Below are 49,267 nucleotides of genomic sequence, written 5' to 3'. Positions count from 1 at the left end.
GCGCAAATACCAGCATCCGACGACCTAACCACAGGTACGTCAGCGAGGACATTGGGTACGTTGTTTGGTGAGTGGGGCCCAATCCACGACGAGTCAACTTACTCACCCATACCATGGTGGCGTAACTACGCCAACGATAGGTGGGTGTGGTCCGCTAGTGACGATTTCCAACCCAAGGCGGTATCAACGTACGACGGACATTGGGAACACAATCCATCGGTATACGGATTTGTTCAGGGAACGTGCGTGAATTAATGTAGTGATATGATGAATACGCGGGTGAAAGTCTTCTTGGTACTGGTTCTTCCACTTGAACAGTAGGCAGGGTTGAATGCCGTGTAAACGGGTAGCATGGGACACGGCATTCCCGCTTCCATCAACTGCTGAATAATGGCGATCTTTTCCTGAGGTGTTTTACACCGTCGGATTTCTTGCCCCAACAATCTTCCATTGTCTGAAAATTAGCACTAGTGTTAGACATATATGCAAGCCTATCTCTTAAGTTAAAAAACTTCTATTGTCTGGTTTTACGTGGGGGCGAGCTCACATTAAGTAAACCTATTCTAAGAAGGATCTATCAAAGGAATATACCACCTGTATTAAGTCTCTAATGTCACGACAAAAGTCTCAGACACATGCTTTATTTCCTTTTGAAGAAACTACATCTTTTTTGACTAAAAAAAATTATCATTTTTCGCCAAAGATTTTAAACGTGAATCTAGATTCACGTTTAGCTAGGGTCCGAGGATAATAACGATCAGAATAACACTGTCTCTCACGGGAAATACAATGTATACCATTACTTAGCGTGTACTCATCCAAGTTAACATTTGCACTGTCACCGAGTACCTTGAGTAGTTTCTCCCGAGCTTGACTACCTAAGTATTGGGTTGTTAAATCTATGGATATCCCCTGAGTATCAGCACAAAAATTGGATTCTTTATCGCATATTACTCCATTAGCAGGGAAAAATATTGGCATTGCAAATGTAGGGGGACATAAGCTTAGCAAAAAAGACATGACAATAATTTTTTTCATTGGATATCCTTTTTTGAGGGTGAAATAGGCCTGATCACACATCAAGTTCTTCTCCTATTTATTATAGTACCTTCTTTTTGATTTTTTTTCACCATTAGTGGCTAGGTGTTTTCATACTATGAGCGTTATGATTTTTGTTGTTGTAACTATGATCGAAGTATTTGATGTGAGGTCAAAAGTGCCGAACTTCAATTACATAATCCTCCTAGTACCGCTAAATGAGCACACCTTAATTACCTTCACGATCGGAGTGAATATAGCTCGTGATCTTTTCTATATGTTGATTACTTTTTAACGAATAAAGATATTCTTTCATAAATACAGGTTGAACTGGTGCATCAAAATATTTCAACTTGGCTGGGTTCACTAGTTTATAGGCAAACTGAGGAACCATTTTCAGAAACTTCCCCTGCTCGACAGCACTAATTTTTGAAATGAAACTGTAAGGTCGATATATAATATTAGGATTCACTCCAATAGAACGAAAATAAGCATCTAAAATAGTCTCATAATTTGCGAAATTTTGGCATTGCATTTGCGGCCAGGGAAATGTATTGAGTAGCTCAAATGGTTGAATATCTTCAAAGCGCCGAGAAACGAGAAATCCGAATCGTAATGAAGACAGTTCGGTCACCTGTAAACTTTGGGTATAACTAATTTTTTTTTGATGCTTGCTGCAGTGATATAATAAAGTCAAAACGCCTATCACGTAAATCATCTATCACACTTTTTTCACTGAATTCGAAAGGTTGAACAGAAATACCTTTATATTTATCACTAAGACTGAATAACTGATCAAAAATGATAGTTGGGTAAGTGTTATCTATACCAATAGCTATACTATTTCTCCTATGTGATGAAGCCGAAATAGTATCATCAATAGATGAAAGTCTTTGATAAATAGGAAATAATTTACGATATAATTCTTGACCTGCTTTGCTAAGACTAATGGTCTTGTCGCTGCGGACAAATAGCGAATAACCCAGAATATCTTCAAGTGAGGCAATACTTTTTCCAAATGGTGAGGCCGTCATATGTAATTTTCTTGCCGCTCCTACTAGACTGTTTGTTTGGGCTAATATAATAAAGTTACGCATTTTTTTTGATATAAAAATATTCATTGTTCTACATTTTTTAGAAAGTGAAGCAAGCTACAGTATAGACTGAACTGGTAATAAATATTGTGATAATGTAGTATCTACGATGTAATCATATTATATGCATTTAATAATGATATATTCGTACCGTTACCAATCACGATTTTGAAGAACGAGGATTGAATAACGAAAAGTAAAAGTATATACGTTTGCCAAAATGGCTGAGATTGCTGTAAAAATTATAGATACTTTAGTACTTAGGTTATTATTGTTAGTTAGGGATAAATCAGCTTCAAGCTCCACCTACAGTTTTTTTATGGTTTCATTTTCTATCTTGATTTTACCATTAATATACATTTCGCAAAATTCCCGGTACGATTTAATTCCAATTTTAGCCAAAGCACTTTTTCTTACCTGGTAGAGGCTATGATCACTTACGTTCATGCAGTGTGCCATTTCACTAATTGTTTCACCACTAAGCGGGACAACTAAAGAGAGCCATTCCTTCAATGAAAATCCATATTTTGTATCTCTATATCTTGCCACTGTTCTCATTGGACGAAACGTAGAACCTCGAATCCATGAATGAAAATTATGTACAAACAATCCATTATAGAGGTTGTGAGCATTGAAAAAAGTAACTTTCCCATGAAGTTTTCTAGAGATATAATATGTTAAATAAGCATTTAGTCGACTAACTATGACGCCTATTCTTTTCTTACAATTAATACCCATGAGAAAATTAATTGAATTTTTCAATTGCCTCAACGAGGCACTACTTGAAACATCGAGAACAAGTACAATGTTTAGAGGCTTACTATAGTCAATAACTATTGAATCCACAGCGTTCAAAAAAAATAGTTGATGAGAAAATTCGCCAGCGATTCCGTGGAGTCCGTTACTGAAGTAACTGCAATTTGTTATGACGTATACCGGTGTGGCGATACTCATAAATTATACTCCCAATGTATTGGCTTAACTAATAATATGGCAATATAAATCATATTCGTCAAGGATTGTATAATTAACAATATGTGTGATCATTAGGTAAATATAATGTCAAATTATATGATTTTCTTCTGGAAATCTTTAAGTTTTCTAACTCAAATGAAGGCGTAAGGCTTAATATTAATAATTAATCGATGAGGAGAGCGGTTATTTTACTCTTAAATGCCCAATAAAATAGATTTTTATACTATTTTCCCCACAAAAACATAATGAGATAGTATTACTATTATTTAAATATATCTATATCATTCAGTATGATAGCGTCATTTAAATTTAATTAACCAATTAATTCATTGGGTTTCAAATCACATAACTTTCTCTTATCATTAGCAGAGTGTATTTATAATACTTTAAGTACAGAGCTGTATGTAGATAGACTAGAACTTAATGTTTGTGAGATAACTAACTTAGGAAACAATAATGCTTAAGATTTTGTTGTGTTAGCGGAATGACAATTTCGGACTTTGAAATGACTAATTTTTAGGTAACTACTGTCTCGATAGAGTCTGCCTGTGGCAATCTCTATCTATTTAAGTATTGGGATTTTTATGTGCAAATCATACTCAATGTCAATTAAAATAATTTACTCTTGCCAACTCAATTTTAATAAAATCATTAGATACAATCGTTGCTTCTGATTTTTATAAATAGTATTAATCAGATTATTTCAGTGTTATTTTGGTTACCGTGTATTTTTTATAACTTCTTATATTATAAGTTGGCTAATCTGTTTAATTAACACTATTACGTTGTTAATTGTCACTACATTCTATCTCAAAACGTCTGGTTATTACAGAAGTCATTGTTAGCAATAGTAACTTAGCCAGTTAGACACGTGTGTTTATATTAGCATTGGTTTATATATTTCTTATTAGTTGGCTGACTGAATATTTATTTCAATAAAAACATTGCTAAAAGCCATCTACTTTAATAACCATTAAGTTCTTTATAAAGAGTGTTAACGGCAAGATTGCACTCAACCATTTGTTATTCAAGATTTTATATATTCTTAATGTCATAAGCAGGGGGGTATGAATAAAAAAGTCATTATATAAGTAAACGAGTACGATAAAGATAATTAGCACACTATTTATTATGGAACCACACTAGAAGGATATTAACATGACAGTTTGCATTATCAATGTAAATGATTATTTTTTGTACATGAGCATTAAAAAAATAATTGAAAATATATTTAATAAAATCACTCTTAATAGGGAATTAAAAACATATCAAGTATGTAAATCTAGTTATGATATTATTTTCATTGAACCTGAAAATATGACTATTTCCGCCTTTGTGGCAATTTTGAAATCAATACAGTTGGGCATTGCTGTTTTTATTATCTCTTCTCATAAATTAAATGATGAGTTTATAAATTTAGCGAAAAAATACAATGCTACAATTTTATTAGAAGAGGATCCAAGTGAAATTGTTAAATATAAAATTGAAAAAGGGATTAAAACTATCTTAGGGGATAAATTAAATCCTGCAATAGGCTTGTCATTTCTTAGTCTTAAGAAGTTTATACATCATAAAAAATGCAACATTTATCCTATAAATAGTAACGTTACAAAAAGATCATCACTACCATGTTTCCATGAAGATATTTGATATCTAAAAAAAACAAAATAATAAGATTTGTATATACAAGTCAAATAGTCTACAGTTACTGATAAATAGCATATTCCCAATATGGAACCAGGGCCATATTGTCATTTCTAACAGAAAATTGTTGTATTAATTATTTTATTGATTGAGATATGACTGGATCCTATATATTTATTAAGTATATCTTATAGTTACTTCTAATTTATTGAGTGGAAGCATGTGAATTTCGTCCCGTATTACTTCTGGGTATTTTAAAAAGATTCATATTGTTAATGTGAAAATGTACAGCCTACATAGTACTTGCGTAGTATATGGGTAAATATTTTCCTTTGGTTTCGAAATGTTCTTATCCAACAGATATATCGGAATAGAAGAGAATGAGGGTGGAGGTCACAAGTCTTTTACAATTTATTAAACTTAGATTTTATGGAAAAAAAAATAGGTTTTATCTGAATTCGTTACTTATAATTTATGAAGAGTAAATTTATTTACACTCATATACCTAAGGTAGAAAAATGAAGAACTTTCCCAAAATTAATCAACTCAAGAATTTAAGGTCAGTCATTCATGCCGGAAGCATCAGTTCTGCTGCGTCTGCAACTCATCAAACACAATCTTCCGTAACTCGTAGCATTCAAGAATTAGAAAACACACTACGAGTCCCGTTACTCAAAAGAGGTGTTAATGGAATTCAATTGACAGAGTTTGGTGAGTTTTTTAAGCCCTATATGGACAAGGTACTCAATGAACTTGAAAGGGCACTGGATGACCTAGATGAAATGATTTATGAATCTCAGGGTACAATCAAGTTTGGATGCTCTCATTTACCGGCTTACAGGATTATGCCTGCGGTAATAAAAAAATTTCAACAAAAGTATCCACAGGCAGAACTTACTGTTATTGAGGGACAATTCTCCGAATTGGCTCCACTTATTCGGAGTGGAAGACTGAATTTTTACGTTGGTATTACAATGCCGGATATTGCTTTAGATGAATTTCATGTTGAACATCTCAACGAGTCTAAATTCTATGTGTTTTCCAGAAAAAATCACCCGTTAGTTAATAGTCATTCCTTGGCAGAATTGAAAAATGAAAAATGGTATCTTCCTGGTGGAGGGGTAAACATTTTCAACTCCATTGAAGATATAATATTCCCTTATGGAAGAGGTCTTTCTAGTTCTGTTTTATATGGTGACTCGGTGTCGATTGGGGAACAATTGATATTGGATGATGATTATATATCTATAGGACCTAAAGAGATGCTGAATAGTTTTTATATCAAAGATAAACTATCAATAATTGATATTAAGGAAGAACTTCCTATTGGTTGCTATACTATTATACATGGAATGAAAAGGACACCTTTGCCGATGACTAAATGGTTCCTTGATGAAATTCGATATAATTTTATGTTAATCAAAGAAGATAATTGATTTTCTGTACTAAATTTGTCACTCGAAAAATAAAATCTTCTGCCTATTGTCTTCTGTTTTTTAACGAATTTTGTATAAGCTCGACATAAATAGAACGATTAATATCATAGCAATAATTATTATGAAAAAATGTATTTAATAGTTTTTTAGATAAGTTGAGATAAATACTGTAATGCATTGATTTTAATGGTGATTAGTGTATTGTGGATTGTCAATCAAAAGGTACAGTTTAAAACTGTACCTTTCCCACTTTCATTTTTATATTTCATTTTGACCTTGTTTATTCAAAAAAACATTAATAAGTTCTTGATTGGTTGTAATACCTAATTTTTCCATGGCATTCCTTTTTTGATTGCTAACTGTCTTCTCACTTTTATTAAGAATTTTGGCAATCATTTTACCAGAAAGACCACTGATGTATTTTGTGATTATATCTCGCTCACTTTTTGATAAAATATCTTTTTTACAATTTGTAGTTAGTTTCTCATTAAGATTTAAAACTACCTTCCCACTTATGGGATTAAATGCTTTGCTGATTTCTCCAATTAAATTTAATATATTGCGATCAATGTTTACAAAAGAAACCGAACCATCTACTGATTTTTTCTTGGTTAAGAAATAACTATTTGTTTTTTTCTTTCCTAGTAAAAAAACATTTATATTGTCAGAGGTTAATGTTGCACCTTTATTTTTATTAATATCATCGATATAATCAGCATCAATAAATAATAAATCTACTGGTGTAGATATTTCGTTTAATTCCCCTCCTGATTTTGATGGGGTATTTTTTATATGTCGATACTTTTTTAATAAACTCCTAATGATTTCAACTATTCCTCTTTTAAGAACATTGTTCTTTGATAAAATTTTTATTCCAAGCATGTTGGCTCCAGTGCGGGTGCAGGTTGGTTATTAAAACTTATAATACTATACGGATGGTTATTATTAATCTCTATAAAAATCATATGACTATTGTTTTTTAAATAAATATTTACTTCCTTAGTTTTAGTTGTACCTACTAATCAACTGGAGATTAGTATAAATAAAATGAACTCCAAAGAATAATGGTATTTATTCATCCCTCATGCAAAAATTGCATATTTAATAAAATAAGCGGCGTTGTTGAATAAATCGAACTTTTGGCCGTAGTTAGGATCAGATCACCACACTCCTGATCCTGCAGCGATATCACGTGGCAAAACAAAAGTTCAAAATCACCAACTGGGCCACCTACAAGGGGTCCGCTTGGAAAACGGAAATTATCCTACGTTAAGCGTTTTGAGTTTAACGGGTGATTTCGTTCCATTGAGCGAAACCCCCTGACCGTAAGGGATGTACGGAACGATCTAACTGTCCGTTAATAGTTTTGCTTACTTTCGTACATGTTATTGGGATGGTGTACGCAATCGTTCGGTTTCGGACACAGAAACGCCGTAGCCCCGCCGTTCGGACAACAACCAAGAGCGCTTTGGTTAAAAAGTAGTCTTAGCGTGGTTTATTTTCCGTTTTCCAAGCGGACCCCGATAAGAACGGTATCTTTCTCTGAGGATGACTATGAATTCATTAGTTTAATGGCTGAGGGTATTGGCTCGTTAATCGAGATGAACTTATTAATCAGTGAAAATGAAACGGTTATTTCAGCGTTACGAAAAAACAATGACATTCTCGAAGGCATTTTTAAAAACTCAACCATCGGGATGGCACTGGTAGCGCCTTCGGGCCTATGGATGAAAGTTAACAGCTCATTGACACGCATGCTGGGATATACTGAAAGTCATCTGCTCTCCATCAACTTTCAAAACATCACTCATCCCGATGATTTAACCACGGATTTAAAACAATTAGAGGCTCTTTCTCAAGGGGATATTCCTTTCTACCAATTGGAAAAAAGATACCTGACGGCGTCAGGCCATTATATCTGGATCCTTCTGAGTGTCTCTCTGGTGCGTGAGGATAACGGTGATGTAAAATATTATATTGCTCAGATCCAGAGTATTGATGAGCGTAAAACGATGGAAATTGAGCTCAAAAATCAAAAAGAGGCGTTGCATAAGGTCAATATTATTCTGGAGCGCATAGCCACGGAAGACAGTCTGACGGAGATTGCTAATCGCCGAAAGTTCATGCTCTGGTTTGATTGTGAAATGACCAAAATGGCGCGGTATCCAGTCTCTGTATCACTTGCCATTGCCGATATCGATTTTTTTAAATCGTATAACGATGACTATGGTCACCAGGAAGGAGACTTTGCCCTAAAAAATATTGCCAGAGAACTCAGCCATATCCTACGAAGCCAGGATAAAATCGCGCGGTTTGGCGGGGAGGAATTTATCATGTTTTTCACTGAAACGGATGAAAAGGGCTGTCTTTTGGCTTGCGAAAGATTACGAAAAAGCGTTGAAAACCTGACCTCGCTCAGAAGAACGGTCACGATCAGTATTGGTGCAGTGACATGCCATCCGAAAGAAGGAGAGCTTGTTCACTTTGATGATTTATTGAAAGTGGCAGACTCAAAACTTTATGAAGCGAAAAGGTCTGGGCGAAATCAGGTGAAAGTGGCCAACTTAGAAGACCATCAGGACTAATCTCTTTTCTATCTCAATTCGAATCAGGTAAAAACCTTTAGGTGGCAGTCGAGCCTGACAGTTTTCTTTACCATAAAATTTCAATACAAACAATGAATTATCTCCTTTGCGTGGTTTTTTACATCATTGGCCTTCAAACCCCTAGTCCTCCTAAAATCTGCACTGGACCTATATAGTTCGATAGGAAAAGTTTCCAGACTGGACTATAAACGCTGTATTTTTGACGAGATATACATTATCTGTTTTAATATATATACAATGATAATCTTAATTGTATTTAATCTCGTTTGTCATAGATTATGTCACTTGGTATTTTTCATTACTTCATTACTTCATTACTTCATTACTTCATTACTTCATTACTTCATTACTTCATTATTGAAACGCTCTCCTCTATCCGTTTATGCTAACGCCCTGTAGGACTTTTTTATAAAGTTATCTATAAAAATGTCATTTATTGTATAGTGTGTGAATTATTGTCAACTCCAGCTATCAATAACACCTTTATTTCATTTGTTAATTATAAAGATAGAAAAATTATCTTTCCGATTTTAATAAGCACATGGAGATGTATTTAACCTAAAGATGATTTTTTCAAACGGAATGTGACTCTTATAAAGATAGTTATAAAAATAAGTCGCAGAATTTTTTCTTTTAAAGAAATTTTTTTCATTTTAATTCATGCAATTAAATCTAGTAAATGTCATTCCATTGCGTTTTTTTGTTGTTTTTTTGAAGTGATGTCAAAATTTCAACCATGTCTGATAATATTGTGTGCGTGGATGTGTGTTGATTTTATTAGGGGTGGTTGTATGCATTTTTGTTAAAAAACCATCCAAAAAATAATAATAATAATAATAAAGAATATTCCTACAAAACTCCTCTATTGTTTTAATTAAAAACTGTTACTGTGCATCTTAATTACTGTTGACAATATTTATTGATGATGGGCTTTCCTTAATGGATTTAAGTTTTAATCGTTAAATTCGATATTTGTTAATTCATTGTTTTGTGATTTATATAAGGGTTAGTAACAATGAGATGCAAAAAAAAATTAACTTTGGGTGTGTGCTTAATGTCGATAGGGACAGTGAATGCCGCACCAGCCACCAACACGGTTAATGATGTTAATACATTAACTCTTCATGAAGGGTTGGTTAATGTAGATAATAAACTTGGTATTTCAGCAGTAAACAATAATGCATTTACCTATATGGGGGATGTAAGTATTACTAACAACTTAACTAAGACGTTAATTATTCCCCCTTCCTCGTTAAGTGTTTTTAACAGTATTGTCCAGTTTGGCAAAACAGATATCGTGATGAATATAGATCCAGGGGTTACGGGTGATTATGTTTCTGGGCTTAGGATGCAAACGGGTAGTGCTCCTACCCCTGAGCTGGCGGCGACAGTGACTGCCAAACTCGGTGCCGGTTCAACCATTACCCTGAATGGCAATGATGATATCACGTTATACGGGGTTAACCTTGAAGGAGGACTATCTTCCAATAGTGTGTTAGGTCCAGGGATGCGAGCTTATCTTAATGAGAATACTACTGTGACGCTGAATAATGCTGGAAATTATTCTAGTGGTATAGATGCTTATTTGGCAGGAACTGAGATTAATACTCAAGACGGACTCATAGTCAATGTGAATGCAGGAAACCATGCAACAGTTTATGGTATTAGTACCCAAGGCCTAGCAGAAGAGGCCCCATACGGGGGTAGCGTAGTACTCAACGGGACATCGACCATTAATATTGTTAATGGGGGCGGCGGATCAACTGGTATTCGAGCTAACTCAACGGGGTCCAGTGTCACGGCATTAAAAGAAGTTACGGTGAATAACACTACCACAGACAGCACAGCCACACTCTATGGTGTGAGGTCAAATGGGGGGGTTATTGATTTTAATGGGTCAACCACAGTCACTGTCGGAGGGGGAAGTAGTTCATCTGCCGCGATGACGGCTACAAATGGTGGGCTATTGTCATTAAACGGGGGAACGATAAATGCAGCCGATGCCAGAGCTTTTTATGCAACGGGGCAAAACAGCGTTATCACTGGAAATGCAGCCCAATATGATATTACCGGAACATTATTATCGGCGTCAGGCGGAGTTTTGGATTTATCCCTAACCGAAGGCTCTACGTTTACCGGGAGCTCTCTGCTAGGCAGTGTCCCCGGCACCACAAATCTGAGTCTGGCCGGAATGAGCAGCCTCTGGTACATGACCGGTGATTCTGCACTGACGTCGCTCAGTTTATCGGATAGCGCGGGTGTCAATTATGTTCATGATAGTGACAATAGGACCTTTAAAACACTGACTGTTGCAGGTAACTACCACAGCGACGGGGGCTATCTCTATTTTAATGCGGCACTCAATGATGATGCCTCTGAGACCGACAAACTGGTGATTGAGGGCAACACATCAGGGACGACTAATGTCAGGGTTACGAATGTCGGCGGGAGTGGTGCACAGACACTTAACGGGATTGAACTTGTTCAGGTTAAGGGCAATTCTGAAGGGGAGTTTATACAGGCAGGGCGGATTGTGGCTGGGGCCTATGATTACACCCTCGGGCGTGGTGCTGGTAGCCAGTCTGGAAACTGGTACCTGAACAGCGGTATTTCGCCAAGTAATCCTGCGTTGCCGAGTCATCCCGGTGAAGGAATAGCGTTACCAGGGGGGCCACAGGAACCGGCAATACCTACTAACCCGACATCGCCTACTGGGACAACATCTCCCACGGCTTCAACCATGCCGGTAGAGCGTCCGGAGGCTGGAGGATACAGTGCCAACCTAGTGGCCGCCAATACCCTGTTTGTCTCCAGCCTACACGACCGGTTGGGAGAGACGCAGTACATTGATGCGCTGACCGGCGAAGACAAGGTCACCAGTCTGTGGTGGCGAAGTACAGGGGGCCATACTCGGGTGACGGATAGCCATGACCAGTTGGATACCCGGAGCAACCGCTATACCTTACAAGTGGGCAGTGATGTGGCTCAATGGAGTACCGATAATCTTGACCGTTTCCATCTGGGGGTGATGGTCGGTTACGGCAACAGCCAGAGCACAACGGACTCGCGGGTTTCGGGTTACCGAGCCCAGGCGTCAGTGGATGGTTACAACTTGGGTTTGTACGGTACCTGGTATGCCAATGAGGCAGATAAAACCGGTCTGTATGTAGACAGTTGGGCTCAGTACAGTTGGTTCAACAACACCGTTGACGGACAGGATTTGGAGACAGAGAAGTATAAATCCAAAGGGATGACAACGTCGGTAGAAAGTGGTTATACCTTCAAGGTGGGTGAAAAAGCGGCGAAGGGTACCGCTTATTTTATCCAGCCGAAAGCGCAGGCGACCTGGATGGGGGTGAAAGCGGACGAGCATAAGGAAGCCAATGGCACGAAGGTTACGGGTAAAGGTGACGGCAATGTGCAGACTCGGGTGGGGGTAAAGGCCTTCATGAACAACAGCAAACAGGAGAAAGACAAGGTGCAGGGCTTCCAGCCGTTTGTGGAAGCAAACTGGTTGCACAACACGCAAGATTTTGGGACGCAGATGGATGGTGTCACGGTGAACCGTGCAGGTACGCGAGATGTGGCAGAATTGAAGGCGGGGGTGGAAGGGCAACTAACCAAGAGTTTGAATGTGTGGGGCAATGTAAGCCAACAGGTTGGTGACAAGGGTTACAGTGATAGTGCAGTGATGCTGGGAGTTAAGTTAAATTTCTAGGCATTCTTTTTGAAAGAGGCTGGGATGCTTCTTTTATGGCTCAAACTATCTTTAGTGGTTATTTTAATAGTTTTTTATATCGTAATAAAGTGATTTTACAGTTAGGAATTTTTGTGGTCGACATGATTATCTGTTTGTATTACATGTGTTTTTATCTGTTTTTTAGGGGGATTCTTAATGTTGTGGAGTGTATTCGTCTTACATTGGAATACACTCCACAGAATTTGACTGTAGGTCAACATTAAGTACTGTCGGTAAAGTAAGATCGGACATTGTATTTAATTGACGGGTCGAACTAGTAATATAAATAAAATGAGTGTTAAAGAGTTTATATTTTTTAGTGGCCTTCCATCAAAAAAACATATTCATGATATGCCACATGAAAAAGTGGTTACCTATTTATAATTTTAACCATCTCTTTGTCTATGGTGGCATATTTTGCTTCCCTATGTAAGTTATGCAATTAAAGGTTTTTATTTACTTTCCATTTTCCCATAGCGTAAGGGGAAAGTAATATATTCTTGAGGAAGAAAAATGAAGTATTCAAAGAATACATTGAGTAGTGCAATAGAACGAAATGAGTTTATTCCATTTTATCAGCCAATTGTTGATCCTGTAACGCATAAAATTGTGGGTTGTGAAATGTTAGCACGCTGGCTTAAACCTAATCGAGGATTAGTCTGTGCGAGTGATTTTATTCTAGATATTGAAGAACATGGCCTTTTAGAACTACTGACCCGTAAGTTGTTACGAAGTATGATGATGGAGTTGGAGAGAACTAGTGGTTCCTTTCCTTCGGGATTTAGAGTAAATCTGAATGTAAATATCAGTTTGCTAAATAAATCTAATTTTTTTACTTACTTGATTATTGTTAATGAAGAGTTACTCAGATTAAACTTTTCGTTGATCGCAGAGATAACTGAACGGGAAGATATCTCCAGGTTTCCTGAGGCTAAAGAAATTTTTAACCATATGGCTGGACAGGGAATAAATTTTGCCATAGATGATTTTGGAACAAAGTTCGCTAATTTTAAGTTGGTTGATGTAGTAAAAGCCAAGACGTTGAAGCTGGATAAACTATTTGCCAATAACATCGGTGATGAAGATTTGGAGCGGTTAATGATCAAGGCAATCATCACCGCTCATGCACTTGGTGCTAGGGTTATCGCTGAGGGGATAGAAACTTCGGAGCAAAATGAATATTTTAAGAAGATGAACGTGGATTTTGTTCAGGGCTATTTCCACGGTTCCCCCATGCCGTTTGAGCTTTTCCATTATCGGTTATCGCACCCAACGAAAAGAAATAATCAATACAGGAGTGTATCTGATTATGAGCACACTTATGGATAGGGTTGTGTTTTTTGGTTACAAGTGGGTGGTTTTTTGTGGAGTAATAAAATGTTGAATATTTCTATTATGAATAGTAATGGATACCTCAGAAGGGGAGTATATGAAGTAATAAAAGAAATACTGGAAGGTATTAAAGTAAGTTATAGGATCGGGATAACTGCCACTCCTTATAAAGACAGTCATGTTTTATTTATTGACGCTTCGCAAATGAGTGGCAATTTTGAATTGAAAATAAATCAGTTAAAAAATGAGTTTATTGATTTATTTGTTGTGTTGCCGTATAAAAATTACGTTTTATCTCATGATCAATTAATGTATAAAAAAATAAACACCATTACCTGTATTTGTCTTGATGACACACTTTTCTTTCTCAGGAAGAAAATAATGTCAGAACTAAAATACATTATTATCAATAAAAAGGCAAAAAGAAAGCCAACACAGAAAAATGTATGGGTTTCACGTTAAATAAAAGTCTTACGAAAGAGGAGTGTGTGATTATGCAATATTTTAAAGAAGGATTTACAGGTGGATATATTGCCAAGATTTTAAACAAAAGTGAAAAAACAGTTAGTTGTCAAAAACGATCGGCGATGAAGAAAATGGGGGTAAGAAATAATATCGAGTTGATTCACAAAATTCTAAGTATGCATTGTATTAATTGATTAATTTTAAAGCCGTGAGATGGTTGAGTGTTTCAAACTTACATCTCCATTATTATCCATCAAAAATACATTTAGGGTGCACAGTAAAATAAGGTGCTATCAAATTCCAATGGTCGGGGATGTACTTATTAACTTTCTGGTCATCCCGTTCAATGATGGCGTGCTTTTTATTTTACTCTCGCTTATTGGAGAGTGTGCTTTTGATGAAAACTAAAATATTCAAAATAATAACGAGCCAACCAGGAAAAATTAATTCCTTATTTCACGTTGTTATTCACTACCTTAATTAAAGAAAACACGCCCCAGGTGTGTTGGGTCAGGACACTTTTATGAAAATTTTTCAACACCAGGACCGCATTCAGCACCCCGATAACGCTCCGGGTGTCACATCATTCAAAAAAATTGTGTGGGCGAATATTGCCATTCAGGCCATTTTTCCGCTGTCTGTCTCATTTGCACCCGCCATGGCGGCCATGACTGCGCCAACCCTGGCCCCGGTAAAATCGACCTCTGTCACAAAAACTGTGGCTTACCGCCTCAAACGCGGCGAGTCCGCCTACACCGTTGCCACCCGATATGGCCTGTCTTTCTCTGCCCTGGCCCAACTCAACCAAAACCGTACCTTCGCCAAAGGGTTTCATACCGTGGGGGAAGGCGATGAAATCTTCATCCCGACGCAGGCACTGACTGACGCCGAAAACACCGCGCAGACACTGGCAGGGCCGGGAGTATCTCGACCATCGTCACAGCTAGGCACGGTGTTAAAATGAGCCGTTGGCTCGCCGGCAAGCTGATGAAAGAGCTGGACATTGCCAGTTGCCAGATACCCGCCCACAAATACAAGCGAGGAGCAACGAACACGTTGATATACCCAATCTTCTCGATCGCCAGTTCGCAGTTACAGCGCCAAACCAGGTCTGGTGTAACGACGTGACCTATAGTGTGCCCGGAGTTCAGGGCGAGCACGGATGCTCAAATGAACCACGAGTCTGTCTGGAATATTGAGCCGGTAACTCATGACGAGAAGCCCAACAATCCCACCGGGTGTGACGGTGGAGAACCTGAGCGGCAGTGACCTGCGGCATGCCTGCAGGGTGATATAACCCGCTGACAACGGAGATTGAGGCGAAATCACTAAGCCAAGATGATCCTTAAGGTTGAGTACTGAAAGGTTGAAGAACATGAACCCGTTAATCCGCCTCTGTGGGTTGAAAACGTCACCACGGCCTACGTGATCTGACCGGCCGTGCAGAAGGAACTGACAGTGATACGTATGCACTGTCAGTCAAAGGTGTTTTGACATGTATGCGAAACACCGCGACAGCAGCGCTCATCACGCTCGCGTTGTTGACTTCTGCCAACTTGCGGCAAGCAAGGATAAAGAGTGCGACGGGCAGCCTCCTCAGTATATCTGAGTCCAGGCAGGTGAACCGGGGAAGGTCAGTGACGGAGATGTTAAGGGGGCATGGCCCCAATGACGCACTGGCTGGCGAAGCGTATCCAGCAGTTTCTGGCGCGTTACTTTTTTGTTCTAGGCAACAGAGCCATCAACCATCCAGACACAGACCTGAAAAAAAGATTTGGCAATATCAATACCTACAACTCTGATCGTGTTCATGTGATGTTACTCCCGGGTTAATGCAGTCAGTAAAAGTATGGCACTGACTGCTTTAGGAGGGGCGTCCATCACATCACTACAGTCAGTCTGTGCCCTGGAAAATTGACGCTAATACGGGAAGGTATTTCTCTTTGAATAAAGTCACTGCCTAACAGTGTCTTAGCTCCCGCCGCAGGTGGGCTACGTTCTCCCTCGTCGGCTAAACAACCCTCAACACAGGGACAGAAAAAAACGTCTCCCAACTTCTCTGCTGGATTTAAATAAAATATTGTTGGTCAGAGCCTGTGTGGTTCACATTCTCACCAGACCGTAAGGGGTTATATCCGCAAATGCATTTATCTAATGAGAATTATAATCCAAATTATTTACGGATACGTAATGCATCGTGTTATATCAACTAATTGATATTAAATAATAAAAAAACAGATAGCTTTGTTTTTAGTCAATGATAAACGTAAAGTGGCTAACAGATTACTGAGCCTATAAACAGTCGGAAGGGTAATCATAAGGGACAATAGTCTGATGGTAGATACGTTTAAAAGGCACTAGCAAATGAACCCAGAAATACTTGCCATTCTGAAACAACGTGGTATCAAGTCAAACTCTACTGCATATTCCACCGACGAAGAAAATAGCGATAAAGACAATTCACATCCCCGAGCCAAGGCCCTAAGGGGTATCTATTTCAAGACGCTTTCATCAGTCGATACTGAATTCCCTTACTGGTACACCCGTAAGTGGGATGAGTTGATGGATGATGTCACTATTGTTCGCAGAGCAGAGGCACTGAAATGTGCATTCTCTCATTTAACGCCGACTATTTTCCCTGGTGAAAAACTGGTAATGCAAAAAACTGCATATTACCGGGGTTCTTTTCCAATGCCGTGGCTTTCAGAAAGTTTCTTCCTCGCCAATGCGGATGAACTGACCGCTAGACCAGATACCGGCAGCGAGAGTGCTGGGAAACTATCCCATTTTGGTAGTGGTGGAGGTAACGTCACACAAAGTCTTGGCAATGTTGTATCTATTGCCGGTAAGTTTGGTATTCGTGCAGAAGAAACTACACCACTGATTACGCTAGCCAGAGCTTGGGCAGGGCGTTCGGTTGAAGCTCTCGGACATAAGTATGAAATGCTTATCCCTGATTATCAGACCAAAGAAAATATCATGAAATCGGTTATTTGCATGTTCGATTCAGGCTATACCATTCCGCAAGGCCGGGAAGTCGTTAATTATTATTATCCTCTTCAGTATGGCCTAAACGGTATTTTAGATATTGCCATGGAACAACGAACACGGGTCGCAGGAAATGCTAATGGAGACGGTATTACCGGCATGGATCGCCTCTATTACTATGATTCAGTCCGGATCATCATCGAAGGATTGCAAAACTGGATCCATCATTATGAGATACATGCTCTTGATTTAGCCAGACACAGTAAAGACCCACAACAGTGTCAGGAATACAATGATATCGCCGAATGCCTTGCATGGATCGCACACCATCAGCCACGCACTTTTCGCGAGGCCCTGCAACTGAGTTATACCCTTCATTTGGCGATGCTCAATGAAGATGCTGCATCTGGTATGTCCCCCGGTCGCTTGGGGCAGATCCTGTGGCCATGGTTTGAACAGGACATTGCCGCTGGTCGACTGACTGAAGAAGAGACCCTTGAGTTACTCCAACTCTATCGTGTCAAACTGACCTGTATTGATTGCTTCGCCTCAACGGGTGTTGTAGGTGGTGTATTATCCGGTAACACCTTTAATAATGTAGTACTTGGTGGCCTGAAAAAAGACGGTTTATCGGCAGCTAATCGACTTGAAGAATTAATCCTTGAAGCTGGTATTCGTTGTCAAACAACGCAGCCCACGCTGAGTGTGTTATATGATGAAAAGTTGCCAGAATCTTTTCTGCTTAACGCCATTAAGTGCACGAAAACGGGGGCGGGCTATCCTGCATGGCTCAACAATCAGGTCGGGATGCAATTTTTGTTAAGCCAGTACTCACAAGAAGGAATGAGTGTTCAAGAAGCGCGCGCCATTGCTATAGGGGGCTGTTTGGAAACGTCACCGGGATCTTACTTGCCATTGATCCTCAACGATAAACATTATGATATTCCTGGTGGATCTGGGCAAACCGCAGCTACGGGCGTTCACTTCCTGGCTAATCCGAAAATTCTGGAACTGGTGCTCACTAATGGGCAAGACAAACGAACCAACATTCAAGTTTATGCCCCTCATAATCAGACACTAGATATGGGGCACTCTGCAGAAGCCGATTCTGAGATTGCAATGTTAGCGCTGTCACTCCGCATATCTGATTTTTTACCCAGCATTTAAATCATTACATGTGGTTTTTTCTCCATTTACGGATGTGTACAATTGGATTATTAGGCCATTACACATAAATTTCCCAGATGCCCAGCCCCATCTATCAGTATCTACAACCTAAAATGCGGCCCATTCTCTAACAAGAGTAACCGATTGATTTTTAGACTGCTCAAATGAAGATATTCAGTTGGATACTTTTCTGCAAAAATTTATTCGACATCAAGATCGACCACTTTCACGTAGCAATTACCGCAAATCATGTTCAATGAGGATTTTCCCATGAACGAATCCCCACACTCTGGGCACATCCATTTATGCCGAGTTTTAGCTTTAGCCGATCTAGTAATGGCCAGATTCACGGCGCCAAATGTGCTTACTGGTGCAACGAGAGCCATAGAAAGCAAGCTTTCTGTTACTTCTACTTCACTTTCAGCTTCGTTGGCACATTGATTTGTCTGTGCCAACGTGTCACGCCACTCTTCAATTGCGGCGCTGAAAGTGTAGACTGGAGCTACCTCAGCAGGAAAGCGGGCATACCAACTGCTCACAAAACCAGACTTGAACAATTCAAGTGTATAACGCTGGAAAAGCCCGTTTGGGATTGGATAACCCGCAATTTTTTGTCCGGTCTTGGCTCCGCCTACCGTACCGGTAGAAGAGGGCATTAAGCCGATAGACTCCATTTTTCCCGCCCACTCAACATTGTGGTACGTTCTGCGTGATGGAGTGCCGTAATGGTACTGCCACATGTGACACATTTCATGTACTAATGTTTGCATGACCTCAACCAACGGGTACGAGGGTAAGTATTCGGGTTTGATAGCTATTTCATCTTTTATCATTGCGCCATTTTTGGGAGACACAAACCGTTGGCAACTGAAATATCCCATTGTCTTAGAGTTGCGCTGGAATGTGATCAAGCATTGTGCCAACTGGTTATCAAATAGATGTTGGTTGTAGTAGTTATATGCAGTCTGTAGCTCTACATAGGCTTCTTCTGTCAGTTTGTTACTCATGTTATTCGATATTCCTGTAAGCACCGGAAAGGTAAAAATAATGCTGGATCAAATTTAGTAATAGCGATGTGTGGCTGTTCACTTCTTTCGACTTCAGCAACCCCTTAGGTATATTTTCAAAAACCTCGTTTTTCTCATCGTTAAAACTTTCAGCCTCAACCTATTCAGGGCGCTAAGTTAATAGCGCCCAATTTTGATTACTCCAATACACCAAGTTTTGTTCCCAAAGCCTCGGCAGTTTCTAACTTTTGTTCCATTTCCTCAATCAGCTGCAGCGTTAGCTTGACCAGATCTAGAGTCAGCTGTTCCGCTGCCGTAAAATTCAATTTGAGAATATTGAGCTGCCCTTTAGTTAACTGGCTCTGTATCTGTGCTTTTTCAAAACCATCACGTTGCCTATTATCTTTAATAATTTGTGTAATGCGGCGCAGGATAACCTTATCAATACCAGGGTACTTTGGATTATCAAATATATGGGGATGGCTTTTTATAAAAGGCTCCCAGGAGAAGAGAATGTCATACCTGTGCGCATAAGTATGTTGTTTAGGTCGATAATGCCACACCCCAATAAAAGGGATATTCTCATTTAAGCACCGCTGGAAATGTTGCTGTAAATCCTGAGCTACAGCCCGTCCCTCATACAGTAGATAGTAATCCGAAGGCCTTAGGGATGGCACTGTAATGCGCGGCGGTGAGGCAGTCAAAACAGTATGAGTAGTCTTACCCAGCCACATGTCCCGTATTTGATCACGAACAGGAGGTATTGTTATACAGAACCAGTAAAGCGGGATGTAGACCGCTATTGGAGGATCGAGCTCATTTCCATTTTCTGGAATATGAGGTAAAAAAGTATCTAGGATTTCATTAATACGTGGGTTATCTCTAAACTTTTCAAGCCAGCTAAGAAAGGGCCGTGTAACTACCTGGCATAAACATCCCCAGCTTGTACCATATTTGTACAATGACCAACCAGGCTCTCTCGCATAGTGTAATTGCACGTATGCAACCAGGCATTGTACTAATGCATCATGCGTGCGGGTTTTTATCGTAAATCTTTTACGCGGTTTGATTAGTAAATCAATAAACAACGTGGACATAGAAACCTGGCAATCTGAATTCATGGCTAAACCCATAATCCTACGTCATTTTTTTTGGAATAGCACTTTGCCTGCCTGTAAAACCAGTGTTAAACCCGATCCATCGTTCATTATTGATCGAATACTGATCAATACGGCTATGCCGTATGCAGGCGACAACAATGTAAAAGATAAACGCTATTGGTAAGGGTCGCCGGTGACCCGCGTAGCGGTTCCAGGCTTTCATAATCCCGTAACCTCCCCCATCCTGCTAGACCTATCTTTTTGAGGCTTGAGCTGTGCGAGAGCCGTTTAACCAATCTTACAGCAATGAATTAGTTTAACGGTCGGAGACAAAAGAAATAACTAGCGACTGAAACTGATCGGTAGGATTAATCCTAGTTAATAACTTATGGTTATGCGAAGTCCTTTTGCCCGGCTTTAGCCGGGAGCTACTTATTATTGTTTTTTTCTATATTGCCAATGTGTAATTTGCCCTGAGCGAAGCGAGGGGAGCTACTTTAGAGAGCTGGCTTTAGCCGCTCGAAAAGCACTCCTCTATTTAGAGGCTTCTTTTGTTCAGTAATAACGTTCGAAATTAATGATATTTATAAGAAAAGTTACGAAACTAAGCACATCAACTCGAAGTTAACAGTACAACTACCCAGCATTGTCTGAATTGCGTCACTCTCAGTCGTAAATTAGGGAGAATAATGCTAAATGAAGAGTCGGCAGGTGGTTAAATAACACTCTGTTTTAGTCTTTTGGCCAACACAAAAACCGCGCCAGGCACGGTAAGCTTCAGAATGTGGGGATATTGGGGCTAGATTATGCCTGCCCGCTCAAGCAACAGTCTGTAATAGGTTTCAGGGTCACTGTGTTTGAGTCCAGGCTGTTCTTTCTGCAACGCCTGTTCTTGCATCACGACTTCATGCGTCATGACGGCCCCACTTGTTGACCATTTAACATACGCCTGATAATACGGGTTTTGCCGTTTATGCTTCGCTTTGGCCAGACTGCGTATATTTTGCTGTGTCTGATCCAGGATAAGATCGAGGCGCGGGGTATTATCACTGTCTATTTCAGCCAGTCGCCCTTCTAAAAGAGCCACTTTCTCTTGTTTCTCTTTTGCCAGGTCAGGACTAACAACCCAACGCTTGATTTGTTTCAAGCGATTTCTCAGAGAGGGTTTGTCATTCAGATCAATACCAATCCGCTCAACACGCAACAGGTGCCGTTCATATTTCTTACGCAGACTTTCAGTCAACCCGTTTTTTATCGCCCACGTTTTGAACTGGCCAAGCCAATGACGGATCTCTTCAACGGCAATCCCCCGTGAAATGAAGAATTTCTCGGTCAGCCACAGTCGCAGCGGCTTGTTATGGCCACTGTCAGTATCTTTACCGTGAAGCGCTATCACATAGCCCAGTTGTTCTTGCACGGATAACGCATGCAAAGGACTGTCGTAAGCTTTGCGACCATTATCATAAACATGCAACATCCCCATCGAGGCCGCAATTTGCTCAAACGGGGCCATGATTTCGAACGGGTAATCACTGTCAGGGTTATAATCGCAATTGGCAGCCAGTGCCATTGACAACGCTGTCAGTGCTTCACAGCTTTCAGAACGTGCCGAGATACGCATTGCCTTTGGCGTAAAGTAAGGGTCATTACGCTTGGTGTATGACACATAACCTTCCCGCCGCAGTTCAATGAGATCATGATTGCGGTGCCAATTATGGCTTTGCATACGCGCCACAACTTTAGCCGCCATGCCTCGAGGCACAGAGCAACACAACTGGGGTGTATAACGCCGATGAACTTTAGATTGTCCACGTCGCAAAGCGTTCGATTCGCCGCGCCGTGTACGTTTTAGAGGATCAGGATGTACCTGAATTGCCTGTTGGCTTTGACTATTCACCCCATCCTACACAGATGGCGGATGGGTATTGTTTTCTAAATTGCATGAGTTATAATCTCTCACAGGCCAGCGCCTGCTTTGTGACCCCCTGATATCTGTCTCTTCCGCCAAGTTGAAACCAGATTTCGGGGGGTTTTTGCATTTAAGGCCCGTTGTTCTGGAACCTTTTACCCCGGACATTTAAGGATATGCCCCATCCTGCAACAGAGCGACATAAAAAAACATCGCTCTTTCTCATCCATTTGTACCTGTTCAGATACTTATTCTGCTAAGAAACCCCAGCAAAAACATGCGTAAATACTACCGGATTTTGGCCGGCTTGCAACAATTGGATCTCTGGTGATCTCTTTTTGTGCCGAATGCCACCATTTACGTATCCTATCTCACCGCACGATTATTTTGTATCCCCCCCAGTAACACAACCAACAAAATCCGCAAAAAAAAACCATTCCTCAAACATAGTTAGCCTGGAAAGAAAACAAGAACATTCCGATTACTCAATTTTTTAGCCCGTTATCGATCAATATTTAACCACTCAGCAAAGTAACTATGAGAGTCAAATATTCTGATTATTTAGTTTTAAAGATCAATTGATCTGCAAAAAGGATCTTTCCCAGATCTTTTGATCAAAAAGTAGGGGTAACTAGTTATTTATCACTGTTTGATACATATATGTCAGGATATATGATCGTTAAAAAGTAATTTACAACAGATTGGATTGAAAATACCATTCAACCCCATACTTAAGTACAGGTTCAAACGGTTTGCAAGTCCGCCAACTTACACCCGCCAAAAACCCGTATATTTGCTTTAGCCCGGACTGTGCCTGGTAGCTTCCTACCGGCACCTCTCTGCCCTTGGTTGTCGGGTACAGTCCAGGCTAAAGCGCATGTTAGGAGAGCCGCGATGCAAGTTTTCACTATCGCTCGTCTTTGTCAGTTGAATCCACTGGGTTCGATTTTGGCGGAGCTTACTCATTACATTGCGCTTTTTCATTATTCTTCCGCTCATCACCGGGGAACATCATGGAACGCTGGTATCTCGCTTGCCATAAAGCAGGAAAAGATAACGTCTTCAAAGCCCAGATGACCCTGGAGCGCATTAATGTCATGGCTTTTAGTCCAATAATGCGCACTTATCGTCCTCGGGCCGACCGTCCGGGCCAAAACCGACAAGTCATTGAGCAGTTATTTCCTGGTTATATCTTTATTTGTTTCGATCCCGAAATTCATCACTCATCTAAAATCGAAACCTCCCCAGGCATCAGCCATCTGGTACGTTTTGCGGGCGAAATCGCGCCTATCCGCGAAACAGTCGTGGACAGTGTGATGCGGTTGCCGGTTTGTGTGCAGGCATTTGCCAGCATTCATCCCGGAAAACGTCAGTGGGATAAGAATCAGATTCCACTCAATAACGTGCAACGCCAGCAGATCCAGTCGTTGGTTGATGAAAAGGATGGCGAAGTCCGCAGCGCACTCTTCTTCGCTTTTATCGAGGCAATCCGCTAGCTACTAATGAGTTTGTTGTATTTGATTTCAGTATTTCTCTGCTTAATCGGAGGATAGATGTCAAAGCAAGTCCAAGATGTTCCCCCTGTCATTGAATGGCAATCTGATGATTTTGTTCTACAAGCTTTTACCTTAGAAAATGATGTTCGTAGTTCGGGTAACAAAACACACGACACCGGTAAAGATTATCTCCCACAATATATTTCCCATTTGAACTCTTGTAGGCCACGCCGGCATTCCTACCCCCAGTAGCATCCTCAGTCTCCACTGACCTCTTGACCACCCGTAATGTCGGGTGGTCTTTTTTTTCCTGCAAACGCCACCGCGTAACCGAGGTGACTTGAATGTCTCTACGCAAAACATATTCCCTGGGTGTTCAGCATGACCAAATGCTGACAGAACAGGCCGTAAACTTGACCGGAAGACTCGACCGGCCCATTGCTTGTCGCCATGTCCTTTACGCCATTCTGGACCTGGCTTACCAAATCGACAGCGCTGAACTGGCTCAGAAAGTCCTCGATATAGCCAACGAACCCCGTCGAACACGCGGCTCCAGGAATAAACGCCAATGAAAATGCTCATCCCCATGGCATTAGCGCCGATGGTGTTGAGCGGCTGTGCCCTGACGAATCACAAGCCCCCTGCAACTCCGGCACAACAATTTGTTACCACGCTGATACAAGAACAGCGTCCTCTTATTCAGCAAGCTCAGGCTGAACTGGCGTTAGTCAGCAATGTCCGATTAAAACCTAAGAATCCGTTGCCGGTTGTGCCACAAAAAGCAAACAAACCGGTATTAAATGCGGCCAATAAATCACAATCATCTATGCTGTCGGGCCAGAAGATTGCTGGATTACACGCTGTTAGTTTTACTGATGGACGACCGGGCACTCCAGCGCTGGCGGGCGCGGGTCAAGCTCAGACACTGAGGCAGGCAGTTACACGAATAGCGCCAGTAGGTTGGCAACAAAGTTATGGCCTAGGTATTAGGCCCGATGTGCGGCGACCACTAGAGTGGCGCGGTAATGATCAGTGGCCGTATGTCCTGAATAAGCTCTTACTGCAAGAAAATTTGAAAGCCACCATAGATGGGTCTACACAACGTATAGTCATATCAAATCAATTTGCAGGTAGCACCGCGACACCTGCAAACTCTGCTGTGCCGGTTAAACCAATTAAACTATCAGGCAATCCAGTCCTATCTGAATCTAAACCAGTTTCGGCTTCACAGGTCATGATTAAGAATCCGTTTGGCCAGAAATCACCTCCTGTAGTTCCGGTGAAAAATTCGGCTACAGTAGTTATGCCAAAAACAGTAGTGAGTCCTAAAGTCTGGCGGATCGAAGCGGGAAGTACACTTAAGGACACGTTGTTTAATTGGTCAGCAACAGAGAAATGCTCAACCCCTGGTGTTTCCCATTGGACTGTAGCCTGGCTGACACCTGTCAACTATCGTATTGATGCACCATTGCAATTTGAAGGTAGTTACCGCGAAGCACTGAACAATTTATTTACTCTCTATGGCTCAGCGAAAGTTCCTCTGTATGCAGGGATACGTAGTAACCAATGTGTGATTTCTGTGGACGATAAGGAGATCAACTAATGTACTGGCTGCTCTCAATTTTTTTAAGTTTCATGTTATGGGCAAACACCACACCGCAAAATCAAACTAACGCGCAGTTACAAGACAGCGTTCTAAATCAACAGGCCATTCATACGGTGCTTTATATTAATGAGATCAATGATTGGCGCTACAAAAATCCATTGCAAAAAGAAGGTGTTATCACCGATAGGCAGTTAGGCTGGAAACCGGTGCCAGGATTACATCATGTTTTGCAGGCTGATCGTGTCTACGTCTATCAACTTGACCAACCTGGACTAATGGCTGCTCTGCTTGAGCAAACTCGCCATTCAGCATTGATTGGCCGAGTAGTACAACGCCGCCTGATCGACAGTCTTGGAAATGATATGCAAGTTAATGTTCCTACCAGCATTACTGATGGCAGCTTGGTATACCTCAATTAAATCCCCCATCTAAATAAGGTTCTCCATGAATATACAGCTTCCCTTAACAGGGCTGGCGGCAGCCCTGTGCTTGCTACTCGCTGGTTGTGCACCACTTGAACGTATTGACAAAACAGACACCCAGATTTTAAAAAATGAAAAGCAAGCTGACCGACACTTAAATGCCATAAAAAATGGTGCGGTTGTCCGTGATTTATCCTCGCAATGGATTAACCCTAATCCACTAAACGCAGCTCCTGGGAGTAACATTCTATTACCTCCTTGCGCTGTAGCAATTAACAGGCCTGGCAGTATTACCTTGGCTGAGGTCAGTGCCTTTATAAGTAAACGTTGCCGCTTACCTGTAGTCGTCACACCTGATGCACAAGCTGTGCTAGCACCAACAGGGGGAGGGAAAACAGAACAACTTAGTGGTCCTGTTCCTACTCCTGATCCTACTGGAATGCTCCCACTAGCAGCTCTAGGCGGTGAGTCAGCAAGACCTGTGCAATCGATAACGAGTAATACCGCGTTAAGAGGCGTGTTTTGGGAAGGTGAACTTGGTGGGTTACTGGATAACGTTACCACTCGTCTTGGATTATCTTGGCGGTACGAAGAGGGTCGGATCGCCATTTTTTATCTGGACACCCGTACTTTCCCAGTGAATTTTATGGATAGTAAAGCAGGGTTTGCATCGAAGACTGTCAGCGGTACTACATCATCAATGGGTACATCTGGAGGTAGTGGCGGTGGAGGTGGGTTAAGCGGGGATTCTAACACCTCTCAATCGACTGAAATGGAAATCAAATCAAACCTATATGAAGACGTATCCAATACCATAAAATCCATGTTAACGCCCGGTGTGGGTAGAATGAATCTTTCCGCTGGAGTCCTCGTAGTCACTGATACTCCCCGCGTACTTGAGCAAATTGGTCGCTATATAAACGACCGCAATAAAGAACTGAATCGTCAGGTTGTGCTCAATGTACAAGTCTATAGCGTTGAGAAACGCACCCAAGATCAACTTGGCTTAGATTGGAATGCAGTATTCAATAGTGGCAGTGTTGGTTTGTCATTAACAAATGCTTTTACTGGTGCTGCCTCAAATGCCCTTAGTGGTGGGGTATCTATCCTTGACGGGAAAGGTGAAGGCTCCAAGGCCTTTATTAAAGCGCTGTCAGAGCAAGCTAATGTCAGTGTAATGACAGAAGCCTCTAGCTTGACTAGTAACCTGTCTGCAGTGCCTATTCAAGTAGCTCTCCAACAAGATTATGCATCAAACGTCACGACAGAAAACACAGCCAATGTAGGTTCATCTAGCAGCATCACAAAATCCACCATCACCACCGGATTCAATATGACGGTGCTACCGTTCCTGGTGCCTCAGTCACCTAAATTGCAGTTACAGTTTTCCATCAATATGTCTGACGACCCGACCAAACGCACCTTTGTCAGTAACAACACTTCCGTAGAGTTGATGAAAACACGCCTTAAGACTTTTACTCAGCGCGTCATTATGCAATCTGGGCAAACTCTGGTTTTAAGCGGTTACCAATCTCTGGGAAATACCTCGGATCGAGAAGGTGTAGGTAGTTCCAGACTCTTTGCTTTTGGCGGTGGAGCCAATGGTGAAAATAGCAAAACGATGCTGGTTATTTTAATCACTCCGGTCATTTTGGGATAGCCCATAGTCAGTTAGCCTCAGTCACTATTAGCCACGCATGCCTCTCATCTAATTATTTACAAGGTCTACCATGAAAAGACAATTTTTCCGGTTTGTATTAACTGCATTGCTCTCGTTGCCCCTCGTCTCAGCAGCGCAGACTTCCCCCTCTATCCCAAACAATGGGATAAATGAGATGGACCGACAGGTGGCTATCCATATAAAGGTTATATCTGTTGAAACTCCACGTAATAACAAAAAAATAGACTGGAGTGCGGTCGTCAAGTCTCCCTTTACTGACACCACCTCTAATGATTTCAGTGGTGTTGCTATCGTGGACGAAAAGACAGGTACAAAGGGGTTCATCAACGCGTTGTCGAAGCAAGCAACCGTTAGTGTCATCACACAGTCCACAAGTTTAACCACCAATCAATCAGTGGTTCCCTTCCAGTATCTAACAGAGTCAGACCGTAATAAGGAAGGGTTTAACATGACGGTATTACCGTTATTGACGCCCTCTTCGTTAAAAATGCAACTGCAACTGGCTCTCAGTGTATATGACACCAAAATCCAAACCTTTTCCCAGTACATCAACATTCAGTCTGGGCAAACATTGGTATTGGGTGGCAATCAAGGGGAGAGAAATAAAACCTTCATTCTTATCACACCGGTTATTGTGGAATAAATTATGACTCTACAAACCCTTCCTGGGTATTACTCCCTGCAGACAGATCAAGCCTGGTTGATTGCAGGATTACGTTGGCAATACCTCAGACTTCGTGGGCGTCGCAATATGCGATTGCGAGCTCGTGAAGCAAATGCTAATCGCTGGATAGCCTTACCAACTGGTGACGGTCAAGCTCAAGGGTCACTGTTAGGTACCGTGAATGTGTCAGAAAAACGCGCACTTAAACAAAGGCGAAACCACCTTGCTTCGATGGCCCTGACAGTCCTTCCATCATTACCCTCGGCTTGCTATGCCGTATTCAGTTTACCAGATGGCCAATTTTGGTTTGTCGCAGTCAGTGACGGGATGCTATCTCCTTTTGGAGATATCGTCGGTGATGAAACAGCCATGAACACAGCTGTAAATAACTTCCTGCAGATTTCACCGACACCTCAGGAAGGGTGGACTGTTTATGCTCCGGCCGGTTTTTTTTCAGACAGAGAAGCTACAGAACGCGATCTGTTACCCCTGCTTGATAATAAAATAGCGGTAAGACGTGCCCTACTTTCTAAAACGCATAACCAACAGGTCAAATGGATATGGGGAGCCGCAATCGTAGTTGTTATAGGCGGATATGTTGGGTATTCCTCTTGGCAAACACATTTACAAAATGAACGCATTGAAATTGCACAAGCAGAACTGAAAGCTCGAAATAAGCTTAATGGACAGGCGCCGGCTGATAGCCTCAAGCCCTGGGCTGCACAACCAAACTTTCCATCGATGCTTGATGCCTGCAATGGGATATGGAAGGAATCTCGTATCTCATTGGCAGGTTTATTCAAAACCGCAATATGTGACGCCAGCGGTAAAATCACGTTTCATTACACCCTACCAATGGGAGTCACCGTTGGTGATTTTGCGGCACGCGTATTGGAGATGTACGGAACAGAGATTAAACCCGTTTTCAATATACCTGGAGCCGCCGATGACGGTTCCTTTTCACTCCCAGTTATTTTACCTCCGCCCAAACATCCTGAAGCCCTTTTATCCGGTGACCTACAGATTCAGCGCCTAACCAGCTACGCCCAACGCATCAATGCCAACATGCGGTTGAGCGAAATGGCCACAGCAACTCAGTTGACCCAAGGTGAGGTGAAAAATCTACCGTGGCGCACTCTTAGCTTTACATTCGTGACAGATATTCCACCTGACCGCCTATTCGCTCCGACACGGTTCGACAGCAGTGGGATCAGGGCATCAAGTATTACTACCACGCTTAAAAATAACCGCCTGGTGTATACCATTGAAGGAGTTTTATATGCCAACCGCTAAATATCAGCTTCCTACTTGGGCACTATGCTTCACAATGTTTGTACCAAGTGTATTCGCTGCACCTGTTACTGACTTGCCCACAGCGCCAACTTCAACAACTGAAAAAGCTCCGCCAATATCTGGTGATTCTCTACCAAGTACTACGTTTACTCGATCCGAAGCTGCCAGAGCCCTAAACCTGGGACAACTTGAAGCCATTCAAGCGGAAACCGTGCTGTTTGAAGCACAGTTAGCGCGTGCTAAAGCCCTAAACGAGCTGAATAAAAATGGTTATGACCGCTCAGTTGATCAACCCTTTAATCCCGCGCCTCCCTCACAAGACAACACAAAACATGAGGTAAAAGGGGCCGCTCAAGAAGCCATCCCACCACAGGTAATAGAAATATCCGGTGATAGTAAAGGATTCTCAGCATTACTGGCTCTTAGCAATGGCAATCAGGTCAGCGTTCAAACAGGAAGCCGGATACCAGGTACGGACTTTGTCGTCAAACGGATAACCCTCAATGAAGTTGTAGTTTCCATGTCAAACCAATCCTTAATTTCGCTTTCATTTTCAGGATAACCACTATGGCTTATGACAAGCGACGTTCCGAGTACCTACATTTAGATTTACTCAAAAAAGAGCAACCAATTCTGTACATCTCCGAGGCCCATGGCAACCGGTTAGAAGTGCAGTCTGAAATAGCTAACATCTTTAAAGAACACCCAAATTTACGCATCGAACGTGTCCAACTCGATTTCCTCAAGGAGAAGCAAAAAAGTCAGGGCCGTCCTGGTCTGGATAATGAGTTCTCAAACCAACAACAAAAAGTCATCAAGTACTTTAGCCAAGCTAAAGAGAAAGGAGCCAGTGATATCCATTTATTGATTGGTTTAAACGATGTCACCGTAGTTCAATTCCGCGTTCATGGTGACCTTGAAACCATTGATAAATTAGATTATTCAGAAGGTATGTCATTGGCCTCTACCATCGTGTTGTCAATGTGTGACGTCGTTGAGCCCAGCTTTAACCCCAACCGCGAACAAGGCAGTCGAATACGTAAGGAATTCTTACAGGGACTTAAGTTATTTGGCGCTCGCTATGCACATATTCCCGCAGAGTTTGGTCTATATGTCGTAATGCGTATTTTGCCAGATGAAGGAACGGCACCTCCTACGTTGGATGACCTAGGGTTTCTCGCTGAACAACAAGTTTTAATCCGACGGATGCTTGCTCGCCCGGAAGGAGTCATCATCTTGTCCGGCCCAACGGGGTCGGGTAAAAGTACGACTCTGCGAACTTTCAGTGAAATGTATCTGGCATTTACTGGGCACCGTAAACGTCTACTGACATTAGAAGATCCTCCAGAAGGCCTAATACGCGGTGCTGTTCAGACTCCAATCATTGCTGATAAGAACGACCCCGAGGCTGTTAGCCTGGCTTGGGTAAGGTCTATATCTGCAGCTTTACGACTTGACCCTGATGCAATGATTATTGGTGAAATTCGAGATACTAATTCTGTCAAATCTGGTCTAACCGCCGCCAAGTCCGGACATCTAGTTATCACCACCTTGCATGCTAATGATGCTGTTGGTATTGCCGACCGTTTGACCGACACACTCGGTATACCAATGGGGCAGGTTGCTGACCCTCAAGTCATGATTGGCCTGATAGCCCAGCGTTTGGTGCAGCTTTTATGTCCAAAGTGCAAAAAAACTTGGAATGAAGTTAAAAGTGAGTTGGACGATGAGAAAAAAGAGTTGCTGGAGCGCTTTTGCGAAACTGACAAACTGGCTTTCCGTCATAAAGCAGGATGTAGCGACTGTTACAAAGGCGTCACAGGCCGACGGGTGATTTCAGAGGTTATCCGCCCCGATGCAAAATTCATGGCTTTATTCCGTCACGAAGGAAAACTGGCAGCACGCAGCTATTGGGTAAATGAATTGAATGGAATTACTCGTGGGCAACATTTGCTACGTTATCTCCACGAAGGACTGGTTGACCCTATCGATGCCGATTATATCAGCCCACTTGATGAAGATAGTTTGACACTTCTTCCGAAAGAGGGGGGCCTATGACATTACGTTTCATAACACTCCGTCAAAGTCTTTCAGACTTTCGCAATAAAGCGCCGTCGCCCACAGTTCTCCGAGACTATATTGGTCGCTGGCTTGCTCAAAAAACATTTACCACAGCGGACCGCCTAACATTTTATGAGGATTTAGCCTTTCTATTAGATAACGATATTAAGGTGGAAAAAGCGTTAACTGTAATGCTCGAAAGTGTTGGTAAGGGGAATACCCCGATGGCGTATTGCCTTAAAGACACTCTGATTGCATTACGCGAAGGAAAATCAGTAGACGAAGGTTTGGCAACATGGATACCTCGCCAAGAAGCGGCCATTCTTAGCGCGGGAAGTCAAGACGGTAACCTGGCTGCAGCATTGTATCGGGCTATTACCGTAGTACAAGGCATGGCTGAAATGAAGTCCTCGATTATATCCACCATGGCCTATCCAACGTTGTTGCTCGGTACCACCTTCGGGATGATGAAGATGGTTTCTATCTATTTTCTTCCACGCTTGTCCTCACTAGCTTCCAAAGATCATTGGTCGGGCGCACTTTGGTGGCTAAGCGCTATATCTGAGTTCTTTGTGGATAACGCAATCCTGCTCAGTATTCTACTGATTATATTGAGTATTATTATCACTTGGTCAATGTCCAATCTAACTGGCAAAACACGCCAATATGTATTGGACCACCTGATGCCCTGGAGTATTTATCGCAATATTGCGGGGGTAGCGTTCTTACTTAACTTCAGTGCATTGATGCGCGGCCAGATAAAAACAGAAGATGCACTGGAAATACTCAGCCGCTATGCACCACCTTGGTTGTATGAGCGATTATCCGCAACACAGCGTCAAGTTAGTCGCGGAGACCATTTAGGTCTGGCATTAAGAAATGCTGGTTATGGTTTCCCATCTCCCCGAGCCATTGACAAACTCGTGCTCCTAACTGATGGGGATAATGCTGAAATTATCATAGAGAATTTTGCAAAAGCCTGGCTAACCCAAACAGTCAAGCAAATAAAGAAGACAGCCTCACGATTATCCCTTCTCGCGTTATGTATCAATGCTGGCTATATGATTTTAATAATCATGGCCACTCAAAACCTCAACGATCTGGTGGGAACTCGTTAACCCACTATTAACCATCAAAAACCTAAGGACATAGAATGGAACTTACACGTATCCCAATCCGCTCAACTATTAACAAAGGTGCTATTACCTTATTTGAAGCCGCTATATATCTAGTAATAGCGTTGGTTGTGTTAGCCGTCGCCATGACTCAGGGGGGCGGACTCTTTAACCGTAATGATGCCAGTACCGAGTTTGCTAATGCAGGCGAGTTAGTCAACAGCACCCGCTCTATGATGAAAACTGCAGGTACATATAATTTTGCTTCTGCCGATGCAATGACCGGAGCTCTCGTCCAGTTTGGGGGGGCCACATCAACATCCCTGACAGTTGTAGGTGATAAAGCGTCAGGTTCGGCCAAACTACAAAATACCTGGGGGGGAGCAGTGACCGTAGAACCCGTTTCTTCTTCTGGTGGGCAAAAATCGTCATTTTCATTAACCTATGCCGCTGTCCCACAAGAAGCCTGTATCACGTTGGCCACCAAACTTAGTGCGGTACCCAGCATAGTCACCACAAAAGTGAATGGTACTACCAACACAGGACAAATTGCAGCTAGTAGCATCGGTGCGCAATGTACAGCTGACAATGGTTCTGTCGGTCAAAACACCCTCATTTTCACCAGCAATACCTGATGCCCTTACCACCGGCAACATCCCGTTGCCGGTCTTTAATTGGAGCGCATTATTATGCTGTGTGCTTTTTTACGCACTCTGGCCAGTTTAATACTGGCTGGAATTATGCTGTTTTCCCTACCAGGGCATGCATTCTGTTTCAATGAAGCAGGTGCTCGCTATAAAGTAGACCCGCAGTTGCTTCGTTCTATGGCCACCGTCGAGAGTAGCCTCAACCCTCAGGCCATTGGGAAAAACCGCGATAAACAGGGCAAGATTACCAGCCGAGACTATGGGCTGATGCAAATCAACGACCGACATATTCCACAGCTGCAAGCTCTAGGTATTATCCACAACGAGCAAGACCTCCTTAATAATACCTGTCTGAATGTCCAGATTGGCGCATGGATACTGGCTAAACACTTGAAACAATGCGGTGTGAATTGGCAGTGTCTTGGCTCTTATAACGCTGGATTTGCTGATAACAACAGTGCTCGGCGTATGATTTATGCCCGTAAAGTCTACAACATGTATCTTAAATTGCAGGGGGGCGCTGTTTGATGTCAACGTTCTTCTTGATCTTCAATCTTACACTGCTGTTACTGTTGATATCCCTTCCACTGGTGAAACAGGCGCAACAGTTTTTACTGGTACATGAGGAATCACCACTTCGACTCCCGCAGATAATCAGCGTTATCGCTGCGTTCATACTTGCAGGGACCTCGCTGATCCTGACAAGCCTTGAATTTGGTTTTAGCCCAATTAGCACTGCCAAATGCTTAGTTTTATTAGCTTGGGGTATTCCGATGGTATTACTGGACTTGCACAAATTATGGTTACCTCAGTGTTTCACTACTGGCTTCTGGCTAACAGGCTTACTGTTTACCTTCTTACCGGGTAGTTCACTGCTCTGGTGGCAAGCTCTCACCAGTAGTGGTGTCATGTTTACCTTGCTGTATTTATTTCATCTTGCTTCAAAACATTTGATCGGAGAGGAAGGATTCGGGTTAGGTGATGTTCACCTAATCGCAGCGCTTTGTGCCTGGCTCCCTTGGCAACTAGCAAGCGTACTCAGTGGAACCGGATTTTTACTGTTTATCACTGGAGCAATAGTCACTCGACAATATGTACAACCCTACGCCCCTTGGCTATTTATCCTATTGGCGGGTCTGGCTACGGGCTTTCCTCAATTAACTCTACAGGGTGTCTTATGACAGCAAAAACAGCTATACCCCGCGTCAATCGGGGGTTTTCATTTCTGCAACTTGCCATAGTACTCGGCATAGTTATGCTAGCAGCGCCACTAGGAATGGAACGCTACTCTAATTATCTTGAAGAACAATCTTGGATGGTGACGGCGGAACATTTGAGCAATGTGAGCCAAGGAGCTCGTCGCTACATCAAGGACAATTACAACACACTACAAAGCCAGGTAAAAAACGGAACACCAATAACTATCACAGGGCAGACGTTGCGCGACCAAGGCTATTTACCTAATGGTTTTGCTCTGACTAACAATACCTCCCAAACCTATGTACTGGCGGTGGCCCGTAATCCCACACAAACCGATAAAATGGTAGCATTTATACTGACATCTGGTGGTCAAGAAATTGCTTTTAAGGGGCAACGTTTTATCTCACAGAATATTGCTGGCTTAGGTGGCTACGTTTTCCCAAACAATATCGCCAACGGGGCCAGTGGTGGCTGGCAAGTGAATCTCGCTGATTTTGGACTTAGTGGCCAAACTGGTCATTTAGCCGCCTACCTTTCTTCTGAAATTTTAGGTACAGATGTAGAAGAAAGCGACCGTTTATACCGTTTTCAAGTAAACGGAAAACCAGATTTGAACCGTATGCATACGGCTATCGATATGAATAGCAATGATATTAACAATGCAAAAACTGTAAATGCTGCAACGGGCAATTTCAGTGATTCTGTTAATGCAGAAGGAAATATTAAAAGTAAAACCGGTTGGTTGGTTACGCAAAGTGGCAAGGGTTGGTTAAACGAAACTCATGGTGGCGGTTTTTACATGAGTGACAATGATTGGATTAGATCTGTTAATAACAAAGGCATTTATACTGCTGGCCAAGTAAGAGCTGGGACTGTTAGAGCTGATGATACGTTAAATGCGGGAGGAACACTGCAACTGGATCAAGTTAGTACTCCCGGGACAAGTTGTCCTCAAATTGGGCGACAGAGCAGAGATGGTACTGGCGCCCCCCTGTATTGCATTAATGGCGTGTGGAAAAAATCGGGTGGGGGTATAGACTTCGACCATGCAGTATATCAATACGTTGGAGATGGTGGTCGGTGTCCAGCTAATCACGTTGCTGTTGGTGTTGGTGGTTTCTATGCAACATATACAGCAGGTTACATCTGGTGTGCTCCTGCCCAGTGATTTTATTTTTTACTGGAAAGTATGATGAATTTTTCATTCCAATCCCCCTGTTCTCAATAAGTATTTCTCACTAACAAGTAAACACCATTCAAGTTATTTAAATTCTCTTCGTATTTATCCGTTATTCGTAATACAGGAATTAACCATATGAAACCATCGTATCTGGCCACGCTTGGCCTTTTCCTGCTATCCGGTTGCCAGGCACAACAGGCAAAACATCCGATACCTACTCCACAGCCGATATCTATTAATACCGAGCAAATCTCCCCCTCGTTACAGGATCTCGCCTTAAACGGAGTACTAAATCAGAAAGTACATTTCGTACCCGGCAGTATTCGAGCAAACAGCCAACGACTTTCAGTGACATGGGATGGCGATGCTATTGAGCTCCTGGCCGAATTAGCACGACAACGCGGCTTATCATTCGCTTATACCGGTGTCAGATTGCCACTTCCTGTCACTATTCATGTTCAAGACGTTACCTTTGAAACCCTACTTCGAATTATCCGTACTCAAACCGACTGGCGAGCTCAGCTAGATCAGCAGTCCAGAGAGCTTCGCGTCTACTTTATGTTGCCCCTAAAACAAGGAGCTTTAGCATGATACGAAAAGCCCTGGCTCTCTGTCTGGCCCTCATCGCCGTGCCAGTTATCGGAGCGAGCATCGATACGCCTCCACCCCCGGATATCAATGCTTACCTATCGCCAAAGGCCGCTGATAAACACGGTCTGAACGACACATTGTGGCAACTACTTAATGATGCAGGGCAAACCGTTGGTTTTCGGGGAGGAAAAGCACAGCGAGCCTGGGAACTGCAACAAGCGCTGAGTATTCAGAATGATGACTTAAATAGACTCTATACCTTTGCTCCGCTGATCAGTCGCCAGGGGTGGTTACCTCCCGTTATTGTCGCGGCTGAATCTCTCGCAAACATTACAGATAACCAGATAAGAACCGCCAACAAAACATACACCATTCTGGTGAAAGAGCGATTTGTCAGTAATCCGCCCTCTTGGCGGCAGTACTTATTGGCCGGACTGGCAGTGAATACCGATATCCCTACAGAAATCGCCCCGAAAAATGGCGCCGAAGAGAAAGTCTGGCGTGCCGCGATAGAAAAGGGGTGGCAAGAAGGACGTGAAAGTGCCGACCGAACGTTGGAAAGCAACTTCAATCGATTAACTCGGGATTATGCCGGCATGGTGCGTTATTCCACTCTGGTACAGCAAGGCATGATCACTTTACCTGTGGTCAGTGAACAGCTGCAGTCAGTTACTGGCTCCCAAGACAAACTGATGTTGGGTGACAAAGTACGCGACCTGAAACAACGCGCCGGCTTTGAGTTGGATAAGAAACGTTGGAAACCCACTATCACGACACAACCGTAACCTCCTCCTATTTCATATGCTCGGAGTGATCCCATGAATAATAACCCTGGTCAAGTACAGTTACTTTCCTCATTAGGAAACAACTGCATAAAAAGTGAGCCTAGTGACTTTTTGGTTCATGAAAAGCTACTGGCTGCTGCTCGTGAATATTTAATGATGCGTTCAGTTAGTTCATCAAATGCGGTGATATTTATGAGAAATATCCCACGAAAATATACGGATACGGACCTCTTCCAAGCGTTAAGCTCTGGCCATCTTGGGTTTCATTCCACTTACATCAATTATCCCTATTATTTAAGTTCTGTGCGTGGAGCCCTATATGACAAATCTTGATGAATTTGATTTTTCAGGCGGACTCGACGCAAACAAACTCCGAAGTTTTTTTGTTCACTGTTATCGCCATAAAGTCTCTGATATCCATCTACAAAGTGGAAGCCCAATCATTGTTGATCACTACGGCCGCAAGGTTGTAACCAACAAGTTCAATATTGATAGTTCCCAATTGGTGCGCCTCGTCGATGAGATCTACACCCCTGATATTAAATCACTGGTCCAAGGGGGCAATGGCGCAGACCGTGCTTTACAGTTGGAAGGTGATAATACTGGCCGTTACGGACTCGAACGTGGTGAACGGGTGCGTTATCGCACCAACTTCATTCAGGCCACGATAGGTTCGCTTAACACAGCAATGGCCATCACGTTACGTATCATTCCATCAGCTATCCCGCCCTTAGAGACAATGGGCCTGGAAGAAGATCTTCGTCGCAGTTTATTACCTATGGATGGTCTGGGTTTAACGTGTGGTCCGACCGGCTCCGGGAAATCCACATTATTAGCCTCAACTTACCAGCATTACGGGAAGACACATCCCAACGGGAAGGTCACTACCTATGAAGATCCGGTCGAATATCTGCTAGGGGGGCCTCAATGGGTGCTCAAGCCTCAACAATCCGAAATTGGTAGAGATGTTCCGAGTTTTGCCGATGGTCTTCGTTTTTCGTTACGTCAAGCACCGACTTTAATTGGTGTTGGTGAGATACGTGATCTTGATACGTTAGAAGCCGCCATCGCCTGTGCTCACTCTGGCCACCTAGCCCTCAGTACATTGCATGCTTTCTCTCCGGGCCACGCGTTTTCTCGTTGTATTCGAATGGCGTCAAGTGACACCCGTGAACAAGTGGCCTTTGATCTGCTTGATGCTTTGCGATTTGTCGTCGTGCAACGCCTCCTGCCAACGACTGACGGTAAACGTATCGCTGTTAGAGAATACGTCCTGTTTGACGATGATTGGCGCAGCAAACTATCCCAACAACATTACTCTCGCTGGCCTGATTTGATTAACGCATCACTTCGTGAGAGTTCGACACGCATTGCAGATAAAACCTGGGAACTCTTTGTGATCGGGCAAGTTACTGAGCACGTAGCAGAACAAGTGATGGGATGGCGCGAATTTAACGAAAAACGGAAAACAACATAATGAACAACGATTATTGCAACTGGTTAGATGCGGGTCGGGCCGTCACGATCTTTGGCATTCCAGTGCTGGTTTATCTGGTGTTTATCGTGTGGGTATTTTGGCCAAGTATGCTGATGTTCCTCTTCTGTGTCGGATTGTTGGTGTTTTACAAACTACTGGCTTTCTTTGATTACACCCTCACGGTGGTATTCCAGCGTTTATTGCACCGGTTGCGCGGCAACATCATTACCGGTCGTCCCTGGTGGTATCGAAAATTCTTTGAATAGGAGTCCTATATGATAATCCTCAGCTCTGGCCATCCTTACCAACCTGTTGGGAGGCACAATGAAAGCGACTGAATCTACCTACCTCGTTATTCCATTCGAACAGTTGAAAGAAGCCAAACGGCAGGCAGGTAAGCTGGACAATGGTGAGAATGCGTTGGAGTTCGACCCTGAACGCAAAATGTGGTTTGCCAAAGAGGGCTCTGAACTCGACAAACTCACTCGCTGGCGCATCGATAATACGTTGGCCACCGAAACCAATAACGATTCCGCCCAAGAGTTTGGCGACTTTATCCGCTCACTCGGCGGAAATCTTCAAGGCGACCCAGAGATGGATGGTCTAACTCATCGGATATCGATGAATGATGACAAGCAAGGTAAAAAATCTGGCGTTTATGTTGGTCATTTGGATGGCTTTGCCAATGGTTGGTTTGCTGATCATCGTGATGGTCATAGAAATACCTGGTCATCGAACTCAGACAGGCCTGACCCCATAGTGTTAGCACACCGCAAGGCAATGGCTGCACAAGAGCAACTACGGCGCGATGCCAGAATACGCCAAGAGCAAGATAAGAAATCAGTCGAAGTCACCAAGTTATACGAGCGGTTGAGCCAAGCCAGCCAAGACCACCCCTACTTAAAGAAAAAAGGCGTTAAGGTAGCCAAGGGGATGCACATTGATAACCACAATCAATTGGTCATCCCATTATTGAATGTCGCCGGTGATATACGAACCCTACAAACCATCGCACCCGACGGCAGTAAGCGTTTAAGCAAGGGAGGGCAAAAAGAAGGCAATTTCTTCATTGTTGGTGGCTCTCTTAAGAATGGTCAGCCCATTGTCTTTGCCGAGGGTTATGCCACAGCCGCCAGTGGCGCAATGGCTCTAAAATACCCGGTGGTGATGACCGTTGATTCTGGCAACTTGGTCAAGGTGGCCAAAGCACTGCACGAGCGTTACCCCGACAGTCCAACCTTGTTCTTGGCTGATGATGATCTTCCTAAGCCCAAACGCCCTGGCAATCCGGGGAAAGAAAAAGCCACAGAAGCCGCTGAGCTTACTGGCGGCATTGTTATATTACCGGCCTTTACTGCAGCTGAGCGCGAGAAGGGATTGACGGACTTCAATGACTTTCACCTGTCACGCGGTTTGTCGGCACTCGCAGAACAATTGGCCCCTGTTTTTGCTCCGTTACATCGTCCCTCACCTCTGGAACCCACGACAATGGAAAATACACAGACTGAGCCCACACCCGAAATTGATATACCCTCCGTACAAGACCTACCCGTTAATGAATATGCTGACTATGGTCATATTGCTGATAGCGTCTTCGACCAAGAGGTCCAAGATTTCACACCATATGCTATCAATGACCCCATACCCCCTGTCACTGCAGAGCAGACCGTTATTCAGGAAGCACCTTTAGCTACGGAGCAAATCGTTATTCCAGAAACACCTGCGGCAGTTAAAAATGAGGCTGAAGAAGCAAAACAGGAAAATATTGCACCAATTGCTAACCCAACGATACCCACAGTTACGGCGCCCAAAGAAAAACCCATTGAGTTAGTTTCTTTCGCTGGCCGGCTGGCACCTCAACCTGCAACATCGACCCCTAATGAGCAACAAGCCCAGTCAGAGGCTAACCTGACAGCACAAACGGAAGACGCTATCTGTATCGAGATGCCTGCGGGCCAAGCTCGCCAAGTGGCTCCACTCGATCTAGATGCATTGATGCAACAAATTACCCATGAAATGGCCCTCGATGGACGGTCAGTAAAATATCTCTTTTCTGGTGAACCCGCCTTTGTCGACCACGGCGACCGCATCACAATGGCGAACGCGGCAGCAAGCCAAAGTGATGCCATGATATTGACGGCCTTACTTGTTTCACGCGAACAATATCGGGGGCGCATTGAGCTTACGGGGAGCGATCAGTTCAAGCATCGCGCCATTATGCTAATTGCTGAATACAACCTCGATGTCAAAATGAAAAACCCGCAGCAGCAACTGATGTTAGATGAGGCCCGTAAGCAGTTGGCAGACGAACCAACCCCAGGAGCGGAGGCAACACCCGTTGGCCCACAGACAGCATCTATTATGACTGAGGGGCAAACAACAGAACCTGCCACAGCAACAGCAACACCATTGGCGAACGAATTACCTCCAGAATTACGGCCTACAGTGCTTCCCCCAGAAATACCGCGAAATGCCAGTCGTAAGGAAAGCGAAGCAGGTCTGACAGGCGCTTTATTGGGGCATGGTCCCGCACCGTACAATTTTGATTCGTCTGAGAATCTTAGCTATTACGTACATTTACGTACCGCGCATGGAGAACGTTACGTTTGGGGGAAAGAGTTGGCACAGGTCATGCCAGACAGTGGCCTCAGTAAAAACGATGTGGTGACGCTAACCTGGCTCGGCAGTAAAGAGGTCACGGTCCAGGCTAAAGTACGTGACGCGAACAATAAGATCGTGGTCGATAAAAACGGAGTTGAACAGACGGAGGAAATCATTTCCCACCGTAATCAATGGGCAATAAAGCCGGCAGTCGACCCTCAGTTGCTTGTCAGCCATGAACAGCAGACTACACCGCCAGCGTCATTGACAGCTTATGACATGGCCCATTTTTTTGCGTTACAACAGCAGGTTGTTGAACTGGCGGCAAAAGCTGGGGTATCACTGCCTCCATTGCCTGCACAGGCCAATGACCTTGTGTGGTTTAAGCCTAACGGCCAAGGTACAACAGCCCCTGCCACTCGACCGGCGACCACCCCACTGCCTGCACAGACCCAAGATGCAGGTACTGTACTCATGAAAACGATGACAGCCGAAAACCAACTTAAGTTATTACTGGTAAAAGGCTTAGGCGATTATGTACAAGGCGTCGTGCAATACGAAGGTGAGTACCATCCGGTGCTCGGTAAACTTTGTATCAATGACAAAGGGACACGTTATGTAGCCTTAAATGCGGTTACGGCTGACGGCATCAAATCCATAGGCCACGGTAATGCCATCAATCACGCCGAAGGAGCCAATAACGCTTTCGTGTTCCGTCTCCAGGGGGAAAAAGACAAACTTTATGCGACGCTGGTTGAACCCGCAAAGTGCCCCCCGGCACTGCATAAGCAACTTGGGTTTACGCACGACTATATTCCACCGTCGCAAGCCCCGCAGAGCCGGGACAATCACACCGTGGAAAACCGAATCAATCCGGCACCTCAGGCACCGCGTCCAGGCTTATAAGGAAAGGCAATGCAACGAAGATACTATTTTATACTTGCCGCCCTGGTGGCCAGCACCTTATCTCTGCAGGTTCAAGCAGCGGATTGCCGTGCGGCTACTGCGGCACAAGCTGGGGCGCAGGCTGGCTACGAACGTGCTCGCAAAGCTGCAGAAGCATGGTCACAACGTGAAAATCAGGTATCAAGCGGATTGCAGCAATGCTTGGGAGATATCAGCACAGCCATTACGGTACCGACTTTCCCTGATCTCAGTGGCATCTTGAACGGGATAAAGGACAAAATCTGTCGCGCTGCAAGAGACAAGATCCAAGAATATGTACCGAGTAACATTGACCCATGGGGAGATTTGTCGTCTCGCACCAACGGTGTAATTGGCACCTCATCGAATTCAGTCAGTGTACCTCAGTCCTATGCACCTACCACTTATAGTCAGATACCTGCAGCTACGTCCCCAGTGAGCTCCGCCTCCGGGGACGGTTACATCTTCACTCGCTAACCGACCGTACCTTTAGCGGTTTCCCCTGTTCTTCTTTGCAACCCCGTTCGGTCTCCCCTACGGGGCTTGCCAGTGGATATCACCATGAAAAAAAATCTACCCGCTCCCTCTGATGGGGGGAGTGCTGACCCGTATGCGTCTGCAAGAGCACAGCACATTGAAAGCCAGCTCAATGTCAGTTTCACCCGAAAATCTCTCACGGTGAACATATGGCAAAGTGCTTCTCTTTTTCTTTGTCTGTTGATTATCGCAGTTCTGGGATATGCCGTTTTAAACCCGCCAGTAAAATATTTTGCAACGCAAGATGGTCGTGTTATCCAGCTGACCCCAACAGATCAGCCAGCTTACAGTGATGCGGATGTTACCGATTTTGGCAACCGTGTTATTCGTGAGGCGTTCACTCTCGACTTCGTGAATTACCGCACACAAATGAATAACTTACTTCCCCGATTCTCAGATGAAGGCTTTCGCAGCTATTACGCTGCGCTGACCACATCCAACGTACTTGCCTCCATCAAAGACAAAAAAATGAACATGTCGGTGATGACGTCTCCAGGCGTAGTCGTTAGCAAGGGAACGTTAGAAAACGGGGTATATGCCTGGAAAATTCAATATCCCGTCAAATTCAAATTGACCGGTCAGACAACTTCACTGCCTGAACAAAGTTTTGTGTTGTCACTGCTTATTCAGCGTACCGATCCACGATTGAAGAATACCGGTCTGGAAGTATCTCAGCTCATTACCTATGAGGCTCAATAACCATGAAAATCCAGTATGCCAGTCTGCTCCTGTTAACGTTGGTTAACAGTGTTAGCGCTGCAATCACCACTGACGTCGCTGCAGCCCCCAATGCCTGGCAACCAGCACAAACGCTAAGTGCAGCACCGACAACCAGTACACCACAAAATGTTGCCGCTCAGGTGGCACCAACAGCAGGGCCTGCGCCTACAGCCCCACTTCCTCAAGGCGGATCAACCCCTCTGCCCTCACCCGCGCTAACTTATGCTCAGGGTCAGATGGCTCCATTATCGCCTGATGATGTGACTGGCTTACGGGGGACATTTGACCAACTGCAACGTAGTGAGGGGCGAGCGCCCGTCACTGCGGTTCCCCGGATTAGTTCTCTGACGGTCAACCTGTCACCTGGTGCCTCACTACCCATGCTGCGAGCACTTCCAAACTTTCCTGCGACCGTATCTTTCACTGATGAAACAGGCGCGCCCTGGAATATTGACGCGCCGCCAATCAACGGTAACGAAGCCGGGTTTTCCATCAATTACATTCCAAACAGTCCGGTAATGTCAGTTCAGGCCAGACGGGCCTATGACTCTGGGAGCGTGACGGTATATCTGAAAGGTTTACCGGTGCCTGTAGTGATCGCCTTATCCAGTGGCGAACCAGATAACCCCGGACAAGCACAAATTACAGATAGCAGTCTGAACCTTCGTATTCCTATGCGGGGCCCAGCCGCTAAAGCCCAACCTATTGCGCGAGAAAAAATCAGTTTGGACAATCCAACATTGCAATCCTTTTTGGATGGTGTCCCTCCCAAAGAAGCTAAGCGTCTCAAAACCAGTGGCAACGTCCCGATGACATCTGTTTGGCAATTAGGCGATGACTTATATATCCGCTCACGCAGCGATATACGGGATGCGTTTGTAGAAACCTCGGCAGCAGCAGATGGAACTCGAGTTTGGAAATTGCCCGTCACCCCCGAAGTGGTTTTTTCCGTTCAGAGCCGAAATACCACACTGAACATCAACCTGGAGTAAGCCGATGACCATTGAACAAGATGCTGCAAATGACGGAAAAAAAACACTGATACTGGGCATTGCTGTTGTCACTATTGTTGGCGCAGGAGCTTACCTCGGGTGGGGATGGTTACACAGAGCAGAGCCAACACCGTCAAATTATAAATTGAACAGCGTGGCCAACAATGCCGCGCATAACAGTATTGAAACAGCGCAGTACCGGAAGTTACAAAGTGAAGCTAATAACATCGGTGGAAAAACGGCAGACAGCGGGGGAAACAGCTTTGTGGCGTCCTTACGCATGAGTGATGTCAAACCTGTCGCCCCAACACCGGCTCTACAACCTGTAAGCCTAAATACTACAACCGTAACCTCCTCTCAAGGGGACACAACCAACTCAGGTATAGCTGAGAACGAAAAAGCCGCTCTCAATAGTTACATGAAACTACTTAACGAGCGCTGGAAGCCTGGTGACATACAATTGGCTAGTTCTTTTGGTCACAGCCAACAAGGCAATGGGCAATCAGGCAGTACATCAGAGAATGCTTTTAGTGCATGGAGTAATGGGCTCCCAGGCAATGCGCCAGTGACTGTATCGAGCCAAACAACAGCCAATAACGGGGTTCAAGACCTCATGGTTGTGCCACCGAATACACTTAGGCCGGGTGTAATAGACACTGCAATCGACTCTGACAACCTCAATTCAATCGTTAAGGCTCATATTCCTGCAGGCTTTTTAGCGGGAGCCAGCTTCACCGCTCGGGGTATACAACTGGCGGGTAACGGAGTGGTCATCCATCTCACTAGCATGACACTCAACGGTATTGAATATCAGGTCGATGCCTATGCGTTACAAGACGATACGTTGCAATCCTCCGTCGCCAGTGACGTCAACAACCGTTATATCTCCCGAATTATATTGCCCGCCGTTGCCACTGGTATTGGTGGATTGGGTGAATTGTATAAACAACAAAACACGCAAATCCTATCGACCAACGCTGGCACGATCAGCGGCGGGACTGGCTCGGTTAAAGGCTCAGCTGTAGCAGGTACCATCGTCGGTGGCATTGGCTCTCAAGCTGGCCAAGTGATGGCGAGTGATGCCGCCAAACTTCCCGTCCAACAGGTTCGCGTTTTCAAAAACCAAGTTGTGGCCATCCAATTTATGAAAGGTGTGTATGAGAGCGACCGTCTCAACAAAAACGCGACCGCCATACCCCAAGCAGGAGCACGCTAATGACAACATCTCATTTTGACCTGGAAACGCCCCCAGTTGATTTGCCCGAAAATGAACCAGAGGTAACCCAAACACCTATCGCCAGTAAGCCAACCTCAAAACTTATCACTTTGCCTTTCGGCTTAAAGGTTACCCCGTTGCAAGCCGGGATGATGGGACTCGTCATCGTCGGAATTGTCGCTTTCGGGGTATTGCGTAATGCCCCCTCGAATACCGATGCGCCACCGCAATTTGCGGCTCAAGAGCCCATAACCACACCGCCTATTGTGCCCGTTCCTTACTCACCACCGTCAACATCAGTGCAGAACACGACCATCGACGCACCACCAACGAGGGAACCTGTGGCCAATCCCCTGGCAGAGCCTGGCCCGCAAATAGTTGAAGAGTTGCGGGTATACGGGGAAAACAACCGTGAAGGAATAAAAGCATTGGATCAACGTTTGCGCCTCCTGGAGCAACAGGTTGCCTACTTGGCACAACGCCCAAGTCCTGCATCAGTATCCACCATGACCACAGCCTCTGCTGTTGCACCGAAAGCCTCCCCCCGCACCGCGTCAAAAAACAGCGGATTACGGGGTGCCAGTATTAACAGTTTATATCCGGGATTAGCTTGGGTGACTTATCAGGGAAGTACCTGGGCACTGCAACCGGGTGACCGCATTGGTCATGCCACCGTGCAACGCATTGACACTCAAAATCGTGAGGTCATCACCACTGCCGGTGTTATCCGGTAAGGATACCTATGGACTTGGTCCAAATGCTGGCCAACGCCGTCAACAACGTTACGGCGGTTGGAATTCAGCTGATCATCGCGATGGGGGCAGTAGGTGGCTTAATCATGCTGGTCTTGCACTTTGGCAATATCGCCAGTCGTGCACGCAAAGGACAGGTACAAGACGGCCCTGGAAAAATCATGCTGATCATTCTGATATGCGGCTGCGTTATTGCACTGCATCAGGTGATGAATGCAACCTCACGACAAATGGCTTTGGGTGACGTCACTTTTGGTGCAATAGCCTATGTTTCCGAAGGCAAATACGGCCCTGCTGCGGTCGCTATTAATGCCGGTCTTACACTTCTGCAGTGGATCGGTGTCATTTATGCGTATCAGGGCTTATTACGCCTGAGACGCTCTACTAAAGATGGTCATACCGGTCTTAGCGCCGGTGATGATGTCGCAAGCGGCGCTAAGCGAATAATTATTGGCACCATGCTCGCAGTCAATCCACGGGTACTTGATGCCCTACAAAACACAATCAATTTTCATTGGTAAATACAGAGGTCATAATGAACGCTCGTCAAATCTTGAAAGACTTTCCACTTTTCATCTCAGTTAAAGCGGCCTTACTGGCAGAAACATTCCGCCGGCAATATGTTCGCGTCGTTGCAGGTTTACTGACAGGGTTCCTGACCCCTCTCGCCCATGCCGATGGAGATCTTGTCGATATGATTAAAGCCCCTTTGGACGGCATTTATTCATTGAAAGAGCCTATCGTGAAAGCGTCAATGACCCTCGGCCTGCTTTTAATAGCTGCTGCCATCATCATGATGGCTTCCAAGAAAAATAACCCGCAAATCAAGGGTTGGCACATCTTGATATTATTTGCAGCGGGAGGCTGTCTTATTGCGCTTGATCAGATTGCTAATCGTAGCCAGAAGCAGATGGGGCTGAACCCAGTATCTGTCGGTTAACGTAGATAGCCGGCCCTTGTGGCCGGCCTTACTTAACTCGAACGTCTCTATGAGGCTTATTTCCGAAAGCCCCCATTCTTTGGAGTTCTTATGCTGGTCTTTTCCGTTTCCCGTCGTGTGACGGGCCTTTCCCGCACGCCTCAACAACAGAATACATTAGATGAAACAGCCCGTATGGCGGGACATAACTGTGAATTCTGTGGCTACGAGTCACCTAAAAATACCGTGATATTTCGTGACCAAAACCAACTAAATACACTCCGAGATAACCTTTGTGTCGCTGACCCACTGTGTCAAGCCTGGCAACAATTGGATACCGTGACGGCGGAAGCCGGGGTCATTGTCTATCTGCCAGTTTTGCGACCGGAGGATATCAATCATCTCCAACGGGCCATAGCTCAGGCACTTGAATCTGACAGTGAAGAATATCAGCAAGATGCCAAAGCTCTACTCAATTGGCTCACCTCTCACGACAAACCAGTACGCAAATCATGGGGAACAACGCATCCTCAAGCATTCGGTGAAGCCTTGAAACGTCTCCCGGATGAAAAACGTGAATCCTTACTGTCCCGCTGTCGCCATCTGGCATTGGCGCTACATCCAGGCCGCCTAAAAGGACGACTGGCAACCACAGGGCTAGATGCCAATACAACCTGGTGGTCACTCCTATACCGTGATTATTGCTCCCGGAGCTGAACATGATTGTCGATAAAATCGAAGATGCTTTTGCTTATTTTTCTCGCTACACATTAGGGCGTGATTTTTCCCAGTATTGTGACCTACGCACAGTCATTGGGCTGACTCCCGACGACAAAATACGACACCCCTCATTGGCCGCTCCGTACATTCATGTGACACACAACAATGATTACGCCAGCTGCTTTGAGGTTTTGGGCGCTTTCAGAGAATTCAGTGAAGCCGAGCCTCGTACTGTGGGCGACATACCCGATACTGATAGCTTTCTCAGGTTTGTTCTGAAACTCAGAGACTCCTTAACGGGCGATTTTAAAGCCTTGGGGCAAAAGTTATGTATTGTCTTTGAGCGCGATCCTACACGGGGGAAAGAAGAAATAACGCGGCTGGTTGAGCCTCAAAGGCTGGCATACCGTAAGCTGGGGCTTGAACTGGATGATTTAGTGGATGAACAAATTGTCAAAATGTCGCCTTATGTTGCCCGAGAACGTGTTTGGTTGACGGTTTATACCTCAATTTCATCACTGCCTCCGGCAGAACGTAAGGAAGAAGTTCAACGCCAAGACAAACAGTTTAAAGATATGCCAGAAGCGCGTTTCGGCCAAAATCCGGTATTTGCCGAGTTCGAAGGCTTGAAAATGCGACATGATGCGTTTATCGACAAACTGGCAACTGATCTTAAAGATGGCAATGAAGGTGTAATGGTGCGCTTGCTCGACGCCCATGAAGCAGGCCACGTTCTCAGAGATGAAATCGAACGACTCAGCACAGATGAAAGTTGGCAGCCACTGTTACCAGGTGATCGTGTTATCCCTCATGGCAAGCTACGCGGTGACGATATTAGTGCTGCACTGGCCCCTCATCTCAACTTTCAATATTGTGACACCGAAGTGAAAGCACACGGCAGCATGATCGAAGTGGACGGTTTGTACCATGGTCAATTGGCCATGACGCTTGCCCCGCAACGCCCTGAACCCTTTAGCCAGTTGTTTAAGAAGGTTCCGAGGCAAATTCCTTGGCGATTAAGACTCGATCTGATGCCTGGTGGGGGGGATTTGCTCAATAGCAAACATAACCTGTTGTCCTTTGTCGCTTTTGTCCCTGGATTACGCGATATTTACCAGTCTGTCTCTTGGCTGCTGGAACAAAATAAGAAAGAGCCTGTGTGCATGAT

At 43.9% G+C, this 49,267-nt stretch carries 44 protein-coding genes and 4 pseudogenes (1 of these 48 running past the window's edge); 40 read left to right on the top strand and 8 right to left on the bottom strand.

Going from position 1 to position 49,267, the window contains the following annotated elements; genetic code table 11:
• Nucleotides 1–288 precede the first annotated feature (288 nt).
• From QSV56_RS18175 to QSV56_RS18160, 4 genes and pseudogenes are all read right to left on the bottom strand, one after another.
• Nucleotides 289–443: pseudogene (locus QSV56_RS18175) on the bottom strand (transposase); the annotation flags it as partial.
• A 244-nt stretch (nucleotides 444–687) separates the two neighbouring features.
• Nucleotides 688–1,038, bottom strand: coding sequence for a YcgJ family protein (locus QSV56_RS18170; RefSeq protein WP_301213189.1), 351 nt, complete (start codon nucleotides 1,036–1,038; stop codon nucleotides 688–690).
• Nucleotides 1,039–1,267: 229 nt separating this feature from the next.
• A pseudogene (locus QSV56_RS18165) lies at nucleotides 1,268–2,159 on the bottom strand (LysR family transcriptional regulator).
• A 279-nt stretch (nucleotides 2,160–2,438) separates the two neighbouring features.
• Nucleotides 2,439–3,086, bottom strand: coding sequence for a hypothetical protein (locus QSV56_RS18160; RefSeq protein WP_301213188.1), 648 nt, complete (start codon nucleotides 3,084–3,086; stop codon nucleotides 2,439–2,441).
• Nucleotides 3,087–4,265: 1,179 nt separating this feature from the next.
• Between QSV56_RS18160 and QSV56_RS18155 the strand changes: the two genes are divergently transcribed.
• Both QSV56_RS18155 and QSV56_RS18150 read left to right on the top strand, forming a co-directional pair.
• Nucleotides 4,266–4,757, top strand: coding sequence for a hypothetical protein (locus QSV56_RS18155; protein WP_301213187.1), 492 nt, complete (start codon nucleotides 4,266–4,268; stop codon nucleotides 4,755–4,757).
• A gap of 512 nt (nucleotides 4,758–5,269) precedes the next feature.
• A complete protein-coding gene (locus QSV56_RS18150; RefSeq protein WP_301213185.1) occupies nucleotides 5,270–6,187 on the top strand; it encodes a LysR substrate-binding domain-containing protein in 918 nt (305 codons plus the stop codon).
• Between the two features lie 258 nt (nucleotides 6,188–6,445).
• Here the strand turns inward: QSV56_RS18150 and QSV56_RS18145 are convergent, their stop codons facing one another.
• Nucleotides 6,446–7,069 (bottom strand): LuxR C-terminal-related transcriptional regulator, encoded by a 624-nt coding sequence (locus QSV56_RS18145; RefSeq protein WP_301213183.1) that lies wholly within the window; start codon nucleotides 7,067–7,069, stop codon nucleotides 6,446–6,448.
• Nucleotides 7,070–7,758: 689 nt separating this feature from the next.
• On the opposite strand from QSV56_RS18145, the gene QSV56_RS18140 reads away from it, so the two are divergent.
• From QSV56_RS18140 to QSV56_RS18100, 9 genes and pseudogenes are all read left to right on the top strand, one after another.
• Nucleotides 7,759–8,772, top strand: a complete 1,014-nt coding sequence (locus QSV56_RS18140; protein ID WP_301213181.1) for a sensor domain-containing diguanylate cyclase — start codon at nucleotides 7,759–7,761, stop codon at nucleotides 8,770–8,772.
• A 1,075-nt stretch (nucleotides 8,773–9,847) separates the two neighbouring features.
• Nucleotides 9,848–12,511: an autotransporter outer membrane beta-barrel domain-containing protein gene (locus QSV56_RS18135; RefSeq protein ID WP_301213178.1), complete on the top strand. Its 2,664-nt coding sequence runs from the start codon at nucleotides 9,848–9,850 to the stop codon at nucleotides 12,509–12,511.
• A 534-nt stretch (nucleotides 12,512–13,045) separates the two neighbouring features.
• A complete protein-coding gene (locus QSV56_RS18130) occupies nucleotides 13,046–13,861 on the top strand; it encodes an EAL domain-containing protein (protein ID WP_301213176.1) in 816 nt (271 codons plus the stop codon).
• 48 nt (nucleotides 13,862–13,909) lie between these two features.
• Nucleotides 13,910–14,326, top strand: a complete 417-nt coding sequence (locus QSV56_RS18125; RefSeq protein ID WP_301213174.1) for a hypothetical protein — start codon at nucleotides 13,910–13,912, stop codon at nucleotides 14,324–14,326.
• Nucleotides 14,327–14,328: 2 nt separating this feature from the next.
• Nucleotides 14,329–14,523 (top strand): annotated as a pseudogene (locus QSV56_RS18120) (helix-turn-helix transcriptional regulator); the annotation flags it as partial.
• 329 nt (nucleotides 14,524–14,852) lie between these two features.
• A complete protein-coding gene (locus tag QSV56_RS18115) occupies nucleotides 14,853–15,293 on the top strand; it encodes a LysM peptidoglycan-binding domain-containing protein (RefSeq protein ID WP_367317237.1) in 441 nt (146 codons plus the stop codon).
• Nucleotides 15,239–15,462 (top strand): annotated as a pseudogene (locus tag QSV56_RS18110) (IS3 family transposase); the annotation flags it as partial. The gene QSV56_RS18115 and the pseudogene QSV56_RS18110, both read left to right, overlap by 55 nt.
• Nucleotides 15,463–15,997: 535 nt before the next feature.
• A complete protein-coding gene (locus QSV56_RS18105; protein ID WP_301213172.1) occupies nucleotides 15,998–16,162 on the top strand; it encodes a hypothetical protein in 165 nt (54 codons plus the stop codon).
• A 531-nt stretch (nucleotides 16,163–16,693) separates the two neighbouring features.
• Nucleotides 16,694–18,484 carry a pyruvate formate lyase family protein gene (locus tag QSV56_RS18100; RefSeq protein WP_301213170.1) on the top strand — a complete coding sequence of 597 codons (1,791 nt, stop codon included), beginning with the start codon at nucleotides 16,694–16,696 and terminating at the stop codon, nucleotides 18,482–18,484.
• A gap of 200 nt (nucleotides 18,485–18,684) precedes the next feature.
• On the opposite strand, the gene QSV56_RS18095 is transcribed toward QSV56_RS18100, so the two are convergent.
• The 3 genes from QSV56_RS18095 to QSV56_RS18085 all read right to left on the bottom strand — a co-directional run bounded on the left by QSV56_RS18095 (nucleotide 18,685) and on the right by QSV56_RS18085 (nucleotide 22,488).
• The gene (locus QSV56_RS18095; protein WP_301213168.1) at nucleotides 18,685–19,491 is read right to left on the bottom strand and encodes a SprT-like domain-containing protein; all 807 of its coding nucleotides are present in this window, start codon (nucleotides 19,489–19,491) and stop codon (nucleotides 18,685–18,687) included.
• A 197-nt stretch (nucleotides 19,492–19,688) separates the two neighbouring features.
• The gene (locus QSV56_RS18090) at nucleotides 19,689–20,588 is read right to left on the bottom strand and encodes a hypothetical protein (RefSeq protein ID WP_301213166.1); all 900 of its coding nucleotides are present in this window, start codon (nucleotides 20,586–20,588) and stop codon (nucleotides 19,689–19,691) included.
• A gap of 802 nt (nucleotides 20,589–21,390) precedes the next feature.
• The gene (locus tag QSV56_RS18085) at nucleotides 21,391–22,488 is read right to left on the bottom strand and encodes a Replication protein (RefSeq protein WP_367317236.1); all 1,098 of its coding nucleotides are present in this window, start codon (nucleotides 22,486–22,488) and stop codon (nucleotides 21,391–21,393) included.
• A 1,025-nt stretch (nucleotides 22,489–23,513) separates the two neighbouring features.
• Here QSV56_RS18085 and QSV56_RS18080 point away from each other — a divergent pair.
• The 29 genes from QSV56_RS18080 to QSV56_RS17940 form a co-directional block, all read left to right on the top strand.
• Entirely contained in the window at nucleotides 23,514–23,996 is a 483-nt protein-coding gene (locus QSV56_RS18080; protein WP_050074372.1) for a transcription termination/antitermination NusG family protein, read from the top strand.
• Between the two features lie 344 nt (nucleotides 23,997–24,340).
• Complete coding sequence (locus tag QSV56_RS18075) at nucleotides 24,341–24,568, top strand: hypothetical protein (protein WP_050074370.1); 228 nt, start codon at nucleotides 24,341–24,343, stop codon at nucleotides 24,566–24,568.
• The gene (locus tag QSV56_RS18070) at nucleotides 24,565–25,599 is read left to right on the top strand and encodes a toxin co-regulated pilus biosynthesis Q family protein (RefSeq protein WP_301213163.1); all 1,035 of its coding nucleotides are present in this window, start codon (nucleotides 24,565–24,567) and stop codon (nucleotides 25,597–25,599) included. The genes QSV56_RS18075 and QSV56_RS18070 overlap by 4 nt, the downstream gene beginning before the upstream one ends.
• On the top strand, nucleotides 25,599–26,021 hold the full coding sequence (gene pilM, locus QSV56_RS18065; protein ID WP_301213161.1) for a type IV pilus biogenesis protein PilM: 423 nt from the start codon (nucleotides 25,599–25,601) through the stop codon (nucleotides 26,019–26,021). Before QSV56_RS18070 ends, pilM begins: the two co-directional genes overlap by 1 nt.
• A 25-nt stretch (nucleotides 26,022–26,046) precedes the next feature.
• Nucleotides 26,047–27,684, top strand: a complete 1,638-nt coding sequence (locus QSV56_RS18060) for a PilN family type IVB pilus formation outer membrane protein (RefSeq protein ID WP_301213159.1) — start codon at nucleotides 26,047–26,049, stop codon at nucleotides 27,682–27,684.
• Between the two features lie 70 nt (nucleotides 27,685–27,754).
• Nucleotides 27,755–28,348: a hypothetical protein gene (locus QSV56_RS18055; RefSeq protein ID WP_301213157.1), complete on the top strand. Its 594-nt coding sequence runs from the start codon at nucleotides 27,755–27,757 to the stop codon at nucleotides 28,346–28,348.
• A gap of 3 nt (nucleotides 28,349–28,351) precedes the next feature.
• Nucleotides 28,352–29,662: a type 4b pilus protein PilO2 gene (pilO2, locus tag QSV56_RS18050; RefSeq protein WP_145544360.1), complete on the top strand. Its 1,311-nt coding sequence runs from the start codon at nucleotides 28,352–28,354 to the stop codon at nucleotides 29,660–29,662.
• Complete coding sequence (gene pilP, locus QSV56_RS18045; protein ID WP_301213155.1) at nucleotides 29,649–30,224, top strand: type IV pilus biogenesis protein PilP; 576 nt, start codon at nucleotides 29,649–29,651, stop codon at nucleotides 30,222–30,224. The genes pilO2 and pilP overlap by 14 nt, the downstream gene beginning before the upstream one ends.
• 5 nt (nucleotides 30,225–30,229) lie before the next feature.
• On the top strand, nucleotides 30,230–31,720 hold the full coding sequence (locus QSV56_RS18040; protein ID WP_301213154.1) for a GspE/PulE family protein: 1,491 nt from the start codon (nucleotides 30,230–30,232) through the stop codon (nucleotides 31,718–31,720).
• Nucleotides 31,717–32,841, top strand: a complete 1,125-nt coding sequence (locus tag QSV56_RS18035; protein WP_301213153.1) for a type II secretion system F family protein — start codon at nucleotides 31,717–31,719, stop codon at nucleotides 32,839–32,841. The genes QSV56_RS18040 and QSV56_RS18035 overlap by 4 nt, the downstream gene beginning before the upstream one ends.
• A gap of 35 nt (nucleotides 32,842–32,876) precedes the next feature.
• Nucleotides 32,877–33,473, top strand: coding sequence for a type 4 pilus major pilin (locus QSV56_RS18030; protein WP_050288990.1), 597 nt, complete (start codon nucleotides 32,877–32,879; stop codon nucleotides 33,471–33,473).
• 54 nt (nucleotides 33,474–33,527) lie between these two features.
• Nucleotides 33,528–34,013, top strand: coding sequence for a lytic transglycosylase domain-containing protein (locus QSV56_RS18025; RefSeq protein ID WP_301213152.1), 486 nt, complete (start codon nucleotides 33,528–33,530; stop codon nucleotides 34,011–34,013).
• Nucleotides 34,013–34,666: an A24 family peptidase gene (locus QSV56_RS18020; protein WP_301213150.1), complete on the top strand. Its 654-nt coding sequence runs from the start codon at nucleotides 34,013–34,015 to the stop codon at nucleotides 34,664–34,666. The genes QSV56_RS18025 and QSV56_RS18020 overlap by 1 nt, the downstream gene beginning before the upstream one ends.
• Complete coding sequence (pilV, locus tag QSV56_RS18015) at nucleotides 34,663–35,853, top strand: shufflon system plasmid conjugative transfer pilus tip adhesin PilV (protein WP_301213148.1); 1,191 nt, start codon at nucleotides 34,663–34,665, stop codon at nucleotides 35,851–35,853. The genes QSV56_RS18020 and pilV overlap by 4 nt, the downstream gene beginning before the upstream one ends.
• Before the next feature lie 147 nt (nucleotides 35,854–36,000).
• A complete protein-coding gene (locus QSV56_RS18010; protein ID WP_301213146.1) occupies nucleotides 36,001–36,456 on the top strand; it encodes a DotD/TraH family lipoprotein in 456 nt (151 codons plus the stop codon).
• On the top strand, nucleotides 36,453–37,241 hold the full coding sequence (locus QSV56_RS18005) for a type IV secretory system conjugative DNA transfer family protein (RefSeq protein WP_301213144.1): 789 nt from the start codon (nucleotides 36,453–36,455) through the stop codon (nucleotides 37,239–37,241). The genes QSV56_RS18010 and QSV56_RS18005 overlap by 4 nt, the downstream gene beginning before the upstream one ends.
• Nucleotides 37,242–37,274: 33 nt before the next feature.
• Entirely contained in the window at nucleotides 37,275–37,574 is a 300-nt protein-coding gene (locus QSV56_RS18000) for a hypothetical protein (RefSeq protein ID WP_301213142.1), read from the top strand.
• On the top strand, nucleotides 37,561–38,718 hold the full coding sequence (traJ, locus tag QSV56_RS17995) for a plasmid transfer ATPase TraJ (protein WP_301213140.1): 1,158 nt from the start codon (nucleotides 37,561–37,563) through the stop codon (nucleotides 38,716–38,718). The genes QSV56_RS18000 and traJ overlap by 14 nt, the downstream gene beginning before the upstream one ends.
• Nucleotides 38,718–38,984: an IcmT/TraK family protein gene (icmT, locus tag QSV56_RS17990; RefSeq protein WP_050074346.1), complete on the top strand. Its 267-nt coding sequence runs from the start codon at nucleotides 38,718–38,720 to the stop codon at nucleotides 38,982–38,984. Before traJ ends, icmT begins: the two co-directional genes overlap by 1 nt.
• A gap of 58 nt (nucleotides 38,985–39,042) precedes the next feature.
• Entirely contained in the window at nucleotides 39,043–42,225 is a 3,183-nt protein-coding gene (locus QSV56_RS17985) for an LPD7 domain-containing protein (RefSeq protein WP_301213137.1), read from the top strand.
• Between the two features lie 9 nt (nucleotides 42,226–42,234).
• Nucleotides 42,235–42,720: a hypothetical protein gene (locus QSV56_RS17980; protein WP_301213135.1), complete on the top strand. Its 486-nt coding sequence runs from the start codon at nucleotides 42,235–42,237 to the stop codon at nucleotides 42,718–42,720.
• Between the two features lie 84 nt (nucleotides 42,721–42,804).
• Nucleotides 42,805–43,479, top strand: coding sequence for a DotI/IcmL/TraM family protein (locus QSV56_RS17975; protein ID WP_301213133.1), 675 nt, complete (start codon nucleotides 42,805–42,807; stop codon nucleotides 43,477–43,479).
• A gap of 2 nt (nucleotides 43,480–43,481) precedes the next feature.
• Entirely contained in the window at nucleotides 43,482–44,492 is a 1,011-nt protein-coding gene (locus tag QSV56_RS17970) for a DotH/IcmK family type IV secretion protein (RefSeq protein ID WP_301213131.1), read from the top strand.
• A gap of 4 nt (nucleotides 44,493–44,496) precedes the next feature.
• On the top strand, nucleotides 44,497–45,708 hold the full coding sequence (gene traO / locus QSV56_RS17965; RefSeq protein WP_301213129.1) for a conjugal transfer protein TraO: 1,212 nt from the start codon (nucleotides 44,497–44,499) through the stop codon (nucleotides 45,706–45,708).
• Nucleotides 45,708–46,442: a hypothetical protein gene (locus QSV56_RS17960; RefSeq protein ID WP_301213127.1), complete on the top strand. Its 735-nt coding sequence runs from the start codon at nucleotides 45,708–45,710 to the stop codon at nucleotides 46,440–46,442. Before traO ends, QSV56_RS17960 begins: the two co-directional genes overlap by 1 nt.
• Before the next feature lie 8 nt (nucleotides 46,443–46,450).
• Nucleotides 46,451–46,981: a conjugal transfer protein TraQ gene (gene traQ, locus QSV56_RS17955; protein ID WP_301213125.1), complete on the top strand. Its 531-nt coding sequence runs from the start codon at nucleotides 46,451–46,453 to the stop codon at nucleotides 46,979–46,981.
• Between the two features lie 14 nt (nucleotides 46,982–46,995).
• Nucleotides 46,996–47,400: a DUF6750 family protein gene (locus QSV56_RS17950; RefSeq protein WP_301213123.1), complete on the top strand. Its 405-nt coding sequence runs from the start codon at nucleotides 46,996–46,998 to the stop codon at nucleotides 47,398–47,400.
• 90 nt (nucleotides 47,401–47,490) lie between these two features.
• Nucleotides 47,491–48,096 (top strand): hypothetical protein, encoded by a 606-nt coding sequence (locus QSV56_RS17945; protein WP_108088339.1) that lies wholly within the window; start codon nucleotides 47,491–47,493, stop codon nucleotides 48,094–48,096.
• 2 nt (nucleotides 48,097–48,098) lie between these two features.
• On the top strand, nucleotides 48,099–49,267 hold the start of the coding sequence (locus tag QSV56_RS17940) for a type IV secretory system conjugative DNA transfer family protein (protein WP_301213120.1). Its footprint extends 1,906 nt past the window's final position; only the first 1,169 of its 3,075 coding nucleotides appear in the window; it begins with the start codon at nucleotides 48,099–48,101; the stop codon falls past the right edge of the window.

This window comes from Yersinia sp. 22-579, assembly GCF_030433455.1.
Taxonomy (GTDB): Bacteria; Pseudomonadota; Gammaproteobacteria; order Enterobacterales; family Enterobacteriaceae; genus Yersinia; species Yersinia enterocolitica.
This window is presented reverse-complemented; position numbering and strand designations above follow the sequence as displayed.

What these genes read in the sequence shown, in the direction of transcription:
- QSV56_RS18170 (WP_301213189.1), bottom strand. Translation starts at nt 1,038, where the DNA reads ATGAAAAAAATTATTGTCATGTCTTTTTTGCTAAGCTTATGTCCCCCT.
- QSV56_RS18160 (WP_301213188.1), bottom strand. Translation starts at nt 3,086, where the DNA reads ATGAGTATCGCCACACCGGTATACGTCATAACAAATTGCAGTTACTTC.
- QSV56_RS18155 (WP_301213187.1), top strand. Translation starts at nt 4,266, where the DNA reads ATGACAGTTTGCATTATCAATGTAAATGATTATTTTTTGTACATGAGC.
- QSV56_RS18150 (WP_301213185.1), top strand. Translation starts at nt 5,270, where the DNA reads ATGAAGAACTTTCCCAAAATTAATCAACTCAAGAATTTAAGGTCAGTC.
- QSV56_RS18145 (WP_301213183.1), bottom strand. Translation starts at nt 7,069, where the DNA reads ATGCTTGGAATAAAAATTTTATCAAAGAACAATGTTCTTAAAAGAGGA.
- QSV56_RS18140 (WP_301213181.1), top strand. Translation starts at nt 7,759, where the DNA reads ATGGCTGAGGGTATTGGCTCGTTAATCGAGATGAACTTATTAATCAGT.
- QSV56_RS18135 (WP_301213178.1), top strand. Translation starts at nt 9,848, where the DNA reads ATGTCGATAGGGACAGTGAATGCCGCACCAGCCACCAACACGGTTAAT.
- QSV56_RS18130 (WP_301213176.1), top strand. Translation starts at nt 13,046, where the DNA reads ATGAAGTATTCAAAGAATACATTGAGTAGTGCAATAGAACGAAATGAG.
- QSV56_RS18125 (WP_301213174.1), top strand. Translation starts at nt 13,910, where the DNA reads ATGTTGAATATTTCTATTATGAATAGTAATGGATACCTCAGAAGGGGA.
- QSV56_RS18115 (WP_367317237.1), top strand. Translation starts at nt 14,853, where the DNA reads ATGAAAATTTTTCAACACCAGGACCGCATTCAGCACCCCGATAACGCT.
- QSV56_RS18105 (WP_301213172.1), top strand. Translation starts at nt 15,998, where the DNA reads ATGACGCACTGGCTGGCGAAGCGTATCCAGCAGTTTCTGGCGCGTTAC.
- QSV56_RS18100 (WP_301213170.1), top strand. Translation starts at nt 16,694, where the DNA reads ATGAACCCAGAAATACTTGCCATTCTGAAACAACGTGGTATCAAGTCA.
- QSV56_RS18095 (WP_301213168.1), bottom strand. Translation starts at nt 19,491, where the DNA reads ATGAGTAACAAACTGACAGAAGAAGCCTATGTAGAGCTACAGACTGCA.
- QSV56_RS18090 (WP_301213166.1), bottom strand. Translation starts at nt 20,588, where the DNA reads ATGTCCACGTTGTTTATTGATTTACTAATCAAACCGCGTAAAAGATTT.
- QSV56_RS18080 (WP_050074372.1), top strand. Translation starts at nt 23,514, where the DNA reads ATGGAACGCTGGTATCTCGCTTGCCATAAAGCAGGAAAAGATAACGTC.
- QSV56_RS18075 (WP_050074370.1), top strand. Translation starts at nt 24,341, where the DNA reads ATGTCTCTACGCAAAACATATTCCCTGGGTGTTCAGCATGACCAAATG.
- QSV56_RS18070 (WP_301213163.1), top strand. Translation starts at nt 24,565, where the DNA reads ATGAAAATGCTCATCCCCATGGCATTAGCGCCGATGGTGTTGAGCGGC.
- pilM (WP_301213161.1), top strand. Translation starts at nt 25,599, where the DNA reads ATGTACTGGCTGCTCTCAATTTTTTTAAGTTTCATGTTATGGGCAAAC.
- QSV56_RS18060 (WP_301213159.1), top strand. Translation starts at nt 26,047, where the DNA reads ATGAATATACAGCTTCCCTTAACAGGGCTGGCGGCAGCCCTGTGCTTG.
- QSV56_RS18055 (WP_301213157.1), top strand. Translation starts at nt 27,755, where the DNA reads ATGAAAAGACAATTTTTCCGGTTTGTATTAACTGCATTGCTCTCGTTG.
- pilO2 (WP_145544360.1), top strand. Translation starts at nt 28,352, where the DNA reads ATGACTCTACAAACCCTTCCTGGGTATTACTCCCTGCAGACAGATCAA.
- pilP (WP_301213155.1), top strand. Translation starts at nt 29,649, where the DNA reads ATGCCAACCGCTAAATATCAGCTTCCTACTTGGGCACTATGCTTCACA.
- QSV56_RS18040 (WP_301213154.1), top strand. Translation starts at nt 30,230, where the DNA reads ATGGCTTATGACAAGCGACGTTCCGAGTACCTACATTTAGATTTACTC.
- QSV56_RS18035 (WP_301213153.1), top strand. Translation starts at nt 31,717, where the DNA reads ATGACATTACGTTTCATAACACTCCGTCAAAGTCTTTCAGACTTTCGC.
- QSV56_RS18030 (WP_050288990.1), top strand. Translation starts at nt 32,877, where the DNA reads ATGGAACTTACACGTATCCCAATCCGCTCAACTATTAACAAAGGTGCT.
- QSV56_RS18025 (WP_301213152.1), top strand. Translation starts at nt 33,528, where the DNA reads ATGCTGTGTGCTTTTTTACGCACTCTGGCCAGTTTAATACTGGCTGGA.
- QSV56_RS18020 (WP_301213150.1), top strand. Translation starts at nt 34,013, where the DNA reads ATGTCAACGTTCTTCTTGATCTTCAATCTTACACTGCTGTTACTGTTG.
- pilV (WP_301213148.1), top strand. Translation starts at nt 34,663, where the DNA reads ATGACAGCAAAAACAGCTATACCCCGCGTCAATCGGGGGTTTTCATTT.
- QSV56_RS18010 (WP_301213146.1), top strand. Translation starts at nt 36,001, where the DNA reads ATGAAACCATCGTATCTGGCCACGCTTGGCCTTTTCCTGCTATCCGGT.
- QSV56_RS18005 (WP_301213144.1), top strand. Translation starts at nt 36,453, where the DNA reads ATGATACGAAAAGCCCTGGCTCTCTGTCTGGCCCTCATCGCCGTGCCA.
- QSV56_RS18000 (WP_301213142.1), top strand. Translation starts at nt 37,275, where the DNA reads ATGAATAATAACCCTGGTCAAGTACAGTTACTTTCCTCATTAGGAAAC.
- traJ (WP_301213140.1), top strand. Translation starts at nt 37,561, where the DNA reads ATGACAAATCTTGATGAATTTGATTTTTCAGGCGGACTCGACGCAAAC.
- icmT (WP_050074346.1), top strand. Translation starts at nt 38,718, where the DNA reads ATGAACAACGATTATTGCAACTGGTTAGATGCGGGTCGGGCCGTCACG.
- QSV56_RS17985 (WP_301213137.1), top strand. Translation starts at nt 39,043, where the DNA reads ATGAAAGCGACTGAATCTACCTACCTCGTTATTCCATTCGAACAGTTG.
- QSV56_RS17980 (WP_301213135.1), top strand. Translation starts at nt 42,235, where the DNA reads ATGCAACGAAGATACTATTTTATACTTGCCGCCCTGGTGGCCAGCACC.
- QSV56_RS17975 (WP_301213133.1), top strand. Translation starts at nt 42,805, where the DNA reads ATGAAAAAAAATCTACCCGCTCCCTCTGATGGGGGGAGTGCTGACCCG.
- QSV56_RS17970 (WP_301213131.1), top strand. Translation starts at nt 43,482, where the DNA reads ATGAAAATCCAGTATGCCAGTCTGCTCCTGTTAACGTTGGTTAACAGT.
- traO (WP_301213129.1), top strand. Translation starts at nt 44,497, where the DNA reads ATGACCATTGAACAAGATGCTGCAAATGACGGAAAAAAAACACTGATA.
- QSV56_RS17960 (WP_301213127.1), top strand. Translation starts at nt 45,708, where the DNA reads ATGACAACATCTCATTTTGACCTGGAAACGCCCCCAGTTGATTTGCCC.
- traQ (WP_301213125.1), top strand. Translation starts at nt 46,451, where the DNA reads ATGGACTTGGTCCAAATGCTGGCCAACGCCGTCAACAACGTTACGGCG.
- QSV56_RS17950 (WP_301213123.1), top strand. Translation starts at nt 46,996, where the DNA reads ATGAACGCTCGTCAAATCTTGAAAGACTTTCCACTTTTCATCTCAGTT.
- QSV56_RS17945 (WP_108088339.1), top strand. Translation starts at nt 47,491, where the DNA reads ATGCTGGTCTTTTCCGTTTCCCGTCGTGTGACGGGCCTTTCCCGCACG.